Here is a 55,990-nt window from a genome sequence, read left to right as displayed (position 1 = left end):
GTGGTGCTGCGCAGCGAAGGTCGGGTCGGACCCGCCAGATGTCGGCAACTGGGAATCGATGCCGCGCACGGGAGCGTGATCGCTCTGCTCGACGACGACGACGAGTGGCGCCGGGTCAAGCTCGAACGACAGTTGGCGGCCGTCGAGCATGAGGCGGCCTTCGGAAAGCCCTGGATCGCATCGTCGCGTATGGCGGTCGTCGGGCCGGGGACCCGGCGGCGAGTCTGGCCGCGGCGACTTATCGGATCGGGGCAATCCGTCGCAGAGTATCTGTTCCGGTTCACCGGATTCACGTTCGGTGGCGCGACTTTGCAGACCTCGACACTGTGCTTCCCCGTGGACCTCGTGGGCACCGTCCCATGGGATACCGACGCGGACGCGCCGCACGAGGAGGCGAGCTGGCTGCTCCGGATCCGACGTGCCGTCCCTGATGTCTGCCTCGTCCACCATCCGGACGTGTTGAGTACCTACCACGTGGGGAATTCGTCCCTGTCCCACAGCTCGTCGGACCGAGCCGATGAGTACATTGCCTGGGGACTGCAGTATCTCGGTGAGGAATCGCCGCGCGTTCGTGGTGATTACCTCTGCACGAGCCCGGTGAGCGCGGCGGTGTCCGCGCGGTCGCTGGCAGGTGTGCGGCGCTCGATGTGGTCGGCGATACGTCATGGCAGGCCGGGTCCGTTCGCGGTCGTCTACGCAGTTCTCGGCGCCGCGCGGATACTTGTGCGCACAGCACATGCATCGGTCCGTTGATGGCAGCGGAGCACGATCAGCTCACGCCGGAGGAGCGTCGAGCATTGTTCCGGGGCACGCTGTACCGCATTCTCGGTACTCCGGTGGTTGCTGTCCTGGGACTCGCCAACACGGCCGTCATCGCGCACGAGACGGGAGCGGCGGTCTTCGGGCTGGTGTCCTTGATCGCAACGATCACTCTTCTCGTGCCATTCGTCGACTTCGGGATCGGCGCGACGGTGCTGAGCGCCAGTGCGACGCTCCATCAGCATGAGGGGGATTCGAGTGCGGCCGATGTCATCCGACGTGCCTATCGCGTCCTGTTCGTGGTCGCCGCCGCAGTCGTGTCCGGGGCCTTGGTCGTCATGGCATTCGACGGCTGGACCGTGCTCGTCGGCATGTCCAGTGGTCCCGCGGACCGGTGGGCGATCACTCTTGCCGCGTGTGTCTTCGCGCTCACGATTCCTGCCGGCCTCGGTTTCCGGATCCTCATCGGGATCGGACGGATCCCTGAGGCGACGCTGGTGCAGATGAGCTGTCCGGCTGTCGCGCTGGTCATCACCCTCGTGCTGTACGTGACCGGGGTGAACGAGATCTGGTACGCAGTATCGGCGCTCGGTGGTCTGCTCGGCGGACAGATTCTCGGTACGGTCTTGGCTTTGCGACTGAGCGGGCTCGGATGGTCGGCGTTTGCACGGACGTCCGCACCGACGACCGGCGCCAGGCTGCTGGCGGGCAGCGGATGGCTGTTCGTCGTCGGCGTGGGGCTGCCCATCGGGCTCCAGTCCGGACGGGTTCTCCTGGCGCATCTGTCGACACCCACTGAACTGTCCGAGTACGCCGTGATGGCCCAGATCTACGGTGTGGTCTGGTCGGTTCTCTCGACGGTGGGATTGGCTTATTGGCCGGTGTTCGTGCAACGACGGTCCGCCCCTGACGAGACGATCCGGATGTGGTGGCGGCTCACGGCTGTACTCGTCCTGTGCGCAGCGATCGGGGCCATCGGAATCGCGCTGCTCGGCCCATGGGCCGCGTCCGTGCTTTCGGGCGGTCAGATCGACGTGTCTGCATTGCTCGCGCTCGGATTCGGTGTGCTGATGGTCGCACAAACCGCACATCTCCCGGCGAACGTGCTGCTGGTCGGTCCCGGCGAGGCGCGGTGGCAAGCGCTGTGGACGGTCGTCATGGCCGCACTCAGTCTCGGGCTAGGGTTCGCGTTGGCGGGACCGTTCGGAGCAGTGGGCGTGGTGTGCGCGTCCGTACTGGGCATTTGCCTGGCGCAAGTTCTCCCGGATCTGCTGTGGGTACCTAGCCTGGTTCGTCGCCGGTCACTCGCGGGCCCCTGAGTTCGGTGGCCAACGGGGCGACTACGGTCGTCCCTGCAGGCACATCACGGATCACCGTCGCGTTCGCGCCGACGGTCGACCCGTCGTGCAGGGTGATCGGACCGATCACGATCGCGCCGGCGCCGACGCGGACCCCGTCACCGAGGGTCGGCCTTCCCCGCGCGTCGTGACCGATGGTGACCTGCTGGTTGATCCAGCAATGACGCCCGATGGATTCGGCCGTGACGATCGTGCCGACGCCGTGCTGAATGAAGAGACCGGGACCGATTCGGTCCGCTTCGAGAGTCAGCGTGGCGGCGGGTCGGTACAGCGCGCGAAGCAGCATCCGTAGGACCGGCGGGGCGGAACGGAGACGGTAGTGCACGAGCGTACGAAACTCGGTGAGCGCCCCGGCCAGATAGGCGAATCTCGAGTACCTGTCGAGGGACGCCAGATCCGCGTCCCCGATGCACTCGCTCCACCAGTCGACGTCCTCCGTGATCGCATCCGTCGAGTCCCAGTGGGCGGAGATCCACCACAGCGGAAACGCCCAGATGCGTGCGCCCTGGAGCAGTACTGCACGATTGCCTCGCATCGTCCGCCTTTCAACATCCCGGCTCCAGTTCGGCCTTCAGATAGCCCGCGGTCTGGTATAGGTACTCGGACGCCCATCCCCACAGCGAGAGCTCCGCTGGGCTTGCCACCATGATCAATTCGCCGTCGAAGCACCGCTGCAGGACGAATCGAGCTCGGGAGATGTGCGGTGTGTACGTCACGACGATCACCCGGTTCCAACCGTACTGCTCGGCCCGGCGGCGCACTTCTCGCGCTTCGCCCCGGGTCGTCGATGGATCGGGGAGGAAACAGTCCACTTCGAATCCGGGATACGCCTTCCCGCAGTTCTCCGAGGCCCAGTTGTCACCCGGCCCGTCGGGATGGGAGAGAACCACCTTCGGCGCCCAGCCTGCCATGCCGAGCTCGATGCCGAGCGAGTGGCGGCGCCAGTCCTCACCGCCGAGGACGAAGATCGCGTCGGCAGGGCGCAGCGAATCAGTCTGTGGCCGGACGTAGACCGGCAACCCGGTAACCAGTGCTGCGATCACCAGCATGCATATCGACGCCACCACCACACGGATGGAAGGCCAGTTGTTTCGAAGCCTCACCCACGCGTTCTCCGTTTCGAGCCGAGGGTGCCGTGACTACCGGCCAGTGTATGGGACGCAGCTCTGTCGGATCGTGCGGTCGGCGTCGAAATCGATACGGACGGAATCCTGCCTTACGGTCGGGCCTGACCGGCACGCGAGGACCTCGATATCGCGGATCCCGATCGGCGACCTTCCCTGCACCGATCGACCTAGGATCTGGAGGTATGGAGCGAAGCCCTTCGGCGTCTCCCCGGCCTGACGTGGTGTTCGGGTTCTCGTACGAGATGTTCGACGATGCAGTCGGTCGTGAATTCTGCCGACCGCCCGACCAGACGCTGCTTGCCCTTGCCCACGACGATCGGGTCGGCGGACTGATCGTGGCCGATCCGTGGCGTTCCTACGTCGTATCCGCGGCGCGCCGTCGGCCTGTCCGGCTCGTCGAGGACATCACAGTCGCCGGGCGAAAAGCGGTCCGCGTCCGGCCTCACCGATTGCGGACGGGCGATCCCACCGATCTCGGCAGGGTGGAACGGTCCTATCGCCGCTACGGCGCAGTGCTCGGGCGCGCGCTGGCTCGGACTCGCGGCGAACGGAAACCGCGTCCGAGGTCGGCGGCCCTGGTCACCTACAACCCCTTCGTGGCGGCATTCTGTGATTCTCCGTGGATCAGCAAGGTCGTGTATTTCGGCCAGGACGATTGGGCGACAGGGGAGGGGGTGGTTCGATGGTGGGATCTCTACCGCGAAGCCTACCGGCGCATCGAGGAACGCGGAGCCGCGATATTCGCGGTGTCCGAGGAACTCGCAGAGCGTATTTCGCCGCGCACCACAGTCGTGCCCAACGGGGTGATCGCCGACGTGTGGCGTCCGCGGCATCCTGAACCCGATCGGATCGCGGCGCTGCCGCGACCTCGCGCCGTCTACACCGGCACGATCGACGACCGTCTCGAAGCGGATCTGGTCGAGACCACGGCGAATATGGTGGGTTCGCTGGTCATGATCGGCTATCCAGGAGATGCGCGGACCGTCGAGTGGCTGCGTTCGCTCGACCGCGTGCATGTGTTCGACCCAGTCGGGCAGCATGAACTCGCCGCATTGGTGCAAGCCTGCGACGTCGGATTGATTCCGCACCGCGATCAGGCCTGTATCCGCGCGATGTCGCCCCTCAAACTCTACGAGTATCTCGCTGCCGGGCTCCCCGTGCTGTCGGTTGATCTGCCCCCCATTCACGGAGTCGACGACGAGCGGGTGTGTATCTGCCGGCGCGAGGAATGGGCGAGTGGCGTGAAGCGGGTCCTCGACATGGGGAGCGCACCGGAAGGCCGGCGACAGCAGTTCATCGACGCGGTTTCGTGGGAGCGTCGGATGCAGCCCGTGGTCGAGGCCGCTGTCGATTAGCGCGCAACGTCGGTGCGACCCTCGGAGGAAACGGGCGGACCGCCCCCGCGGCCGAGTACCCGGTCGGCCATGTGCCGAAGTTCGGCGAAGAGTGTTGGATGTGCGAGTCGCAGAACGGTTGCACCCGCAACGGCCGCTCCCGGCATTCCGAGTACGAGCACGACCACAGTGCGATCCGGCACGAGGACGGCAACCAGAAGGTAGGTCGCCGCCGCCCAGATCGCCACGTGGAGACCCGGCAGCAACAAGGCGACCTGGCTGCGCAGAGTTACGCCGAGGAGTCGCCGCCGGATGAGCCACTCGACGGGGACGAGCAGTCCGGTCGCAAGACTGTAGCCGACTGCCACGCCGAACGGACCGAACGGCAGACCGGCGACGATGCCTGTGGTGGACACGACGGTGGTGAGCCACGCATAGCGCAGGTTGAGCCCTGCGTGCCCGAGCCCGAGCATCAGGGGAGCTGTCGACGGCTGGTAGATCGCCTGTATGGCGCCTGCCATGGCGAGTACCTGAATGATGGGGATTGCAGGTTCCCATTGGGAGCCGAACAGCAGGGCCATGAATTGGGGCGCTGCTACGGCGGCCGTGGCCATGACGGGCAGCGCGAGGACGGCATTGGCGCGCGTTGCACGCGCCAGTTCCCTACGAAGCGCATCGAGGTCGTGCGCCAGTCGGGCGAACGCGGGAAACAACACCGCGCCGACGGTGGTGCATGCCAGCTGAACCGGCAAGAGCAGCAGCCGATACGCCAAGCCGTAGAAGGCCAGAGCTTGAGGGCCCTGAAACCGTCCTACCAACAGGTTGTCGATATTCCGGGACACCGAGTTGATCAGCAGTCCGGCGGTGAACGCCCGCCACGAAAAGGCGGCGATGTCGCGCAGGTGCCTCAGACGCAGATTCGGCGACCGTCCGGCTCCCGCTGCCAGCAGCATCAGCAGCAGCACCGAGTCGGTGGTGACAATCTGTGCCACCAGTCCCCAATAACTGCCCCCTGCCAGCGCGACACCCAACCCGGCCAACCCGCCGACCATTGCGGCCGTGATGTCGGCGAGGCCGATCTCGCGGAACCGCATGTCGCGCTGGAGCAGCGCCCGCGGAGTGATCGAGGCGGCTCGGATGAGCAAGCTGGGCGAAAGCGCCACGAGCACGAGGGTGAGCTCGGGGGAGTGCATGAAGGAGGCCCATGTCGAGGCGACGGCACAGGTCAGGGCGGTGAGCGCCCCCCCGACGGCCAGATTGACCGTAACGACCGCACCGGGCATGTCGGGTTCGATGCGTTCGCGCTGGATCAGTGCGCTGGAAAAGCCCTGGTCCAGCAGGAGTGCGACGATGCCGATATAGACCAATGCCTGCGCGACGATGCCGAATGCCTCGGGACCGATCAACCGGGCAAGCACGATCGTGAACCCGGCTCGGGACACCTCCCTACCGATCACGGAAATGCCGCTCCAGCGGATTCCCGTGGACAGACTGCTGTCAGCCATGGGGGGTCCGTGCCCGGGATCGCAGCGGGAGCCCTCGGTGCGTGGCGAATCGCCGAAGGCCCCGGCGTAGCGGAGTATCGGGTGCAGCCGATGTACTCACGGCGCAGCCGTCCGGACCGAAACGGACTGTACAGCCAGTTCTTCGATGATCCGAGCAGCGCTGTCGACGTCCTGACCCAAGTGCCAGTATGTGATTCCGTATCGGTCTCGCCACTCGAGCAGTTGCGCCGCGCATTCCGACGCCGTGCCGACAAGTATCGCCGGCGAGCCCTTCAACGTGTCGCCGGCCGCCTCGATGTGCCCCGACCACGACGAACGTGGCACGGAACCGTGCGGCGCGTCCGTCACGCGGACGTAGTAGCAGTTGAACTGGAGGACGGGACAGGGCCGCCCCGCGGCGTCGGCGGCGGCCCGGACTCTCCGGATCTTGGCCTCGATGCGATCGGGCGTGAGGTCGGCGATCGCCGCTTCGTCGATCGTGTTGGCGCGCATGCTCGGGTGTATCCCGACGATGTCGGCGGCACGTCCGGCGAGGTCGAGCATCCGGGACCCTCCGGCGCCGACGAGAATCGGCGGATTCGGTTGCTGTACGCACCGTGGAAGGGCTTCCATGTGGCCGATTCGATAGTGTTCTCCCTCGAAATCGACGAACTCGGCCGTGAAGTAGCGTCGCAACACCGTCAATGCTTCGTCCAGCCTCGCGATCCGCCGGCCGGTGGTGTCGAATCGGAGGCCGAGGGCCGCGTAGTCGTCCGGCTGCCAGCCGGCGCCGATCCCGACTTCGACTCGTCCGCCTGAGAGCACGTCGATCGTCGAGATGTCCTTGGCGAGCAACGCCGGGTGGTGAAGATCGTTCGGCAACACGAGGGACAGGACCCGTAACCGGGTGGTGCCGGCCGCGGCGTATGCCATGGCGACCAGTGGAGCAAGTTGCCAGCCGTGGCTGACGTGCTGGGAGACGGCTACCGTGTCGAACCCCAGGGATTCGAGCCGGCGCACGTCGGCGATCCATCCGGCGCCGTCGGCCCGGAGCCGAGGCATGGGCGCGATCATGCGCATCGCGGGAGGGGCATGTCCGATCGAGCTCATGAACCGTCGACCTTCCATCGTCCGGCTAGTGCGGGGTACCTCCGATCGACTTCCGGTAGCAGATCCGGAAGTGTCAGCAGCACCCGGTCCGGCTCCGCTGCAACGAGTTCCTCCGGCGAGATGATCGGCACGTCGGTGCCGGGCATTCGGCGCCCTTGTTTAGCCGGTGAGGCGTCGGCTACCGCGGCCACCAGCCTCCGGTCGACGGCCGCGAGGCTGAACAACGCCACCGCACGGGACGCCGCGCCATATGCGTACACGCGTTTGCCGGACCGGTATTCGTCCTCGAGCCAGGTGCGCAGTGAGCGCACATGGTCGTCGGCAGCACGTTGCAGTGAACCTACGGTGCCTGGATCGGTCATACCGGTTTCGTCGGCGAAGACCCTCCGCACCGATTCGTCCGGTTCGACCTGCCCGTGCATGGCCGCGACGAGGACCGTGCCGCCGTAGAGGTCGAACGTCCAGGCCGCCACCGGACCCATGCCGACGTCCTCGAGGAGGCGGTTCAGCGCCGTCATCGAGTAGTACGCGAAGTGGCCATGACGAAGCGCGTTCCACTGGCCCCGGCAGACGATGGTGGCCAGGGAATGGAACTGGACGAGCAGCACACCGTCCGGGGCTGTGGCAGCGGCTCGCTCGACCATGGCCTTCAACTGGTCCGGTTCGTGCATCAGGCCGAAACAGTCGAGCACGACGTCGCAGGTACCGTCGGCCACGGTGAAGCCACGCTCGACGAGCAGCGGAAGCCACGTCCCTCCGTGGGGACTGCCGAACTCCCGTACGGTCGAGCCCCGTAACCGCTCGGATCGAGCGACGCACCGTACCGCACACACGGCCTGTTCTCTCAGGGCCTGCGGTTCGACGCCGCGTGGCTCCTCGATGATCGTGTCGTCCTCGGCGAGTTGCGCGAGGCCGCACGTCGCACACAGATCCATGGCAAGGGGATGCGAGACCTCGTCGTCGCCGATGACGTCGTCGGCCGGGGGAAAGTGATCGGCGGCCGGCACCTTTCCGAGATCGAGTACTCGATCCAGATCGGGCATTCCGCACGCTCGGCACACACTCATGGGAACATTTCCTCGTGCGCATCGAGGAAGCCGAGTTGGCCGACGTGATCGTGCTGATTCCGCAGCCCTTCCGCGACGAACGGGGGCTGTTCACGCGCACGTTCGACGCGGAGACGTTCGATGACCACCTCGGCAGGCCGGGAACTGCCGCGGCGTTCGTGCAGGACTCCCAATCCCGGTCGGTCCGCGGCGTCGTCCGGGGAATGCACGGTAGGTCCGGCCGTAGCGAAGCCAAACTCGTGCGCTGTGCGAACGGCGCGGTGCACGACGTCCTGATCGACATCCGGCCCGACTCGCCGACGTTCGGACGAAGCCAGGCTTTCCGGCTCGACGACGAAGAATTTCGCCACCTCTACGTTCCGCCGGGATTCCTGCACGGGTTCCAGGCACTGACCGCGACGGCGGACGTCTGCTACCGGATCGATCGGCCGCACGACCCGGCGGAGGACATCGGCGTCGCCTACGACGACGCGGATCTCGGGATCGACTGGCCGCTGCCGGTAACGGCCGTGTCCGCGAGGGACGCGAAGGCCGGAAGCTGGCGGGAGTTGCTCACGCGATTGCATTGACAAACCGCATCGATTCGTCCAGGATTCCTGTTTCCCGTAGCTCCTTCAGGTGTGAGAGCCGGGTGAACCGCTCGTGGAAGTCCTCCATTTTCAAGCTGAAGGCGGTGTACTTCTCGTACAGTTCCGCGGCGCCTTCGGGAACTGTCCATTTCGCCTCGTAGCCGAGCCGATCCCGAGCAGCAGAGAAGTCGACCCGGTACGAGCGAGGGTCGGGGCCGCTCTCCCCGGTGATCACGAGTTCGGAGCCAGGGACAACGTCCACCACGGCACCGGCGATGTCGGCCACCGTCAGGTTGTTGGCTTCGGTGCCGATATTGAATGCGTGGCAGTGGATGGCGTCCACCGGCGCCACGAGGCAGCGCGCGAACGCTTCCGCGATGTCCCGAGCGTGCACCAACGGTCGCCAAGGGGTTCCGTCCGACAGCACACGCACCTCGCCGGTGAGAACGGCATACCCCACCAGGTTGTTCAGGACAATGTCCGCTCGCAGTCGGGGGGAGAACCCGAATGCGGTGGCGTTGCGGAGAAACACCGGCGAGAAGCCGGGGTCGGCGATCGCAGCTACGTCGTCCTCGACGCGCACCTTGCTCTCCGCGTACGGCGTGAGCGGGCGCAGCGGTGCACTCTCGTCGACGGCCTCTTCCCCGGCGGCGCCGTAGACAGAGCAGGTGGATGCGTAGAGGAAGCGACGCACACCAGCCGCCTTGGCGCATCGAGCGAGCCGCACGGAGGCCTGGTGATTGATCTCGTAGGTGATTCTCGGTTCGAGCGCGCCGAGGGGATCGTTGGACAGGGCCGCGAGGTGGATCACGGCGTCGAATCCCGTCAGGTGCGATGCGGTGATGTCCCGTAGATCGAGCCGGATCGCGGGAGGATCCTGCGGAGCGGGCCCGAGAATGCAGTCGGCGAAGAGACCGGAATCCAGGCCGATCACCTCGTGACCGTACGAGCGAAGGACCGGCACCATGATCGACCCGAGGTATCCCTGATGACCGGTGACGAGGACACGCATGTCATACCTTTCCGAAGTGGACGGTGGCCTTCTCCACGACGAAGGCCTCGGCGTGCGGCCGTCGGCATTGCACGCCGCGGAGACGGGAAAGACCCAGGAATGCCTGTTCGTCGAACCAGTCGTGGTCGGTCTGGGACGGGTAGTGCTTGAGCAGGATCCGTGCCTTCTCCTCGGCGATCCTGCGGGTCAGCGGATGGTAGATCGTCGGTCGTGGCGTATCCGTTTCCCATTTGAGGATCTCGTACCCCAGGACCAGGTGGTCACGGAAGACGGTGGGCACCAGTTCGGCCAGTATTCGATGATCCTGATGCGCGTCGTCGCGATGCGGCGCGAACACCACGTCGGGTTCGCAGGTGTGCCGGAACGATTCGAGTGCGTTCTTGATGGGCTCCCAGTATCCAGGGGCGTGGCCGTCGGGAACGTCGAGGACCCTCACCTCGACCTCGGCACCGGGACACAGCGCCGCCAGAGCGTGCCGCTCTTCGATCTCGCGCCGCGAGTCCTCACCGGAAAGTACGAACGCATGCACGCGCAGCGGGGACGAGACCCGAGCCGACAGCGTCAGCAATGTGCCGCCGACACCGATGGCGATGTCGTCGCAGTGCGCACCGAGCACTGCGATCTCTCGGACGTCGCCAGCACAGAGCTCGATCATGATTGCACCGCCACGGCAGTCGGTTCCCACAGCATCCACGGCCGGATCCCTCGCGCGTAGTTGTCGTCGAGCTCCGCACGTTCCTTGAACGTATCCGCCGGCTTCCAGAATCCGTCGTGCCGATATCCGAACAGGCGGCCGCGGCCCGCAAGGGTGCCGCACACGTCGGTGACAAGGTCACCCCCTGGCGGCAACAGCTCGAAGATCTCCCGATTCAGCACGAAGTAGCCGCCGTTCTCCCAGATGGGGAAGTGGCTGACCGGCACGATTTCCTTGATTTCGCCGTTCTCGGCCAGATCCACACAGTGGAACGAGGACTGTGGGGGTACGACCAGCAGTGCGGCGGTCGCGCCGGACTCGTGGTACCGCTCGATCATCCGATCGAGTGGCGCGTCGGTGAGCACGTCCGCGTAGTTGGCCAGGAAGTGCTGGTCGCCTCCGAGATAGTTCCGCACGCGTCGAAGCCGCTCGCCGATCGAGGATTCGAGGCCGGTGTCGACGAAGGTGATCGACCAGTCGCTGATATCCGTATGGAGCAGTTCGACCCGGTTGCGGTGCATGACGAAGTCGTTGGATGCCTCCTCGTGGTAGTCGAGGAAGAACTCTTTGATCTTGGTGCCCCCGTAGCCCAGACACAGGATGAACTCGGTGTGGCCGAAGTGCGCGTAGTACTTCATGATGTGCCACAGCAGCGGCCGCGGTCCCACCATCTGCATGGGCTTGGGGATTTCGTCGGTGCGGTCGCTGCGCATCCGCATGCCGTAGCCGCCACAGAACAGAACGACTTTCATACCGTGATCCTCCTGACGAAGTCGGCGGGGCCGATGGTGGTGTGCAGAGTGGGCAGCGGGAAGACGAGCCGGCCGCCCCAGGCGGCGATGTACTGCAGCTGCGTCGTCAGTTCGGCCGCCAGGTTCCACGGCAGGGCGACGACCACGTCGGGCCGGTCCTTGTCGATCTGCTCCGGCGGCAGGATCGGGATCCGGGCGCCGGGCGTGTAACGCCCGTGCTTGTACGGATTCCGGTCGACGGTGTACGCCATGAGGTCGGGGCGGATGCCGCAGTAGTTGAGCAGGGTGTTGCCCTTGCCCGGCGCGCCGTAACCGACGACGGACAGGCCCTGGTCGTGGCAGTCGAGGAGGAAGCGCAGGAGGGTTTGGCGGACGGAACGGGCGCGGGCCTCGAGTTCGCGGTAACCCGCCCTCGTGTGCAGACCCGCCCGGCGTTCCTCCTCGAGCACGGCTTCCACCCGTGACCCGGGGGGATCCGCGACCTCGTCCGGCCGGGCCCAGAGCCGGATCGATCCGCCGTGGGTGCCGAGAAGTTCCACGTCGACGACCGACAGGCCGCCGGTGGCGAGCGCCCGCATCGCGGACAGCACCGTGTAGTACTGGAAGTGCTCGTGGTAGACGGTGTCGAACTGCGCTTCGCGCACGAGGTTCAGTGCGTGGTGCACCTCGATGGAGATCCAGCCGTCGTCGGCGACGAGGGTGCGCAACGATCGGGTGAACCCGAGCAGGTCCGGGATGTGGGCGTAGACGTTGTTCGCCACGACCAGGTCCGCGGGCCCGTACTCCCCGCGGATGTCCTCGGCGAGGCTTTCGTCGAGGAAAGCGGTGACGGTGGGAACCCCGATGGCACGAGCCGCGGAACCGACATTCACCGACGGTTCGATGCCCAGGCACGGGATGCCGGCCGCGACCGCGTGCCGCAACAGATAACCGTCGTTGCTGGCGACCTCCACGATCGACGAGCCCGCGCCGAGATGTAGATCCCGGATGGCGGCTTCCACGAACTGCCGCGCGTGGTCGACCCAGGAGTCGGAGAACGACGAGTAGTAGGCGTATTCGGTGAAGGTGTCCTCGGGTGTGATCAGCGCCGGGATCTGCAGCAGTAGGCAGTCCTCGCACAACCGCAGGTGCAGCGGATAGGTGGTCTCGGGCAGGTCGAGCTCGTCCGCGGCCAGGAAGCGTTCGCACGGCGGTGTGGCGCCGAGATCGAGCACGCTGAGGAGCCGTTCCGATTCGCACAGGCGGCACTTCATTGATGGCACCCCTCGGGCAGTCGGTGGGAACCGTGCCGACGAGATATTCGCAACATCAGGTCCGACTCGATTAGATAATCATACTGAGGGGATGAATGGAACCCTGAAACAATCTTCGAGATTGTTTTGCCTGCTGTTTGGTGCCAATTGGTAGACACCCCTAGACTCGAATCACTCACACCCCACACGTGGGTCGGGCACGCCGGGGTGTCGAGGCGTACGGTGAGATCCTGGGGAGGTCGCCCGATGTCGTTTCAGATCGTTCAGCGTGACCGGACGCTCGTCGCCGGCCTGCCCGTGCGCAGCCCGCGCCGGGCCCTCGGCAAGGTTCGCGACCGGGCGCTCGAACGGGCCTGGTCGGCGGTGCTGAAGCAGGAACTCGGCGGGCCCCTGGCCTCCGCCTACACCGATCATGCGGTCGACATCGACTCCTACTACACCCAGACGGTCGGGTATCAGTGCGAGTCGTTGGATCAGGTGACCGAAGGCCACCTCGTGGCCTGCCTGCCCGCCGGGACCTACGCGAAGTTCTCCTCGACCGGTACGTTTCCCGGCGTCTTCATCGACCTGTGGAACCAGATCCGTGCGGCCGAGGAGGCGGGCGAGATCGTCCGGTCGTTCACCGGCGACTTCGAGTTCTATCCCCACGCGTACCGCATCGACATGTACGTGGCGATCCGAACCACGGAAAAGGGTGGTGCGCAATGACTTTCGAACTCACCAAGCTGCACGACCACTATGTGGGGGGACTCGTTCTGCCCGGACTCGAGCCGGGGGCAACCGGGCAGCGGTCCGAACTGCTGACCTTTACGGAGGATCGCATCCGCGCGCGCGGCATCGGCGAGGTGGTCGTGGTCTACATCTGCCACCCCGAGGTCGGATGGAACGCGGTGGTCGGCTATCGCTGCGACGGCCTGTCCGACCTGACGATCGGAGACTCGCTGGTGCGGATCCCCACCGGATACTTCGCCCGCTTCGTTCCGGGCGGGGATCACTCCGATCCCGTCGAGGACGTGTGGCACCAGGTCGAGATTGCCGAAAAGGAGGGTCGGATCGAACGGGCGTACCGTGAGGAGGTGGCTGTCATCGGCCCGTCGGGAGTAACGGAACTTTACATATCTTTGGCTTGAAGACCGTGTGAAACACCCGAATACTGCATACTCGACCTATACAGCCACATGTATGCCCCGTGCTGTCCCAGGTCGACGATCACGACGGCGGTGAGCGAGAGGGCCTGATGTGGTCCGCCGGGTAACTCCGATCGGGGTCACCCGCAAGGTCGGAGGCCGACAGTGGATCGAGCAGTGCGGGTCGCATCGGACTCGGTGCGCGAGCGCGTCTCGACCTACAGGGATCCTGCCTCCGGGTATTCGTTCGTCGCTGCCGCACCGAGTGCGGCGCCGGATCTGTGGAACGAATATCTCGCCCGGGCATTGGGTGCCTATCGCAGATTCGGCGTCGAGTGCGCACTCGAGTACGAGAAGGTGCGAAGCGGGGAGAACACGGCGATGTTCTGCGCAGGGCTCGATCGAAGGGGGGGTCGTCGTGGGTGGGGTACGAGCCCAGGGGCCTTTTCGCAGTGCGGACGAGTCCCATGCCGTGACCGAGTGGAGTGCTCCCGAGCACGTCGATCACCTCCGCAGCATGATCGAGAGCCGAATCCCGTTCGGTCTGATCGAGGCGAAGGCCGCATGGGTGTCCGAGGATGTGCCCCAGCGTCGGGAGCTCACCCTTGCGATAGCCCGGATGGGCGCGAAGTTCATGGACCTGCTCCAATCCCGATACATGATGGCCACGGCCGCCGACAACCTTCTGGATCTGTGGAAGACCTGCGGGGGAGTGGTGGACGAGAGCATGCCGGCCACCCCGTACCCGGACGCCCGCTATCGGACCCGGCTCATGTGGTGGGACCGTCTGTGCGCCGATCCGCTCGGCGACGAACTCCGACGAGAAGTGGGTGGATATCCTTTCGACGGGGAGCCGGCGTGATGTCCGACGGCGAGGCGGGATGGACGGCTTCCGTGTTTGTGGAAGACCGGCCGGAGGATATGGAGGAATTCCGGCGCGTTCGTTCCGAACCCGGCCTCGTGGTCGTCGACCGTCTCGCCGATCAGGTGAGAGGACTGCGCGAAGTGCTCCCACCGCCGGGGAGCGAATTGCTCGACGAACCGGCACGGTGGGTCCACTACCCCTGGCGCCGGACCGTCGTCCGCGTGCTCGGCCCGCACTCGTTCCGGCGGCTACGGCTGGACCGCAACCGGAACAAGGTGACGTCGGCCGAACAGGACCGGCTGCGCGGGGTGACGGTGGGGATCGTCGGATTGAGCGTCGGCTTCTCGGTTGCGCAGGCGCTGGTGCTCGACGGGGTGGGCGGGGAACTGCGGCTCGCCGACTTCGACCCGATCGAGCTGTCGAATCTCAACCGGGTGCCGGCCTCCCTCGTCGATCTGGGCACGAACAAGGCGGTCGTGGCCGCGCGACGACTCTCGGAGCTGGATCCGTACCTGTCCCTGTCGGTGTGGCCCGACGGGGTCGGACCGGAAACGATGAGCGAGTTCCTGGACGGACTCGACGTCGTCGTGGACGAGTGCGACTCCCTGGACGTCAAGGTCGTGTTGCGCGCGGAAGCGGCCCGGCGAGCAATCCCGGTGGTGATGGAGACGAGTGACCGGGGGCTGATCGACGTCGAGCGCTTCGATCTGCGGCCGGGACCCCCGTTTCACGGATTGCTGGGAGAGATCGACCCGCAGCGGCTCGCCGCCCTGTCGGGTCGGGAGAAGATTCCGTACGCTCTGCGCCTGCTGGGACCGGAGCGGATCTCGACCCGGATGGCCGCCTCCCTCCTGGAGGTGGAGCGGACGCTGGTCACCTGGCCTCAACTGGGGAGCGAGGTGATGCTCGGCGGCGCGACGGTCGCCGCGGTCGTGCGCCGGCTGGGCCTCGGCCAGCCGCTGAACTCGGGGCGAGGCCGCGTGGACGTCGAGGCCTGCCTCGACGCCCTGACCCCACCTGCGGATCCGGGGAACCGGGCCGTCGCGGAAGCCCCCCTGCCCGCGGAATCGGACGATCCGATCGACCGGGTACTGCATGCCGCGAACAGAGCCCCCTCGGGAGGTAACAGCCAACCCTGGTCCATCACGGCCGGCGGCGGGATGCTGGAGATCGACATCGCGGACGATTTCGTGCCGACCGCGATCGACATCCACTGTCGGGGCAGCTACGTGGCGCTCGGCGCAGCCCTGCAGAACGCGCGCATCGCCGCGGCGGCCCACCGGATACTCGGCCCGGTCCGAGTGCTCGCGCGGGACCGCGGCGAGCCGCCGCGCGAGGTGATCGCGACGATGCGGTTCTCCGACGACACCGACCCGGTGCTGGCCGCCCAGTACGAGGCCATGCTCTCGCGCGGCACCAATCGGCAACCCGGTGACGGAACGCCACTGTCCGATGCCGAGACGGCTGCCCTGTACGAGGCGGCCGCGCGGGAGGGCGGCCGGATCCGGGTCGTCACGGACGTCGATCGCCTGGCCGAGACCGCGGAGCTGCTCGCGGAATCGGACAGGATCCGCTACCTGACACCCGTCCTGCGCCGGGAGATGCTCGCGGAACTGCGGTGGCCGCACTCCGAGGCCATCGACAGTGGCATCGACGTCGGAGCACTCGGGATGGACGACGCGGAGCGCACGATGCTCGACCTGACGGTGCGAAACGATGTGCTCGATCAACTCGGGGAGTGGGACCTCGGGCACGGTCTGGGGCGTCTGACCGGAACGCGGGTGCGGAGCAGCTCGGCACTCGTAGCGGTCTTCGCGTCGGGACCGCGGCCGGCCGACTACGTCCGAGCGGGAATGGCGGCCGAGAGCGTGTGGATATGCGCCCACGGCATGGGCCTGGCGGTTCAGCCGGCGTCACCGGTGTTCCTCTACGCCGAGGACGACACCGACCTCACCCGGCTCTCGGAGGCCCGGTTCGGCGCTCTCGGAAAGCTGCAGTCGACGTTCGACGACGTGTTCGACAGACCGATCGGACGACGCTTCGCCCTCCTGCTCCGGGTGGCGCGGGCGAAGCCGGAACGGGTTCGCAGTGCGCGCCGCTCGGATAGGGTTCGAAGACATCCCTGATGCGGCCACGGTCGCGTCGGATGTGCTGCTCACAAGGGGTTTGGGATGGCGGAGAAGAGCTTCGAGAACATTGTCACCCGGGTCGCTTCCCGCCTCATGCCGGCGGACGCCGCGTCTCATCACTCGGTGATCGAAAGGGTGCTCCAGGACCTCGTCGAGCACTTCGAGGTCGACACCTGCTTCCTTCGCTACAACGACCATGACATCCACGCGACGGTGCTCGTCGCCGAGTGGCCGCCGCGGGAGTTCGTGCCGAGCCCGGATCCTCTGGGCGTGGTGCACTTCCGCGACGCCGACCCGATCTTCGCCATGACCGAGACCATGAAGGAACCGGCGGTCAGCCGTCCGGCGCAGTCGGGTGCCGAATACGCGGACCGGGTGCGTGCGGGTTCGGGAGTGCCCGAGGTCTCGGTCGCGGCGGTGCCGCTGATCTCCGGCAGCGTCACCACCGGCACCCTGGGCTTCATCAAGGCCGGTGATCGTGACTGGAGCGAGGACGAGATCAATACCTTGATGATGATCGCGGCGTTGCTGGCCCAGGTGCAGGCCCGGGTCCGCGCGGAACAGGACCTGCGCGACGCCGCCTATCACGACGACCTCACCGGCCTGGCGAGCCGGCGGGCTCTCCTCGAACACCTCGAGGAGCGGTTGAAGCGGGGGCAGCCGGGACCGGTCGCCGTCCTGTTCCTCGATCTGGACCGCCTCAAGCCGCTCAACGACTTCCTCGGTCACGCGGCCGTCGACGTGTTCCTGTGCCGCACCGCGCAGCGGCTGTCGCGGGTGTGTGATCCGAAGGACATGGTGGCGCGCCTCGGCGGTGACGAGTTCGTCATCGTGCTCGACGGGGCGGTGTCGCTCGAGGTGGCGCGGGAACGCGCCGAGGCACTGCGGTGGGCGGTCGGGATGTCGGTGCAGCTGGGCAGCCAGGTCGTCGGTCGCGGCGGCAGCCTCGGTGTTGCCGTAGGCGAGCCCGGACGGATCACTCCGGTGGCGTTGCTCGGGCGCGTCGACGAGGCGATGCTGATGGCCAAGAGCAAGGGCGGCAACAGCGTCGTCGCGTACACCGACGACATGCGGGGCGCGAGCGAACGCCGCAACCTCATCGAGCTGAGCCTGCGGACGTCGATCGACGACGAGCACCTCACCCTCGAATATCAACCCGAATTCGACCTGCGCGACGGCAGCATTCTCGGTGTCGAGGCCCTGGTGCGGTGGAATCACCCGGTGCTGGGCAAGCTGCAGCCGGCCGAGTTCATCGAGGTGGCCGAGTCGACGAACCTTGCGGGCGAACTCGGGCGCTGGGTGCTGCGGACGGCGTGCGGGCAGCTGGCCGAGTGGCGGCGCCGGATTCCGGGGTTGAACCTGCAGATGAGCGTGAACGTCTCGCCGGTGCAGCTGGTGAGCCTGGACTTCGTGGAGACGGTGGAGAGCACGCTGGAGGAGTTCGGCCTGGGCAGCTCGTGCCTGTGTCTGGAGATCACCGAGTACGTGGTCGTCAGCGATCTGGAGCGCTCCCGCAAGACACTGCGCCGGCTCGAGCGTCTGGGTGTGTGCTGCGCGATCGACGACTTCGGCACCGGCTACAGCTCGCTCGCCCACCTGAAGTCTCTGCCGGTCCACACACTCAAGATCGACAAGGCGTTCGTGCTCAATCTGCAGCGCAGCGAGAGCGACCGCGTCATCGTCGAATCGATCATGGGGCTGGCCTCCGCGTTCGGGCTGGACGTCGTGGCCGAAGGGCTCGAGTCCGTGGCGGCGGCGATGAAGCTGCTGGAACTCGGGTGTCGACGCGCGCAAGGATTCCTCCTCAGCCGGCCCCAGCCGCCCGAGCAAATCGTCGAGATGCTGCGTCACGGCAGGATCGAACTCCCGTGGAGACTTCCGGCTTCGCTCCCCGAATGAACTACCAGTCCGTTATTGCCGGGGAAACAATCTCCGAGTATGTTTTAGGGGTCCGAGAGTCGTGCGACTCCGAAATGGGGCGGGCCCTGATGCAAAACCGGGAAACGGCGAGAACCTTCGCTGGGGCGGGAAACGCCCCAGAAGGCTCGTCCGTGGAGCGAAGGGGCGGGGACCGGACAGGAGTGGTCCGGAGCCTGCCCGGGCTGTGTGCTCCGGAAGCCGTGCCGCGGCCGGCCTGGGAACGACGCTATGCGATTCTTGTCTTCTGCATCGACCTCTTGTGCGTGCTGATTGCGGACCTGGCCGTCACCTTCGGCTACCACCGGGGGGAGTTGCCCAGTGGTAAGACGCTCGCGCTCGTGATGGTCGTACCATTCGCTGCCGTGCTCGCCCTGGCGGTGCAAAAGGCATGGGATGCCAGGGTTCTCGGGGCGGGTGTCGAGGAGTTCCGGCGTGTCGGCCGTGCCTACGTCCTTGCGATCGCGGTCCTGGCGGGGGCCGGATACGCGTGGGGGACGGCAAGCGGCCAGTCCTGGATCTTCGGCGCCTTGCCCCTGGCCGGCGCTGCAACGCTGGGTGCCCGCCTGCTGTTGCGGCGATTCGTCCGCATGCGCCGCCGCCGGGGACGCCTCGTGCGGTCGGTGCTCGTCGCGGGTGACTCGATCGAGGTGCACGAGCTGCTGGCCCGGGCGGGGGAACTGCGTGATGCGGGCTGGCAGGTGGACGGGATCTGCCTGCCCGCCAGGACGTCAGGAGTGGTGCTGCCCCTCGCCGTCGACGATGTGCCGGTGCTGGGGACCGAGGACGACATCGTCGGAATCACTCAGCTGCACGGATTCCAGGCGGTGGCGCTGCTGCCGTCGAGCGGTTGGACGCACTCGAAGACCCGCAGACTCAGCTGGGATCTGGAGCACACGGGCGCCGATCTCCTCATGGCCCCGGTTCTCATGGACCTGGTGGGGCCGCGCCTGCACATGGCACCGCTCGCCGGGCTGCCGTTGCTCCAACTCAGTGCCCCGCGCTACGCCGGCCCGGCGTGGTTGGTGAAGAACATCTTCGACCGCGTGGCCGCCCTGATGATCGTGGTGCTCCTGGCGCCGTTGCTGCTGGCCATTGCCCTCGCCGTCCGGCTCACGAGCCCGGGTCCCGTGCTCTTCCGGCAGACCCGGGTCGGCAGGGACGGGCGGACGTTCACGATGTTCAAATTCCGCAGCATGGTGGTCGATGCGGAGGATCGTCTCGCCGACCTGACCGACTGCAGCGACGGCAACGGGATCCTGTTCAAGATGCGGGAGGACCCCCGTGTCACGCGGGTCGGCCGCTTCATCCGCCGGTACTCGCTCGACGAACTGCCGCAGCTGTTCAACGTGGTCACCGGCGACATGTCGCTGGTCGGCCCACGTCCCCCGCTGGAATGCGAGGTGGCGCGGTACGGAGAGGACGGCGCCCGCCGGCGGCTGTTCGTCAAGCCGGGACTGACCGGCTTGTGGCAGGTCAGCGGACGAAGCAACCTGAGCTGGGAGGAATCGGTCCGCGCCGATCTGCGTTACGTCGAGAACTGGACCTTCGCCCTCGATCTGTCGATCCTGCGCAGGACCCTCCGGGCCGTCCTGCACCGCGACGGCGCCTACTGAGCCCCGCTCGGCGTCACCGATCTCGTTCCGGGACGGTTCACGCCTCGAAGAGCGCCTGCCCCCAGTACTCGCCCGGTGCCGGCCCGGCCGGGCACGCGAATACCGCCGACCCGACGTGCTGGATGTACTCGTTGAGCGCGTCGCGTCGTGCCAGTTCGCGCTGCATCGGCACGAACTGCTCGAGCGGGTTGCGGCAGAACGCGATGAAGAACAGGCCCGCATCCAGGTGGCCGAAGCCGTCGGAGCCGTCGGTGAAGTTGTAGCCCCGGCGCAGGATCTTCAGTCCGCCGAGGTGCTGGGCCGACGCGAGGCGCACGTGTGCGTCGACGGGGACGAACGGCCCGTCCGGTCCCCTGGACTCGAGGTCGAGTTCGTCGAACTCGCCGGTCTTCCCGAGCGGAGCGCCGTCGCGCTTGGTGCGGCCGATCACCTGCTCCTGCTCTTGCAGCACCGCTCGGTCCCACTGCTCGATGAGCATGCGGATCCGCCGCGCCACCAGGTAGGTGCCGCCGGCGAGCCAGGCCTGGTCGTCGCCGGGGCCGACCCACACCGACTCGGTGAGCGCGCCGGGGTCCTCGGCCTTGAGGTTGTTGGTTCCGTCCTTGAATCCGAACAGGTTCCGCGGCGTCTGCTGCGACGTCGAGGTGGACGAGGTGCGGCCGAATCCGAGCTGCGACCAGCGCACCGACGCGGTGCCGAACGCGACCCGTGCCAGGTTGCGGATGGCGTGCACCGCCACCTGAGGATCGTTGGCGCACGCCTGGATGGCGATGTCGCCGCCGCTGCGGGCCGGATCGAGGTTGTCGGCGGGAAAGTGCGGAAGTTCCTCGAGTGCAGAGGGTCTGCGGTCGGCGAGACCGAACCGGCCGTCGAACAGCGACGGGCCGAACCCGATGGTCAGGGTCAGCTGGGAGGCGTCGAGGTCCAGGGCCTCGCCGGTGTCGGTGGGCGGATGGTAGGGACCCTCGCCGGTGGCACCGTCCTCGGTGGCCTCGAGCCCGGCGGTCATCCGCTCGGCCATCTCGGTCCACGTCTTCAGCAGCGCGACGAGTTCGTCCCGGTCGTCGGTGGTGACGTCGAACGCCACGAAGTGCATGCGGTCCTGGGCGGGGGTGACGATCCCGGCCTGGTGTTCGCCCCGGAACGGGACGGCGCCGGCGTGGGCGGTGTCCGCGCCGGGTGCGGTGACCCGGCCGACCACCGCGCCCGCTCCGGCGAGCGCGGCGCCGGCACCGACCGCACCGAACAGGCGGCGGCGAGAGATGCCTCCGCGGGCGGCGGGGGCCGCGGCGGTGTCCGGGGTCCCGCTCATGCGCCTGCAGCTCCCGCGACGACACCCTGCACCTTGCTCACCTCGGCCGAGAGCGCGTCGATCAGGCGCGAGAGTTCCTGCCGCTGCGGCTCGGTCACGGTGTCGTAGGAGACGAAGCCGTCGCCCTGCCGGTACCGGGCGAGCGCGGCGTCGAGGTCGGCGAACCGGGCGTCGATGGCCTGCCCCAGCTGGGGATCGTTCGCGTCGAGGATCGGGCGCAGCGCGGCGACCGCGGCCTGCGAGCCGTCCACGTTGCCCTGGAAGTCCCACAGGTCGGTGTGGGAGAAGATGTCCTCCTCACCCGTGATCTTCGAGGTGGCGATCTCGTCGAGCAGGCCCTGCGCATTTCCGGCGATCTTGGTCGGGTCGACCGTGTAGTCGGCGGCGTTCACCAGGTCGGCCAGCTCCTGGACGTCGACCGCGAGCTGATCGGCGATCGCGCCCGTGTCGGGCTGGGGGCCCTGCACCCACAGGTCCTTCTCGAGCCGGTGGAATCCGGTCCAGGCCTGGCCGGGCTCGAGGTCCGCCTCGCGCAGGTCGATCCGCGGGTCGAGGTCGCCGAAGCTCTCCGCCTCCGGCTCGATGCGTTCGAAGTAGGTGCGGCTGACCGGGAACAGCCGCTTGGCCTCGTCGGCGTCGCCGGCCTTCACGGCGGCCACGAACTCGCCCGTGGCGGTGACGAGGGCTTCGGTCTGGCTGCGGATGTACCGGCGGTAGCCGTCGCCCGCCTCGGTGAGCTTGCCGTCGGCGTCGGTGGCGGCCTGGGAATCGCCCGTGACCACGAACTCCTGACGGATCCCGTCGCCGACCATGCCGGGGCGGCAGGACAGCTCGTAGGTGCCGGCCTCGGGCAGGTTCACGATCAGCTGCCGGGTGAGTCCGGGGCCGATGTTCTCGATCTCGCCCATCACCCGGTCGCCGGCGGCGAACACGTAGAACTCGGTGACCTTGGTGCCGTTGTTGGTGATGCTGAAGGTCGAGTGCCCGGTCGCGCCGTCCGCCGCCGCCACGTCGCATGCGGTGTCGGTGGCGGTGACCGCGATCGCGTCGTCGCCGGCGGTGGACTTCTCGGTGCAGCCCGCCAGGGCGAGGGGCAGGGCCGCTGCCGCCGCGAGGGCGTACGTGGATCGACGCATGGATCGGTGCCTTTCGAACAGGGAGGGGGTCAGACGGCGACGGCCGGTTCGGGTGTGCGGGCCGGCGCGACGGGACGCAGGAACACGTACAGGACGACGACGAGGTAGCTCACCCACGCGACGGCCTGGAGGACGGTGGGGTCCGGACGGAGGTTGAAGATCCCGGCCAGCACGGTGCCGTACCAACTGCCGGCGTCGTAGTGGGCCGAGACGTCGAAGGCGAGGTTCGAGCCCCCGGGCAGGACGCCGCCGATCTGGAGGGCGCGCAGGCCGTAGGCGAGAATGCCGGCCGCGACCACGATCAGGAAGGCGCCGGTGTACTTGAAGAAGCGGGCCATGTCGATCCGGATCGCCCCGAGGTACATCAGTACCGTGAGCCCGGCGGCCACGCCGATGCCGAGGAGCAGGCCGACGAGCGGCCAGGCGCTGCCGGCGGTGTTCTCCGCGTACCCGACCATGAGCAGTGCGGTCTCGAGGCCCTCACGGCCGACCGCGAAGAACGACAGGGTGAGCACCGCCGCCGGTCCCGCGAGCAGTGCCTTCTCCATTCCGGAGCGCAGGTCCCCGGAGATCGACCGCGACGCCTTGCGCATCCACAGCACCATGGCGGTCACGATCACGACCGCGGCGAGCGACGCGAGGCCCGCGGCCACCTCGGCGGCGAGGCCGGTGAGGGTGGTGGTGCCGAAGTGGATGATCCCGAACGTCGCGGCGACCATGGCGACCGCGGCGCCGACGCCGAGCCATACCCACCTCAGGGCGTCGCGGCGCTGGGCCTTGACGAGGAAGGCGACCAGGATCATCACGACGATGCCCGCTTCGAGGCCCTCGCGGAGCCCGATGAGGCCGGAGCCGAACAGCTGGGTGGCGATCGACGGGGCCTCGGAGCTCGCGGCGAGTGCGGACATGGGCATGACTCCAACGGTTAGGTGAGGCGAACCTCTCTTAGGTGATGCAAGCCGAAAACATACACCCGGTCGGGACTCCGTCGACAGGGACCTTGGTCTCTTTACCTGCGCTTTGCCGGGGATATGGATGATGGGAACCATGCCCCCTGCCGCCTCGCGCCGACGCTCACCGTGGCCGCGCGTCCTGGTCGGCGCCGTCGCCGCGGTGATCCTCGTGGTCGTCGGCGTTGCCGTCTGGAGCCCGCGCGAGCCGCGCATCCCGATCCCGGACGGCGTCCCGCCCGCCCCCGGAACCGCGGTCCCGGCGATCGACGTCGACGCCCCCGGCCGCACCGCCGACCAGTTGCGGGACTGGGCGGCACCGCAGGCCGAGGCGCTCGGCATCCCCCGCACCGCGCTTGAGGCCTACGGTCACGCCGCAGCCGTGCTCGCCGCCTCGCGCCCCGGCTGCGGGCTCGCATGGACGACGCTCGCCGGCATCGGGAGCGTGGAGAGCCGGCACGGCCGGTACAACGGCGCGAGCATCGCCCCCGACGGACGCGTCGACCCGCCCATCCGCGGTGTGCCCCTCGACGGTGGTCCCGGACTGGCCGAGATCCGGGACACCGACGGCGGCCGGCTCGACGGCGACCCCGTTCTCGACCGGGCGGTGGGGCCCATGCAGTTCATCCCCGAGACCTGGTTCCGCTGGGGCGTGGACGCGAACGGCGACGGCGTCGCCGACCCCGACAACATCGACGACGCGACCCTGACCGCCGGCCGCTACCTGTGCGACCGGGGCGGCGACCTCACCACCGCCGAAGGCTGGACGCGGGCGCTGACGGCCTACAACCTCTCGGGCGAATACCTCGCGCTGGTGCGCGACCGCGCCGCCGCGTACGGGGTGGGCCGTCGGCCCTGACGCGGCTGCCCGATCCGTCCGCCTCCCCGCCGGGCGGGCGGCCGGTGGCCGCCGCCGTGGGGCGCGCCGTGCTTCGGGCGCAGGTCGGGGCGGTTAGGCTGTTCCCAGCGTGCAGACCCCGCAGCGTGAAGTCCATCGAAGGAGAATCAGCCAGTGGCCATCATTGAGCAGGTAGGAGCCCGCGAGATCCTCGATTCGCGTGGTAACCCCACGGTCGAGGTCGAGGTGCTGCTCGACGACGGAAGTTTTGCCCGCGCTGCGGTGCCCTCCGGTGCGTCCACCGGTGAGCACGAGGCCGTCGAGCTGCGCGACGGTGGCGAACGCTACCTGGGCAAGGGCGTCGAGCAGGCCGTCGAGGGCGTCCTCGGCGAGATCGCCCCCGCCATCATCGGCCTCGACGCGACCGAACAGCGCACCGTCGACCAGGCCCTCCTCGACACCGACGGCACCCCCGACAAGGGCCGGCTCGGCGCCAACGCCCTGCTCGGCGCGTCCCTCGCCGTCGCCAAGGCCGCGGCCGAGTCCTCCGGACTCGAGCTATTCCGCTACCTCGGCGGCCCGAACGCCCACATCCTGCCCGTGCCGATGATGAACATCCTCAACGGCGGCGCCCACGCCGACACCGGCGTCGACGTCCAGGAGTTCATGGTCGCCCCGATCGGCGCCCCCACCTTCAAGGAGTCCCTGCGCTGGGGCGCCGAGGTGTACCACGCCCTCAAGTCCGTGCTCAAGAGCCGCGGCCTGGCCACCGGTCTCGGTGACGAGGGCGGCTTCGCGCCCGACGTCGCCGGCACCAAGGAGGCCCTCGACCTCATCAGCGAGGCCGTCGCCAAGACCGGTCTGAAGCTCGGCACCGACGTCGCGCTCGCGCTCGACGTCGCCGCCACCGAGTTCTACACCGAGGCCGCCGGCTATAAGTTCGAGGGCAAGGACCGCACCGCGGGCGAGCTCGCCGACTTCTACAACGAGCTGCTCTCCGCGTACCCGCTGGTGTCCATCGAGGACCCGCTGAGCGAGGACGACTGGGACGGCTGGGTCGCGCTGACCGACAAGATCGGCAACAAGGTGCAGCTCGTCGGCGACGACCTGTTCGTCACCAACCCCGAGCGTCTCGAGGAAGGCATCGTCAAGGGCGCCGCCAACGCGCTGCTGGTGAAGGTCAACCAGATCGGCACCCTCACCGAGACCCTCGACGCCGTCGACCTCGCGCACCGCAACGGCTACAAGTCGATGATGAGCCACCGCTCCGGCGAGACCGAGGACACCACCATTGCCGACCTCGCCGTCGCCGTGGGCAGCGGCCAGATCAAGACCGGTGCCCCGGCCCGCTCCGAGCGCGTCGCCAAGTACAACCAGCTGCTGCGCATCGAGGAGTCGCTCGGCGACGCCGCCCGGTACGCCGGCGAACTGGCGTTCCCGCGTTTCAACATCGAGGGCTGAGCGCACCCGCATGAGCCAGCGCGGTAGGTCCCGGCCCGGTGCCCGGCGCACCCGCACCGAGGGTGCGCCGGGCGTCCGGCGGCCCGGACGGGCCCGCCCGGCCGGACCTACCGCCTCGACGGAACCGCCCGCCGACGCTCCCGGTGCCCGCACCGGGGGCGCATCGGGGCGGGCCCGGCCCACCCGCGTCGGAACGCCGCGCGAGTCCCGGCCCGCCCGTGCCGAGCGCACCTTCTTCGGCCTGTCCACCGGCCGTGCCGTCGTCCTCGCCCTCGTGGTGTGCGGCCTCGCACTGACCCTCGCGGTTCCGTTGCGCACGTACGTCAGCCAGCGCTCCGAGGCCGAGCGGGTCGCCGCGGAACGGGCACAGCTCGAGGAGGAGATAGCGGCGCTCCGCGAACAGAAGGCGCAGATCGAGGACCCGGCGTGGATCCGCGCCCAGGCCCGCGAACGGCTGCGGTTCGTCATGCCCGGCGAAACTCCCTACCAGGTGCAGCTGCCCGGCGACTACCAGGAACCGGTCACCGAGCAGACCGAGGAACTGCCCTCCACCGGCGCCTGGTACAGCGACCTGTGGCAGTCGGTGTCCGTTCCCGCGCCAGAACCCGAACCCGCCCCGGTGCCGCGGCAGATGCCGGTGGCGCCCCCAGAACCAGGAGAACCGACCGGGTGACCGATCCCGTCGCACAGGAAGACCTCGACGCCGTCGCCGCCCAGCTCGGGCGGGCCCCGCGTGGCGTCCTCGCCATCGCCTACCGCTGCCCGGACGGAGCCCCCGGCGTCGTGAAGACCGCGCCGAAACTGCCCGACGGCACGCCGTTCCCGACGCTGTTCTACCTCACCGATCCGCGGCTCACCGCCGAGGCCAGCCGGCAGGAATCCGGCGGGGTCATGAAGGAGATGACCGAGCGGCTCGCCGCCGACCCCGACCTCGCGGCCGCGTACCGGCGGGCCCACGAGTCCTACCTCGCCGAACGCGACGCCCTCGACTCGCTCGGCACCGACTTCAGCGGCGGCGGCATGCCCGACCGCGTCAAGTGCCTGCACGTCCTGATCGCGCACTCCCTCGCCAAGGGGCCGGGCGTGAACCCGTTCGGCGACGAGGCCGTCGCCCTCGCCGCCGACGCCGGCCTGCGTGGCACCGCCGTCCCCGCCGACTGGCCGACCTACGCCGAGCTGCGCGGAGAGACCGAGTGACCGCCGTCGGCGCCCGCCGCGTCGCGGCGATCGACTGCGGCACCAACTCCATCCGCCTGCTCATCGCCGACCTCGGCGACGACGGCCGGCTCACCGACGTGACGCGGCTGATGCGCATCGTCCGGCTCGGGCAGGGCGTCGACGCCACCGGCCGGTTCGCGCCCGAGGCGATCGAACGCACCCGCGTCGCCCTCGTCGAATACGCCGGCCTCATCCGGGAGACCGGTGCGCAGGCGGTGCGGATGGTCGCGACCTCCGCCACCCGCGACGCCGCCAACCGGGACGACTTCTTCGCGATGACCCGCGAGGTCCTCGGTGCGGTGATCCCCGGTGCCGAGGCCGAGGTCATCACCGGCGACGAGGAGGCGCGGCTGTCCTTCACCGGCGCCGTCGGCGAACTCGACCCCACCCGGGGGCCGTTCGTCGTCGTGGACCTCGGCGGCGGCTCCACCGAGGTGGTGCTCGGCGACGCCGACGGTGTCCATGCCGCCTACTCCACCGACATCGGCTGCGTGCGGCTCACCGAGCGGTGCCTGCACGACGACCCGCCCACGGCCGAACAGATCGCGGCGGCCCGAGAGTTCACGAGGGAGAAGATCGCCGAGGCGCTCGCACACGTGCCGGTCGAGCAGGCCCGTACCTGGGTCGGCGTCGCCGGCACCATGACCACGATCGCGGCCCTCGCGAACGGCCTCGCGGAGTACGACCCCGAGCGCGTGCACCTGTCCACCGTCGGTTTCGACCGGCTGCGCGAGGTGTGCGACGGCCTGCTCGCCGCCACGCACGACGAGCGCGCGGCGCTCGGCCCGATGCACCCCGGACGGGTCGACGTCATCGGCGGCGGGGCGATCGTGACGACCGTGCTGGCCGACGAACTCGGCCGTCGCGCGGGCATCGGCGAGCTCGTCGTCAGCGAGCACGACATCCTCGACGGGATCGCGCTGTCGATCGCGTAGGTGGCGTTGCCGCCGTGGTGTCCTTCCGGACCTGCCCGGGTCCGGGAGGACACCACGCACTACCCTCTTCTTGCGCCCCCATAGCCCAATTGGCAGAGGCAGCGGACTTAAAATCCGCCAAGTGTCGGTTCGAGTCCGACTGGGGGCACTCGATCTGTACAATTCGGCGACCAATTCGCGGCGTAGCAAATGACCCGCACCACCGGGTGCGTCGTCGGGTGAACAGTAAGAGGTGCCCAGCATCGACGGCGGTGATCCCTTCAGATCTCCACTTCTTCGATCTCCCCGGGGCGCCAGGACCTGTCGAAGAACGGTTGCAGCGGGCTGTAGAGACGCAGGCACACACGATCCCCTGTCCGGCGTCGTCTGGATCCAGGTGCCATCGGGTACGCCGTCGGGGAGTTCGGGCGCGAAGTGCACCGTCGTCGACCCGTCGGGATCGGCGGTCGCAGCCCGGCGAGGGTAGCCCTGGCTGCCGACTTTCGAGAATCGTTGCGGTGTGTCGAGCATGGACCGGGTCTGGTTGTCCCACGCGGTCAGGGACCAGAACCTGGCGGCCGGGATGCCAGGGGGAAGCGACACCGTGTAATGCCTGCCGCCGTCGAGGGTTCGGCCCTCTTTGTCCGCGGCCGCGACGAGGTACTGCGAACCGAGGTTCGTGATCCGCATGCACATCGCCGGACTGATTCCCCAGGCGAGGTAGAAGAACTGGGTGCGAAGATGCAGCTTCCGTGCGCCGTCGGACGGGTACGGCCCGATTCCCGTGTCGGAAACCTCCGCGGGCGGGGTCATGAGGTCGTAACCGCCCGCGAGCAGGCCGTTGACCCATTGCGACGCCTCCCCGTAGTAGTGGACCCCGTCTTCTGTGCGCGGGCGGAAGGTGAGGGTGCGTGCGATCGCATTGCCCACGGCGGCTGCCTCGGTCAGGATCTCCCGCATCCGCGCGTCCGGCTCGAAGGCCTTGCCCTTGACGATCCCGATCGCGGCGAGTTCGCCGGCAATCTCGGCATCGAGTGCCTCGGCGGGCTGGTCGCTCACCAGGTCACTCGCGAACTGGTAGAACGAACTGTCGTTGGGATTGACGGTGTTCATGGGGAGACCGGTTCCCTCGACGAACCGCCGGCACCGCGGTCCGGGCCGCCCATGCCGGAGTCGGTCACCCACCGTGCCCACATGTCGTTCATGAATGTGAGTGTGAGCGGCGGACTCTCGACTACCAGTGGACCGCCGGTCAGGTCCGCGGACGTCGAGAAGTAGAGAGAGCTGGAACTTCCCCCGAGCAGGATCGTCCTGGAGTCCAGCATCCCCGACCACACGACGACGTCGTTGTCCCGGATGCCCGCCTCGAGATACCCCTTGCGCATCGCCCAGCTGTTGACTCCGGGAAGTGCATTCAGGAACGTGTTGAGGGCCTCCGAAGGCCGCGTGGTTTCGTCCATGATGTCGGTCCTCTCTCGGAATCAGTGGACTCGCAGGTTGAGCCCCGGATGCGCGGTACACAGTCGTCGGCCGCCGATCGAGTAGCTCCCTTCACCTGCAAGGGATGAGGAGCGCAGGCCCCGCCTGCTCCCAGCCCATTCCTCGGTCGGGAAGCGTCCACGGGTGCGTGCGTGCCCACGCGTCCGCCTAGTCCTGGGTCGCGAACGGCTGCTCGTCGACGACGGCGCCGTCCGTGTGCACGATCCGGGAGTACTTCCAGTGGGCATCGTCCCGGACGAAGGCCCTGGTCGCGGCGCATTCGTCGAATCATCTGCGCTCAGCAGCCGCCAGGCAGCGAAGGCCTGTTGCTGTCCCCGACAGCCGACCGACACCCACTGATGATCTTGTTCGCACGGACTTGCGGACCGACCAGGTCCTCACCGTTGTCGGGGTTCTGTTCTCGGACGCTCGTGACTGCCGGCGAGCGTTGACGGAGGCGGACGACCGCTCGTCTCACCCAGCGGAGGACCCGCGATGACGATACGTTCGGTGTATGTCGAACGAAACCGAAAGTGCCGTTCTGCCCCTCAGCACCCCGGTCACGATGAGCATCGTCCGTGCGTTCCTCGCGGGCGCTCCGGAAGACGCCACGCTGGAACTCGATTCGTCCAATTCTGCAGAGCCGAGACTCGTGCTGACGTGGGCGAAGCGTCAGGAGGGCTGAATCCACCCCCCGAGCAGCCCGGTCCGCTGCGGTCAGGTCCGCTCGGAGTTCTCCCGCTTCTCCCAGTCTGCCTCGACCTGCTCCTCCAGGGTCCATCCCGGGGTTCCCGCCCGCGGATGCGTGTGCGCCCACGCCAGGGCCTCGTCCTCGGTCTCGAACGGCTGCTGGTCGACGACGGACCCGTCTTCGTTGACTATCCGAAAGTGCTTCATATCCAAAATCGTTGCAGGCCCCCGTCCCGATCGGGCGCATTCGGTCGAACCCGGTCGCGCGAACATCGCGGGAAAGCGCTCCCCTCGCGCTGGCCCCGGCGGGAGAATGAGGAGACACCGCCGGGTTCCCGAGGAGGCGGAGCCGTGGACTACGCCGAGTACCGCCGGTTCGACGCCGTGGGCCTTGCCGGGCTCGTCGCGAGCGGGCAGGTCGACGCGGGGGAGCTGCTCGAAGCGGCGCTGAGCCGACTCCACACTGTGGAGCCGACTCTGAACACGGTGGTGTACCGGCTCGACGAGCGCGCCCGTGCCCGGGCGCGCGAGATACTCACCGGCCCGTTCGCCGGGGTGCCGTTCCTGGTCAAGGATCTGTTGCAGGACGTCGCCGGGACGCCCACCGGAAGTGGCAGCCGCGCCCTCGCCGCACTGCCCGCCGAGCGCAACGCGCTGGTCGTGGACCGGTGGCTCGGAGCGGGACTGGTGATCTTCGGGAAGACCAACACCCCCGAGTTCGGCGCGAAGGGCATCACCGAGCCGGAGGTCAACGGTCCCACCCGTAATCCGTGGAATCCCGCGCACACCCCGGGCGGATCCTCCGGGGGTTCGGCCGCCGCGGTGGCGGCGGGGGTGGTGCCGGCGGCGGGGGCGAACGACGGCGGCGGTTCGATCCGCATCCCGGCGGCGTGCTGCGGGCTGGTCGGCCTGAAACCGGGGCGCGGTGTGGTTCCGAGTGGTCCCGCGTTCGGTGAGCTCCTGCACGGAGCCGTCAGCCACGGGGTGGTGACGCGCACGGTACGGGACACGGCGGCGATGCTGGACGTGCTCGCCGGTCCGGACCCGGCGGGTCCGTATCTGGTTGCCATGCCCGAGGATTCGTATTCCTCTGTGGCGTCGGAAGAACCCCGCAGGCTGCGCATCGGATTCGCGACGGAATCGCCGCTCGGCACGCCGGTGGATCCGGCGGCCGTCGCGGCCGTCGCCGATGCGGCGACCCTGCTCGGCGAACTCGGGCACCACGTGGAACCCGCGGCCACCGGAGTCGACGAACGCGGCCTCGCAGTGGATTTCCTGACGATGTGGTTCGCGGGGGTGGCCGTCGAGATCCGGCGAGCCCGTCGGCTCACCGGGTGTGGTCCCGAGGGATTCGAAATGGACACCCGTCTTCTCGCCGCCCTCGGGGACTCGGTGCGGCCGTCCGAGTACCTCGCCTCGCTCGAGCGGTGGAACGGATACGCCCGCCGGTTGGCGGTCTTCCATGAGACGTACGACCTGTTGCTGACTCCGACGCTTGCGTTCCCGCCGGCGCGGATCGGTGAGTTGACCACCCCCCGCGTCGTCCGCGCCGCCGGTCGCGCCCTCCTCGCGGCACATCTGGGAGGGGTCCTCCGCCGGGCGGGCGTCATGGATCGCATCGTGGACGAGAACCTCGGTCGGACGCCCTACACCCAGTTGGCGAATCTGACCGGAAGGCCGGCGATTTCGTTGCCGCTGTACTGGACGACGACGGGCCTGCCGCTCGGGGTGCAGTTCGTGGCGCCTCTGGGCGGTGAGGGTTTGCTGCTGTCCCTGGCGGCCGAACTCGAGCGGGCACGACCGTGGTTCGACCTGCAGCCGCCGTTGTCGGTGCCGGCTGCCTGACTGCAGTGTCGGCCACGCGTCAGGGCAGCGGCGCGCCCGCCGTCAGCAACAGCACGGTCCCCACTGCGACGACGACCGCGATCATCACGACGATCGCGGCCGTGCCACGGGGCTCTTCGGGGTCCCCGAAGAACGGCTCTTCCTTGTTCCACTTCCACAGCCGGCGCACCCCTACATGAAACCGGGTGACCGGTATGTCCGCAATGTGACACCCCGCGCCCCGGCTCGGTCAGGGCGACAAGCGTCGCCCGCTCGGGGCGAGATCAGTTCTTCGCCGCCTCGACCACCCGCTCCGCCACCTCGCGCGACGACGCCGGGTTCTGTCCGGTGTAGAGGCGGCGGTCGACCACGACGTGCGGTTGCCACGCCGGTCCCGCGGAGAACTGGGCGCCGCTCTCACGGAGGCGATCCTCGAGCAGCCACGGCGCCTTCTCGGCCAGCCCGGCCTGCGTCTCCTCCTCGTTCGTGAAGCCGGTCATCCGGTACCCGTCGAAGAGCCAGCCGCCGTCCGCGCGTCGTGCCGGCAGCAGTGCGGCGGGGGCGTGGCATACGACGGAGACGAGCTTGTCGGCGTCCAGGAAGTTCCCGAGCAGCCGGCCGAACGGTTCGGACACGGCAAGATCCTCCATCGGGCCGTGCCCACCCGGGACGAACACGAGGTCGTAGTCCTCGGCGCGCACGTCCTCGAGCACGGTGGGGGAGTCGAGGACCGGCTTCAGGTCGGCGAGGGTCTGCCGCAGTTCGTCGCTGCGCTCCTCGCCTCCGGCGGCGTCGGGCGCGAGACTGGCTTCGTCCACGACGGGGGTGCGGCCACCCGGTGTGGCGAACGTGATGTCGAATCCGGCGTTGGTGAACACCCGGTACGGCTCGATCAGCTCCTCGGCCCAGAACCCCGTGGGGTGTCGCGTCCCGTCGGCCAGCGTCCAGTGATCGGCTCCGGTGACGACGAACAGCACCTTGGTCATGATGGAAGTCCTTCCGGTCGGGAAAGGGTCGTGGGCGACCCTCGGACTGCGTTCCCGTTCCCGGCCGATTCCAATCGTCGACCGAACGGCGTCCGGAATGACGAACGCCCCGGCGCGGGGCCGGGGCGTTCGCGTGGCCGGGTCTTCCCCACCGGCCGCCGTCCACTGTACGCCTTCCGGACGGCGGCCCTGTCGCACGGGCCTCGAGGGCAGGGAGACTGCCGGGATCGTCTGGCGGGCTTGTCATCCCGCAATCCGGGCCGGCAGTGACGCGGATCAGGCCCGGGCGGAGAAGATGCCGTGGTAGTCGTACGGACCGCTCGGCGGCTGCGAGGTCGCGACGGGCTCGGTGTTCCCCTCGTCGCCGGGAGTGGTGGGCTCGACGAAGAGCGGCGTCTGGAACTCGGTTTCGTTGTGCATGATGTCCTTTCGGGCCGGCGAGCCGGGTCGGGGCGGCGGAGCCGCAGCTGTGGTACCCCGACGCTGCCGCCGCTACACCCGTACCCGGTATGCGGGTAGGACGGTCACGGGACAGGGCTCGGTTGGTGGTGCTCGACCGAAATCACGCTGTACTCGCCCGATCGGAAGCGATCGACCGAGACGTGTCGTCGATGCAGTCACCCTACACGGCGGGAGGTGGCCGATGCGTTACGCGCATGGAACCTGTGCGTGACGTGTCGCGGGGTGCGGCGCGGCGAGGTGAGGCAAAGTCTTGTTCGTCCTGTTCGGTGGCGTCTACGGTGAGTGCGGACCGCGTGTACGACACTGCGAATCGGAGGCCGATATGAAGGCCGGCAAGATCGTCATGTTCGTTGTAGGCGTCCTGCTGTCGATGCTCGGCCTGGCGTTGCTCGTCGCCGCCGGAGTGCTCGGCTGGGGATACTTCGCCCAGCGCGACGACGGCTGGTTCACCGCTCCCACCGAGCGGTACCGCACCGACTCGAGTGCGCTCGTCTCCGAGCGCATCGACCTGGTCTTCGACGACGCGCCGACAGGTTTCGGCGCCGAGGACCTCGGCCGGCTCAGATTGCGTGCGGCGTCGGAGGATCCCGGCCGGCCGGTGTTCGTCGGCATCGGCCCGCAGGCGGAGGTCGACGCCTTCCTGTCCGGCGTCGCGCACGCCGAGATCACCGACGTCCGGTTCGAGCCGTTCCGCGCCGAGTATCGCGAGATCCCAGGCGACGACCCCGCCCGCGTGCCCGGTGACGAGGACTTCTGGGCCGCGTCGGCCTCCGGCCCGGGCACCCAGGAGCTGCGCTGGGAATTCCAGGAAGGGGTGTGGTCGATCGTCGTGATGAACGCCGACGCCACCCCGGGCGTGGCGGTGGACCTGCAGGCGGGCGCCCAGTTCCCGTTCCTGGGACCGCTCGCGCTGTGGCTGCTGATCAGCGGGCTCGTGCTACTGGTGATCGGGGTGCCGCTGCTCGTCCTCGGAGCGGTGGGACTCGGCCGGCACGGCCCGCCCGCGGCGCACGCTCCGCCTCCCTCAGCCGTCGCCCCGGGCTCCTATCCGGTGATGCTGCGCGGCGATCCGGACGCGCCGTCGCGCGGGCTGTGGCTCGTGAAGTGGCTCTTGGCGATCCCGCACTACATCGTGCTCTTCTTCCTCGCGATCGCGCATTTCGTCACGACGATCGTCGCGGGCTTCGCGATCCTGTTCACCGGCCGCTACCCACGGCCGCTGTTCGACTTCAACGTCGGCGTGATGCGGTGGTGGTGGCGCGTCGGGTTCTACACCTACGCGGCCCTGGGCACCGACCGGTATCCGCCCTTCACGCTGCACCGCACGGACTATCCCGCCGATTTCGACGTCCCCTACCCGGAACGCCTCTCCCGGGGACTGGTGCTGGTCAAGTGGTGGCTGCTCGCCGTCCCGCACTATCTGATCCTCGCCGTGCTCGTCGGGGGTGGGGCCACAGCGGCGTCGGGGAACGGCGACGACTGGGACGACGCGGTGTGGACCTACTCGTGGTCGCTGCTCGGCATTCTCGTGCTCGTCGCGGCGATCGCCCTGCTGTTCACCGCCCGTTACCCGAGCGGGTTGTTCGATCTCGTCGTGGGCATCAACCGCTGGCGGTTCCGCGTGTGGGCCTACGCGGCCCTGCTGCGCGACGAGTACCCGCCGTTCCGGCTCGACCAGGGTCCCCGGGAACTGCACGAGTACGCGGCACCGGAGGGGCCGCACGACGACCTCCCGCCCGAACACGGCCCCACCCGAACGCAGATCCCGCTCTCGAAGGAGCAGTACGGCGACCCGGCCTCCGGGGAGCAGACCCGCCCCGGGGAGGGACGCTGACGGTCCCCGGACATGAGCCGTGGCCTCGTCGACAGGGTCGACGAGGCCACGTGCATGCGTGCCGCGGCACTACTTCTTGAACGAGTCCTTGACCTTGCCGGCGGCGTCGGAAATCTTGTCGCCGGCCTGCTTGAGGCTGCTCGACGCCTGGTCGCCCCGGCCCTCCGCCTCGAGGTCACGGTCACCGGTCGCGCGGCCCGCTCCCTCCTTGGCCTGACCGGACACGTCCTCCGCCTTGTGCTTGGCCTTGTCGATGAAATCAGCCATGTCTCCTCCTTCGTCCGTGGTCGCTTCCCCTGCCGGTTACCCCACAGCGCGTCGGCTCAATCCCCGCGCCGCGGGGACGGCTCAATCCCCCGCGCCGCGGGTTTGGCCGCCGCGTCACCGGGGAAAGCCCCGGGCATGGCTACTTACCGAGTGATCGACCCCAAGGGCGAAGTGGTGGCGACCAAGGACATCGAGAGCGCGGACGACGCGCACGCCTGGTTCGTGGACTCCAAGGCCGACAACAGCGAGCTGGGCTGGCGTATGGAGGTCAGGGTCGAGGGCGACCACGACTGGCGGTTCTTCGACGACACCGAAGGAACCTCGTAGCACGGCCGGACGCGGGCCGCGCCGGTCACAACCAGTTGCGTTGCTTGAACACGATGTAGAGCATCCCCGCCGACCCGGCGATGATCGCGGTGCTCGACAACACCCCGCTCCACTGCCCGAAGCCGGGGTACGGCACGTTCTGGCCGTACCAGCCCGTCACCGCGGTGGGCACGGCGATGATCGCGGCCCACCCCGTGAGCTTCCTCATCACCATGTTCAGCCGCGCGTCCTGCAGCGACAGGTTGGTCTCGAAAACCGTGGTGACCATGTCGCGCAGCGACTCGGTCCACTCCGTCGCGCGGATCACGTGGTCGTACAGGTCGGTGTACCAGCCGTCGAGCTCGACGGAGTTTCCCCGCTCGGCCCGGTGCCGCATCACCGCGGCCACCACCTCCCGCATCGGCAGCACGACCCGGCGCAGCTGGACGAGTTCCTTGCGTACCCGGTAGGTGTGACGCTGGAGCGCGCGAATGTGCGCGCGCTCGTCGAACAACCCGTCCTCCAGTTCCTCGATCGCGTCGTCGAGCCCCTGAATGGTCTCGAACTGGCCGTCGACGACGACGTCGAGCAGCCCGTGCAGCAACGCGGCGGTGCCGTGCCGGAGCAGATCGGAGTTGTCGTCCCAGCGCCGCATCACCTCGCCGACGTCCAATCCGGTGCCCCGATGCACCGTGACCAGGCCGCGCGGGACCACGAACACCGAGACCCGCGTGATCCTGAGCCGTGACCCGTGCGCATCGGCCGGCTCGCTCTCGTCCGCCAGCGACGTGGCGTAGATCGTCATGAAGGTGTGGGTGGCGTAGCGGGTGACCTTCGTGCGTTCCGCGTGCGCCACGACGTCCTCGACGGCATGCGGATCGAAATCCAGCTCGTCCGCGACGTCGGACAGCTCGCGGTGCGTCGGATCGTGCAGGTCCACCCACACCAGGGCCCCCTCGTCCTGAAGGTGCTCGGAGACCTCGGCCAGCGGATAGTTCTCGGCGACGAGCCGTCCGTCGCGCCAGAGCCGGGTGCGGACGTGGTCGGGAACAGCAGCGGTCACGTTCGCAGTCTGCCCTACCCGTCCGCCGACGCGTGCCCCGACGGCCGGTGCTCAGAGCGCGGTGCTCGTGCCGCCCGACTCCGTCAGCCGCAGCATCTCGTCGAGAAAGGCCTCGTCCACCGCCGGCCAGTCCGGGGGCCACAGCAGAGTCTGCAGCCGGTCGCGGAGCAACGGGAGGACCTGCACCACATGGGCTCCACCGTCGACGAGATAGCGGAGCATGCCCAGCCGCCCGCACGTGGCCACCGCGGGGGCCAGCACCTCCTGGGCCTCCTCGAGACGTCCGGCCGCGTGCAGGCACGCCACGAGCAGCCGCGCCGCCTGCAGTTCGGCGCGGTACCGGCCGCGGCCGGACACCCGGCGATGCCACAGCCGGGCCCAGTCGCAGGCCCGGGCCACGTCCTCGGCCCGGCCCGTGCCGTAGAGGAGACGGATGGCGGTGGCGTCCTCCACCTGCGCGGTGATCTCCGCGATGCCGTCCGGATCCGGGGCGTCGGAATCCGGCATCTCCCGCGGGGCGGGCCGCGGAACCGGCAGGCCGAGCCGCACGCGTTCGTTGATCACCCGGGCACGCAGCCGCGGCAACCGGTAGTCGTCGGCGGCCCGCGCTCCCTCGTCGAGCAGTGCCGCCGCCGCGGCGCGGTCGCCGCGCAGCGCCTTGAGCCGCGCGGCCGTGACGAACCGGGCGATCATGAAGTCCGGTACGCCGCCCTCGGTTCCGAGCTCGTGACTCTCGTCGAGCAGAGCCTCGGCCTCGGCGATCCGGCCCTGCTCGTAGAGCAGCTCCCCGAGCATGGCGGCGGCCAGGCGCGCGGCATGGGTGTGGACGCCGCCCCCCTTGCGGGCGGCCCGCAACCCCGCGCGGAAGTGCCTTTCGGCCGTGGCGACGTCGAGCTGCTCGTTTGCCGCGATGCCGAGCAGGCACAGCCCGTACACGAGGCTGAAGGGGCCGTTGGTGGCCCGGTGGTACGGCTCGGCCCACCGCTGCCGTCGCCGCGCCGCCTCGAAGTCGAACCGGTAGACGTCCACGAAGGTCGCCACGTTCGCCGCGACGGACACCACCCAAGGGCGGAAGGTGTCCGGGTCGTCCAGGCACGGCGCGACCTTGTCCGCGACGCCGGCGGTGTGGTCGGTGGAGGCGGCGACGACACCGTCGACGACGTCGGCCTCGACCTGCAGGACCGCGATGTCCTCCTCGGGCGCGTTGCAGCAGCTCAGGCATCCCCGGGCCGCGGCGAGGGCGACGCGGGTCTGGTCGGCCCGTTGCAGCAACGCGTTCGCCCACGCGACGGTCATCTGCAGCTGCGGATGCGCCGCCACCCCACGCGGCGGCAGTTTCGCGACCAGCGCCAGCAGCGTCGTCATGTGGGAGTGCTCGACCAGGAGCATCCCGTCGGCGGCGACCATCTCGACCGCGAGTTCCGGCTCGTCGGCGCTGAGCGCATGGTCCACGGCCTCGCGCAGCATGTGCTGGCGCGCAAACCATTCCGCGGCGGCGTGGTGCAGCGCGCCCACGCGTTCGGGGTGATCGCGTTCGAGCCGGCGGCGCAGGAAGTCCGCGAACAGCCGGTGGTAGCGGAACCAGCGGCCCTCGTCGTCGACCCGGCGCAGGAACAGGTCCCGCTCCTCGATCTGCTCGAGCATCGCCTGCCCGTGCGGGTCGCCGGTGAGCGCGGTGGCGAGGCTGCCGGTGATCTCCTCGGTGATCGACGTCGCGAGCAGGAACTCGTACACCTCCGGCTCGAGGGTGTCGAGCACGTTGTCCGCGAGGAACTCGCCGATGGCGTGGTGCCGGCCGGAGAGGTTCTCGATCAGCCCGGTCGGATCCTCACTGTCGCGCAGCGACAACGACACCAGTTGCAGCGCGGCGACCCAGCCGTCGGTGACGTCGGTCAGGTCGCGGACGTCCTCGGGCTCGAGGTCCAGGCCGCTCACGTCGCGCAGAAAGGCATCGGATTCCTCGGCGTCGAAACGCAGGGCGTCCGAGTCGATCTCGATGAGCTCGTCGAGGACCCGCATCCGGCTGAGCGGTAAGCCGGCCTGGCTCCGGCTGGTCACCACGATCTGCAGGTGATGGCACCCGCGGTCGAGGAGGAAGTCCAGTGCGGCGACGGTCCCCGGGGCGGTGACGAGGTGCCAGTCCTCGATCACCAGGGCCATCGGCGCCTCCTCCCGGTGGATCTCGTCGATCAGGGTGGACAGCACGTACCGCTCGGCGTCGTCGCCGTGGGCCTCGAGCACCTGCCGCAGCTGACGGGCGAACTGCGGACGCACCTGCCGGAACGCCTCGATCAGATGGGTGAGGAACCACACCACGTTGTTGTCGTCCCGATCGACCGCGAGCCACGCCACCGCAACACCCTCGGCGGTGAGTACCTCCCGCCACTGGGCGGCCAGCGTCGACTTCCCGAACCCGGTCGGGGCGTGGATCGCGACGAGGCGGCGGCGCCGGCCGAGGCGCAGCCGGTCGATGAGCCGGGTGCGCTTCACCAGCGGCCGGGTGGGTGCCTGCGGCCGGAATCGGGTTGCCGGCACCGGCGGCGTGGTGATCGCGGTGGGCGTGGGGTGCGGTCCGGTGGTGTGCGTGGTCCCCGCGACCGGCAGCGGCCCGAGACTGTCCGGACCCACGGGCAGCGCCATCTCGTCCACGTCGCAGCCGCCGCGCTCCTGCGCCTGCTGCAGCAGCTCCCCGAACTCCGCGGCGGACTGCGGACGGGCATCCGGCTCGGTGGCCATGCCGCGCTCGAGGGCCGAGCACACGTCGTCCGGGACGCCGGTGCTACGCAGATCCGGGACCGGTTCGGTCGTGATCCGCAGGAACTGTGTGACGACCTGCTCGCCGCGGCGCCGCTCGAACGCCGCGTGCCCGGTCAGCGCACAGAACAGGGTGGCGGCCAGGCCGTAGACGTCGGCGGCCGGGGTGGGCGGCGTGCCGGCCAGGATCTCCGGCGCGGTGAACGCCGGGGAGCCGGTGATCGCGCCCGACGAGGTGTGGAAGCCGTCGCCGATGCGCGCGATGCCGAAGTCGGTCAGCTGCGGTTCGCCGTACTCGGTGAGCAGGATGTTCGCGGGCTTGACGTCGCGGTGCAGCACGTCGGCCCGGTGTGCCGTCTCGAGCGCCCCGGAAAGCTTGACGCCGATGCGCAGCACGTCCGGCCACGGCAGCGGTCCGTAGCGGCGGATGCGGGCCTCGAGCGAGTCGTGCGGGTGGTAGTGCATCACCAGGTAGGGCCGGCCGCTGCCGGTCGTGCCGACCTGCAGCACGGTGACGATGTGCGGGTGCCCGGAGAGCCGGCCCATCGCGCGCTGCTCGCGGAGGAACCGTTCGAGGTTGTCGGCGTCGAGCGTCGCGGTGAGCACCTTCACCGCGACGGTGCGGTCTAGTGCCGTCTCCCGGCACCGGTACACCACCCCGAAACCGCCGCGGCCGATCTCCACGGCGTCCGCGAACCCCGCGAGGCGCAGATCTTCGACGGTCTCGTCCTCCGCCGCGCCGGCGTGGGAGACCGGGGCTCGCCGGGTGGCGAGTGGATCGTTCTCTGCCATCGGGGCACTCACCTCACGTGGATTCCTCCAGGATAGTCCCGGGTGTGGCGGGCACGACACGGATCGATCGCCGGTTCTCCATTACCGTTGTCCGGCCGGGCCTCCCGGCAACGACGGCCGGAAACTCCGGGAAACGACACTGCGATCGGAATTGGGAAACGATGAAGAAGACTCTCGCGGCGCTGTTCGGTACGGGTGCGGTGCTGCTCGCGGCGGCCTGCGGATCGTCCGGCGACTCCGGCTCCGCAGGGGAGGGGACCACCGAGTCCACCACCGCCGCGCCGAGCACGAGCCAGGTCACCGGAAGCACCGGCATCGAGCTGGGCCAGAGCTACGACCAGATCTGCAGCGCCCTGGTGCCGTACTTCGACCAGCTCGAATCCTGGGGGCAGGACCGCACCCAGGCCGCGACCTCCGTCGCCGACGCGCAGAAGTCGCTGCCGGGTTGGGCGGAGCTGAGCGAGGAACAGCAGGCCGAAACGCTGCGCGCCGTCGAGAACGCCGGCAAGGGGCAGTGCTGACCGGCGACTCTGCTGCCGGCGACGAGTTGTTCGGCCGGTTGCGGCGCCTCCCGGACGTGGAGGCGCCCAACCTGGTCGCCGTCGACGCCGCCGACAGGTTGATCCTCGACGAAGCCGACGCCGCGCTCGCCGCGGCGCCGGCCGGGACCGTCGCGGTGATCGACGACCACTACGGCGCCCTCACCCTCGGCGTCGCCGTGCGGTACTCCGCGTCGGGGATCCGGGTGCACCAGGACTCGGTGGTGGGGGAGCGGGCCCTGGCCGCGAACGCCGCGCGCGAGGGCCTGTCCGACCGTTTCACCGTGCACGGTCTCGGGGCCGATCTGCTCACCGGTGCCCGGGTGGTGCTGCTGCAGCTGCCGCGGTCGCTCGCCGCGCTCACCGAGATCGCCGAGACCGTCGCCCGGCACGCCGACCCCGGCGTGACGGTGTTCGCCGGTGGCCGCGACAAGCACATCACGCCCGCGATGAACGAGGTGCTGGCCCGGAGCTTCACCGAGGTCCGGGCCTCCCGGGGCCGGCAGAAGTCACGGGTGCTCACCGCCCGCGGCCCGATCGCCGCCGAGCCGACCTACCCGGTGACCGAGACGGTGACCGACGTCGGGCTCACCGTCGTCGCACACGGGGCCGCGTTCGCCGGTTCCCGCCTGGACATCGGCACCCGATTCCTGCTGGACTTCCTGCCCCGGCTGCCACGCGACGCGAGGACTGCCGTCGACCTCGGCTGCGGCACCGGCATCCTCGCCGTCGCGGCGGCCCGGCGGTTCCCCGGGCTGCGGGTGATCGCCACCGATCAGTCGGCCGCGGCGGTCGCGTCGGCCGCCGCCACCGCCGCCGCGAACCACGTCGCGGACCGGGTCGAGGTCCTGCGCGACGACGTGGCCGGGTCGCTGCCGGACGCCTCCGTCGACGTGGTGCTGTGCAATCCGCCGTTCCACGTCGGCGCCGCCGTGCACACCGGCGCGGCCGTGAAGATGTTCGACGCGGCCGCCTGGCTGCTGCGCCCGGGCGGTGAACTGTGGACCGTCTACAACACCCACCTGAACTATCGTGGGATGCTGCAGCGGACGGTCGGCCGCACAGAAGTTGCAGGACGCAACCGTAAGTTCACCGTGACCCGCTCCGTGCGCACCCGGTAGAGTCCGGTTTGTCCGTGCTCGGCTCCGGTCCGGGGAACTCCCGGCGTCCGCGGATCGTTGAACGGACAGAACCGACCACGAGAAGGGATGTGCACGGTGCGCACCACCAGTAACCCGGTGTTCCGCAACCTGCCCAAGCAAGAGGGCGGCGGATACGCCACGTTCGGCTCTGCGACGGCGGGCGCCGCGCAGGTCACCCAGCAATTCGGCCAGCCGCAGTACGCGCAGGCGGACCCCTGGGCCCGGCCCACCACCGAGCGGTCGATGACGATCGACGACGTCGTCACCAAGACCGGCATCACGCTCGGCGTGCTGGCGATCTCGGCGCTGATCTCCTACGTCCTCGTCAACGGCAACGTGAACCTGGCCGCGCCGTTCGTCATCGGCGGTGGTCTCATCGGCCTGGTCCTGGTCCTCGTGGCCACCTTCGGCCGCAAGATGGACAACCCGGCCATCGTCCTGGCCTATGCCGTCGCCGAGGGCTTCTTCCTGGGTGCGCTGTCGTTCATGTTCACCGACATCACCTTCGGTGGCGCCGGCGGCGGAACCCTGATCGTCCAGGCGGTGCTCGGCACGTTCGGCGTGTTCTTCGGCATGCTCGTCGTCTACCGCACCGGGGCGATCCGCGTGACCCCGCGCCTGACGCGCATGATCGTCGGCGCGCTGATCGGTGTCCTCGTCCTGGCGCTGGGGAACCTGGTGGCGAGCTTCTTCGTCGACGGCGGCCTGGGCCTGCGCGACGGCGGCACCCTGGCGATCGTCTTCAGCCTCGTCTGCATCGGCATCGCCGCGTTCAGCTTCCTGCTGGACTTCGACGCCGCCGATCAGCTCATCCGCGCCCAGGCGCCGGAGAAGGCCGCGTGGGGCGTTGCCTTCGGTCTGACCGTCACCCTGGTCTGGCTGTACGTCGAGATCCTGCGCCTGCTGTCGTACTTCCAGAACGACTAGCCGATCTCTCCGGCCACCGTGCCGACCGCGGGCCCCGGGAACAGCCGTTCCCGGGGCCCGCGGCGTGTCCGGGGCAGCCACAGCCGGGCAGCCGCCGACGTCAGCGGCGGCTCCGGCACCGGACCGCCCGCCCAGTGACCCAGCGCGGCGGCCAGCACCGGCAGCAGGTGACGGGCCGCCAGCTCGTATCCCGCGGCCGAGGGATGGAACCCGTCCGCGGAGAACAGGCGGTCCGGCGCGGAGAGGAACTCGGGCGTCAACAGGTCTGCCAGCGGCACCGGATGCCCACCGGCCGCGCGCGTCGCCGCGGCCTGCGCGCGGGCCAGTTGCCGCCCCCACGTCCGCACCACCGTGCGCAGCGGCTGGGGGATCGCGCCGACCACCCCGAGGTCGGGGCACGTGCCGACGACCACGACGGCGCCGCCGGCGCGCAGCCGGTGCACCGCCGAGCCCAGCCGCTGCGCCGAACGATGCAGCGACTGCTTCGCGGTCACGTCGTTGGCACCGACCAGGATGACGGCCGCGTCCGGCGGCGGTCCCGCCACGTACATCGCGTCGACCTGCCCCGCCAGGCCCCGCGAGGTGGCCCCCGCGATCGCCTTCGTGCTGAGCCGGACCCGGCGACGGGACTCGTCGGCCAGGGCGCGGGCCAGCAGCACCCCGGGCACCTCGGCGGCGCTCGCGCAGCCCAGGCCGGCCGCCGTCGAATCCCCGAAGATCATCAGGTGCAGGTCGAACGGCACGTCGCGGCGCCACGGCACCGGGGACTGCGCTCCGGGCAGGTACACCCCGTCCGCCTCGGGCGGCTTCGCCCAGGTGCGGCCGATGACGCCTCTCGCTTCCGTCGCCTGGCGCATCAGGTACGTGTACGTCAGCCACGAAGCGCCGCCGGCGCCGGAGCCGGCGGCGACGGCCGTCGCGCCGGCCAGCGCCGCGGCACGCCACGAAGTTCGGGGCACGGTGGATCACCTTTCCGAGAGGACGGCCACACCCTGAAGTTGCCGTGTCCAGTGTGCGTCGTATGCGTCGCTCGAGCAGCCGGAACGGCGTTGCGCAGAGGCATCTGAGACCATGGAGGAATGCGCATAGCGGATTCCGTCGTCGGTCTCATCGGAAACACGCCGCTGGTCAAGCTCAACTCGGTGACGAAGCCGGGTTCGGGGCTGGTCGCGGCGAAGGTCGAATACTTCAACCCCGGTGGCAGTTCCAAGGACCGCATCGCGGTCAAGATGGTCGACGCCGCCGAAGCCTCGGGTGCGCTGAAACCGGGCGGCACCATCGTCGAGCCGACCTCCGGCAACACCGGCATCGGTCTCGCGCTCGTCGCGCAACAGCGCGGCTACAAGTGCGTGTTCGTGTGTCCCGACAAGGTCAGCGAGGACAAGCGCAACGTGCTCCGCGCGTACGGCGCCGAGGTCGTGGTGTGCCCGACCGCGGTGCCCCCGGAGCATCCCGACAGCTACTACAGCGTCTCCGACCGGCTCGCCCGGGAACTGCCCGGCGGCTGGAAGCCCGACCAGTACTCCAACCCGGCCGGGCCGGAGAGCCACTACGAGACCACCGGCCCGGAGATCTGGCGCGATACCGACGGCAAGGTGACCCACTTCGTCGCCGGCGTCGGCACCGGCGGCACCATCACCGGCACCGGCCGCTACCTCAAGGAGGTTTCCGGCGGCAAGGTCAAGGTGATCGGCGCCGACCCGGAGGGCTCCGTCTACTCCGGCGGCACCGGTCGCCCGTACCTCGTCGAGGGTGTGGGCGAGGACTTCTGGCCCAGCGCCTACGACCCCTCGATCCCCGACGAGATCATCGCCGTCTCCGACGCGGACTCGTTCGACATGACCCGGCGTCTCGCCCGCGAGGAGGGCCTGCTCGTCGGCGGGTCGTGCGGCATGGCCGTCGTCGCCGCCCTGAGGGTCGCCGAGCGCGAGGGACCGGACGCGCTCGTCGTGGTACTGCTTCCCGACGGTGGGCGCGGCTACATGTCGAAGATCTTCAACGACAAGTGGATGGCCTCGTACGGTTTCCTGCGGGCCCCGCTCGACGGCAAGCCGGACGATTCGACCGTCGGCGACGTGCTGCGCAGCAAGTCGGGGGAGCTGCCCGCCCTCGTGCACACGCACCCGTCGGAGACGGTCCGCGACGCCGTCGAGATCCTGCGCGAGTACGGGGTCTCGCAGATGCCGGTCGTGGGTGCCGAGCCGCCCGTCACCGCCGGTGAGGTCGCGGGCAGCGTCAGCGAGCGCGAGCTCCTCAGCGCCGTCTTCGAGGGCCGCGCGAGGCTGGCCGACCCCGTCGCGAAGCACATGAGCCCGTCGCTGCCGCTGATCGGTGTCGGCGAGTCGATCGCCGCCGCCACGAAGGCGTTCGGCGACACCGATGCGCTGCTGGTCATCGACGACGGCAAGCCCGTCGGCGTGATCACCCGTCACGACCTGCTCGGGTTCATCAGCGCGGGCTCGTAGCGGCCGCGCCGGTGGCCCGGGGTGTGTTCCCCGGGCCACCGGCGTGTGCCCCCGACTAGGCTGAGCCGCATGAGTGAGCAGCGCAGCCACGGCTTTTCCACCCGAGCGATCCACGCCGGATACGATCCCGACCCGGCGACCGGCGCCGTCAACGTCCCCATCTATGCGAGTTCGACGTTCGCGCAGGACGGGGTCGGCGGGATGCGCGGCGGATTCGAGTACGCCCGCACCGGAAACCCCACCCGCAAGCCGCTCGAGGCGAACCTCGCGGCCATCGAGGCGGGCACCTTCGGCCGGGCCTTCAGCTCCGGCATGGCCGCCACCGACTGCCTGCTGCGTTCGGTGCTGCGGCCCGGCGATCACCTCGTCATCCCCAACGACGCCTACGGCGGCACCTTCCGGCTGATCGACAAGGTGTTCACGCAGTGGGGCATCGAGTACACGCCCGCGCCCATCTCGGACGTCGACGCCGTGCGCGAGGCGATGCGCCCCACCACCAAGCTGGTGTGGGTCGAGACCCCGACGAACCCCCTGCTCAACATCGGCGACATCGCGGCCCTCGCCGACGTCGCGCACACCGGTGGGTCGAAGATCGTGGTCGACAACACGTTCGCGTCGCCGTACCTGCAGCAGCCGCTGGCCCTGGGGGCCGACGTCGCACTGCACTCGACCACCAAGTACCTCGGTGGCCACTCCGACGTGGTCGGCGGCGCGCTGGTCACGAACGACGAGGAACTCGACACCAGGTTCGCGTTCCTGCAGAACGGTGCGGGCGCCGTCCCGGGCCCGTTCGACGCGTACCTGACGATGCGCGGCATCAAGACGCTGGCACTGCGGATGGAACGGCACAGCGACAACGCCGAGAAGATCGTCGAGCTGCTCGACGGGCATCCCGCCGTCGCCCAGGTGATCTACCCCGGCCACGAGGCGCACCCCGACCACGCCGTCGCCTCGAAGCAGATGCGCCGGTTCGGCGGCATGGTCTCGCTGCGCCTGGCCGGCGGCAAGCAGGCCGCCCTCGACTTCTGCGCACGAACCGAGATCTTCACCCTCGCCGAGTCCCTCGGTGGTGTCGAGTCGCTGATCGAGCACCCGGGCGCGATGACGCACGCCTCGACCGCCGGGTCGCTGCTCGAGGTCCCGGAAGACCTGGTGCGCCTGTCCGTCGGCATCGAGGATGCCGCCGACCTCGTCGCGGACATCGAGCAGGCACTGGAGGCGTAAACCCGGATGTGACTGCGGCGAGGGGGCGGATGTGGGCGCCTCTTCTCGCATGTGGCCGCAGGAACCGCCCTCTCGACCCCCGAACCTCCTGGTCGACCGCGCGGTGATCGAGCGCCGCATTTCCTGTTGATGTAACTTCGAGTTCGCTGTGTGGCGCGTCACAACAGCCAAACTGGAACAGGTTCTTACATATATATGATATCCATGTAACGAAACCGCACCGGTGACAGAGATCACAAGTACGGTGAAGGCGGTCGTCTGAGGGATGGGGAGTTCGCGTATGTCAGTTGACCCGTCGGCGGTGATTGTGGCGGTGGCCACGGCGGCGAGTGCCCTGGTACAGGGAGCGGACATCCCGGATCAGATCAAGGAACAGGTGACGCAGGCGGTCGAGTCGTTCCAGGCATCGGCCGAAGCCTCCGCCGCGACCACGGACCGGCAGGTCGCCGATCTGGTGGCGGGGTTGCCCGAGCCGATGCGTCCGGCGGCGGAGCAGGCCGTGGCGGACGCGACGTCGGCGGCGAAGGACGCGCTGATGCCGCACCTGCCGGCGGAGGCGGCCGCGGTGCTCGAACCGCCGCCGGCGCCGGTGGAGAACCCGGTGCAGGCCGTGCTCGAACAGGTGCCGTCGGTGCCGGCGCCGGCCGCGCCGGCGGGACGGCCGTCGGTGTTCGGGGCGCCGGCCACCGGGGCGACGGGCAGCGACGCGTGGGCGCCGGGTCCGGCGTGGGGTGGCGGCGCGGTGACGTTGCCGTCGATCCCGGCGATCCTGCCCGGGACGAACCTGGCGCCGATCGGCGCGATCGCGGTGTTTGCGCCGTGGCTGCGCAAGGCCGGCCAGTTGTGCGACGGGGTCGGCGCGCCGGTGCTGGCGGCGCTGTACTCGGCGGAGAACGGCTTCCGGTACGGGCCCAGCGCCCCGGTCTCGCCGGTGGGGGCGAAGGGGCCGGGGCAGTTCATGCCCGGAACCTGGGATGCCTACGGCAAGGACGCCGACGGGGACGGGCGGGCCGATGTGCTGGGCATCGCCGATCCGGTGATGGCGTCGGGGAATCTGTTGTGCGACAACTACCGGCAGATCGAGCAGTGGAAGGCGCAGGGGGTGGTGCGCGGGGACACCCTGGACCTGACGTTGGCGGCGTACAACGCCGGGCTGGGGGCGGTGCGCCGGTCCGGGGGGATGCCGTCCGGGTCGCCGGACTACGAGAACCAGACCAAGCCGTACGTGGCGAAGATCCGGGCGACGGAGATGGTGTTCGCGCGGCTGCTCTCGCCGTTCTTCGGGCTCGGGTTGCCGGGGATGACCGAGACCGGCAACCGGGTGGTGGACCTGGCGTTCCGGTATCTGGGGCTGCCGTACGTGTGGGGTGGCGGCAACGTCAACGGTCCGTCGGGGGGCGGGTTCGACTGCTCGGGCCTGACGTCGTACGCGGTGTACGCGGCGACCGGGGTGAGGTTGCCGCGCACCTCGCAGACGCAGTGGCGGGTCGGCACCGAGATCCCGATCCAGCTGGCCCGGCCGGGGGATCTGGTGTTCGGCAACTGGCAGTCCGACGGGCCGGGGCATGTGGGCATCTACATCGGCGGCGGTCAGATGGTGCACGCCCCGACGTTCGGGGACGTGGTGCGCGTCGGCGCGGTCTTCCCCGGCATGAAGGCCCGGCGCCTGCTCTGAACCGCCTGCCCCGGGCGCGCGAGAAGGGCCCGACCGGAGACCGGTCGGGCCCTCACGTCGTGCCGGCCGCGCCGCGAGGCGGCTGCCGCCGATCAGCTGTGGTACGGCTCCGCGCTGACGAGCGTCACCTTCATGGTGCTGCCGTTGGGGAGCGTGTACTCGCGGGTCTCGCCGACCTTCGCGTCGATCAGGGCACCGCCCAGCGGGGAGCTGGGCGAGTAGATCTCGATCTCGTTGCCCCGGGCGCCTTCCTCACGGGTGGCGATGAGGAACGTTTCCTTGTCGCTTTCGTCGCCGTCGTAGTACACCGTGACGACCGAGCCGGGCAGCGCGACGCCGGACTGGGTGGGCGCAACACCGACCTTCGCGTTGTTCAGCAGTTCCTGCAGCTGACGAATCCGGGCCTCCTGCTGACCCTGCTCCTCGCGAGCGGCGTGGTAACCACCGTTCTCCTTGAGGTCGCCCTCTTCACGGCGCTCGTTGATCTCGGCCGCGATGACGGGACGATTCGCGATGAGCTGGTCGAGTTCTGCCTTGAGTCGGTCGTACGACTCCTGTGTCAGCCAGGTCACCTGGGTCTCGGTCATCCTCGATCACTTCCTTCGGGTTGGAGCCCCCGGCTCCGTCGACTGGTCGCCGCACTCGCAGCGACGACGGCAACGCGGATCCCTCGAACGTTCCCCCCAAGCCAGTGGCGAACAGGACCGCACTGCTTCCTATGCAGCAATACACGGCCCCAAAGGGTGGAACCGTGTATCCGGCGATTCTAGCACCAACGTGGTCTCCACCACGGAATCCGCAGCGTGCGGTCAGTGTGCGCGCAGGTATTCGGGCACGTCGAAGCTGCAGCCGTACATGTCCGCCATGCCCGGGCGCTGCGACGTCACCACCGGTGCGTCCATCAGCAGGGTGCCGGACTCGGACGAGGGGATCAGCACCTCGCGGCGGCCCGTCTCGGACCCGTCCTTCGACCGCGAGCGGATGATGCACACCGCCGCCTGCGACGGATCCTTCCGCGTCACGGTGAACTGCACCTGGACGGTGGAGTCGTCGACGACGGTGTAGGTGACGACGTCGCTCTCGATCTCCGGGGTGCCGAACTTCTGGTAGAGCAGGAACGCCCCGACCACCCCGACGACGAGCCCGCCCGCGACCAGCGCCCACAACCAGGTGCGGCGGGATCCGCCCGTCGCCGGGTAGCGGCCGGTCGGGTAGCGGTCGATCGGGGTGGTGTCGGTCATCACATTTACTTTCGTGCACCCGCGAAGGCCGCGGGGGCGTGGCTGACGATGGACGTGTCAGGTGGAACTATAGGGGAGGAACCCAGGACGCCGGCTCGCAGTGCCGGTGGTCCGGGCCGCGACGATGCAGCCGACGGCGAGGTGGAGGAAAGACGTGAGCGGACTACGGCTCATGGCCGTGCATGCCCATCCCGATGACGAGTCGAGCAAGGGTGCCGCCACGACGGCCCGCTATGCCGCGGAAGGGCACGAGGTGCTGGTGGTCACCCTCACCGGGGGTGAACGCGGCGACATCCTCAATCCCGCCATGGACATCCCCGGGATCCAGGACCGCATGCCCGAGGTCCGGCGCGAGGAGATGGCCGCGGCCGCCCGCATCCTCGGCGTGCAGCACCGCTGGCTCGGCTTCGTCGACTCCGGGCTGCCGGAGGGCGACCCCAAGCCGCCGCTGCCCGAGGGCTGCTTCGCGCTGGTGCCCCTCGAGGAACCGACCCGCAAGCTCGTCGAGGTGGTCCGCGAGTTCCGGCCGCACGTGATGACCACGTACGACGAGAACGGCGGCTACCCGCACCCCGACCACATCCGCTGCCACGAGGTCTCCGTCGCGGCGTACGAGGCGGCCGGCGACCCGGATCGGTTCCCCGAGGCCGGCCCGGCGTGGAAGGTGCAGAAGCTGTACTACTCGCACGGGTTCATCCGCAAGCGCCTGGAATTGTTCCGCGAGGAGTACGAGCGGCGCGGCGAACCGTTCCCCATGGAGGAATGGCTCAAGCGGTGGCGCACCGAGCAGGGCGACATCATGGCGCGGGTGACCACGCAGATCACCTGCAGCGACTACTTCCCGAAGCGGGACGACGCACTGCGCGCCCATGCGACGCAGATCGACCCCAACGGCTCCTTCTTCGCCGTGCCGCTGGACATCCAGCAGAAGGTGTGGCCGACGGAGGAATTCGAATTGGCCAAGACCCGCGTGCACACGGCGATCCCCGAAACGGATCTGTTCGCGGGCCTCGAGGACGGACAGGTGAGATGACGGTAGGCATGCTGGCGGCCGAGGTTCTGGCCCAGGACCCCACCGGCCCCGAATTCGGTAAGGCGTCGCCGCTCGGTCTCGCGCTCATCGTGATCCTGCTCGTGGCGACCGCCCTGCTGATCCGCTCGATGAACAAGCGGCTCGGCAAGCTGCCCGAGACGTTCGAGCCCGAGCATCCGGAGCCGGACCAGGCCGCGGACGAGGGGACCGATCGCGGGGCCGCGGAGAGCCGCAAACCCGACCACCCCCAGCCCCCGATGGCCACCAACTGACGGGCGCGTCGTGACACCCCCGGAGCCGTCGGTGCCCGGCACCCGCAACCGGAACACCCTCGGCGAGGCGACCAGCCCCTACCTGCGGCAACATGCCGGCAACCCGGTGCACTGGCACCAGTGGGGTGACGAGGCGCTGGCCTGGGCCCGGGAGCGGGACGTGCCGGTCCTGCTGTCCGTGGGGTACGCGGCGTGCCACTGGTGCCACGTGATGGCGCACGAGTCGTTCGAGGACGAGGCCACCGCCGCGCTGATGAACGAGCACTTCGTGTGCATCAAGGTGGACCGGGAGGAACGCCCGGACATCGACGCGATCTACATGAACGCCACCGTCGCGATGACCGGTCAGGGCGGCTGGCCGATGACGTGCTTCCTCACCCCGGACGGTGCCCCGTTCTACTGCGGCACCTACTACCCGAAGATGCCGCGCGGCGGCATGCCGTCGTTCACCCAGCTGCTCGAGGCGATCGCCGAGACCTGGCGCAACCGTCGCGCCGACGTGCACCGGTCCGCCGTCGCCATCGTCTCCGAGCTGCGCCGCGGCAGCGGCGGCCTCGCTCCCGGCGAGCGCCCGGTGGACGCCGCGCTGCTCGACGCCGCCGACGCCGCCGTCGCCGCCGACGAGGATGCGGTGCACGGCGGGTTCGGGGGCGCCCCGAAGTTCCCGCCGTCCGCGCTGCTCGAGGGTCTGCTGCGCGGATACGAGCGCAGCGGGAACCCGGCCGTGCTGTCCCTCGTCGAGCGGACGGCCGAAGCGATGGCGCGGGGCGGCATCTACGACCAGCTGGCCGGCGGCTTCGCCCGTTACAGCGTCGACGCCGGGTGGGTGGTCCCGCACTTCGAGAAGATGCTCTACGACAACGCGCTGCTGCTGCGGGTGTACGCGCACCTCGCGCGACGGATGTCGGCGCCCTGGGTGCGGCGGGTCACCGAGGAGACCGTCGAGTTCCTGCTGCGGGACCTGCGCACGGCCGGGCGCTGCTTCGCCTCCGCTCTCGACGCCGACACGGACGGGGTCGAGGGCCTGACCTACGTGTGGACCCCCGGGCAGCTGGCCGAGGTCCTCGGCGACGACGCGCAGTGGGCGGCCGAGCTGTTCACCGTGACCGACGCCGGCACCTTCGAACACGGCTCGTCGGTGCTGCAGCTGCTCGCCGACCCGGACGATGCCGAGCGCTACGAGCGGGTGCGGGCCGAGCTGTTCGCCGCCCGGCTGCAGCGGCCGCAGCCCGGCCGCGACGACAAGGTCGTCACGGCGTGGAACGGTTTCGCGATCACCGCGCTGGCCGAGGCGGGTGCCGCGTTCGGCCGCACCGACTGGGTCGACGCGGCCGTCGACTGCGCCCGGGCCCTGCTGGACCTGCACCTGGTGGACGGACGGCTCCGGCGTGCCTCCCTCGGCGGCACGGTCGGCGCCCCCGCGGGTGTGCTCGAGGACTACGGCGCCCTCGTCACCGCCCTGCTGGCGGTGTACCAGGCGACGGGCGACGCCGCGTGGCTCGACCCGGCCCGGGCCCTCGCCGACGTCGCGTTGACGCACTTCCAGGATCCGGCGCGGCCCGGAAGCTGGTTCGACACCGCCGACGACGCCGAGACCCTGGTGGCGCGGCCTCGTGACCCGATCGACGGCGCCACCCCGTCGGGGGCGGCGCTGATCTCCGAGGCCCTGCTCACCCTCGCCGCGGTCGTGCCCGAGGACCCGCGGTACGCCGACGCGGCGGACGCGTCGCTGCGGTCGGCGGTGGTGCTGCTCGAGCGGGCGCCGCGCTCGGCCGGGCACTGGCTGACGGTCGCCGAGGCGGCGGTGCGCGGCCCGATCCAGGTGGCCGTGGTCGGCGGCGGCGAGCTGCTCTCCGTCGTGCGGCAGGCGGCCCCCGGCGGCGCCGTCGTGGTCGGCGGGGACCCGGACTCGTCCCCGTTGCTGGCCGACCGCCCGCTGGTCGACGGAGGGCCGGCGGCGTACGTGTGCCGCGGATACGTGTGCGACAGGCCGGTCACGACGGAGGCCGAACTGCGCGCGGCGCTCTCGGCCTGAGCGGTCCGGGGCTCAGCCGGCGCGGGACGGGGTGAGCAGCGCCGGCAGCGGAGCGTCGATGCCGTTGCCGTCGAACGCCTCGAGCACCGCGCGGGCGATCGCCCGCTGCACGGCCCACTGCTTGCCGGCACGCGTGCGCACGGTGATCCGCAGCGTCACCGACTCCGGGGTGACGGAGTTGACGCCGAGCATCTCGGGCGGCTCGAGGATGTCGCCGGCCAGGTCGTCGCGTTCGACCGTCTCGAGGGCCGCGCGCAGGGCCACCTCGCAGGCTCGGTGCACGTTGGCGGCGTGGGCGATGGGGGAGTCGACGACGGCGACGGCGTAACCCTGGCTCATGTTGCCCACGCGCAGGATCTCGCCGTTGCGGCAGTACCAGAGGGTGCCGCTGATGTCGCGGACGGTGGTGACCCGCAGGCCGACGGATTCGACGGTGCCGACCGCGTCGCCCAGGTCGACGACGTCGCCGACGCCGTACTGGTCCTCGAGCAGCATGAACATTCCGGAGATGAAGTCACGCACCAGGTTCTGCGCACCGAAACCGAGGGCGACGCCGACGATGCCGGCGGACGCGATGAACGGCGCGACGTTGAGTCCGAGCGTGCCGAGGATCTGCAGGACGCACCAGACGAGAACCACGACGGAGACGCCGGACTTGAGCACCGAGCCGATCGTCTCGGCGCGCTGCGTGCGCCGCTCGTTGACCAGCACGCCCGGCAGGCCCCTGGGGGCGCGTTCCTGGAAGGGCCGGAGCAGGCCGGGTTTGCCGTTCTGGTGCCGCGGCTTCGTCATCCGGTCGATGAACCGGTGCAGCACATACCTCAGGATCAGCGCTGCCACGAGGTATCCCGCGATCGTCAGCGGCCGCTCGACGAGCCACTCCCGGTTGGTTTCGGTCAGTTCGAATGCCAGTCGCTGAACAGTCATCCCGGCCGAGTCTACGGATCCGTGCCGCGACTGCCACCGATGTGATCTTCGTCCGAACGGGTTTACCCGAACACCACCAGCCACACGGCAACGGCATGGCACAGCGCGGCGAGCACGGTCGCCGCGTGGAAGAACTCGTGGTAGCCGAAGACGTGCGGCCACGGGTCGGGCCACTTGGTGGCGTAGAGGATAGCGCCGATGCTGTAGAGGATGCCGCCGACGAGCAGCAGCACCATCGGGACGATGCCCGCCTCGTCGATCAGCTGACCGGCGACGGGGACGATTGCCCAGCCGAGCAGCAGGTACAGCGGGACTCCCACCCAGCGCGGCGCGGTGGGCCAGAGCATCTTCAGCGCGACCCCCGCGAGGGCGCCGGCCCACACCACGAACAACAGGGTGCGGCCGGTCTCCGGCGGCAGGGCGAGCGTCGCGAAGGGGGTGTAGCTGCCGGCGATGAACAGGAAGATCATCGAGTGGTCCGCACGCTTCATCCACGTGCGTGCCCGCGGATTGTGCCAGTGGACGCGGTGATAGAGGGCGCTCACGCCGAACACACCGCAGACGGTGAGGCTGTAGATCACCGTCGACCAGCCCGCGGGCGGATCGGCCACGGTCTGCGACAGGACCACCAGCGCGATGCCGGCCACCACTGCGACGCCGAACGCCCACAGATGGATCCAGCCGCGCATCCGCGGCTTCACGGGCAGTTCGTCGATCCCGAAAACCGTCATGGTCGGGGCCTCCCTTCGATACCGAAGAGTAACCTACGCTTCCGTAACTTTCGCGGTGTGCCGGATCCGCGGCGGGGCGGAGGCCGGCGCGCGGGCGTCGGCCACGACCGCCGCTGCGACCGGAGACGACCGTGAGCGTAATGTGACCCGCGTGGTGATCTCGGGGTGAACGCGCGCGGCCTGCTGTATCAGCTCTACGAACGACGGCTGCTGAGCAAGCTGGACGGCGCGCAGCATCCCCGGCACGTCGCCGTGATGTGCGACGGCAACCGTCGCTGGGCCCGCGAGAACGGGTTCACCGACGTCAGCCACGGGCACCGCATGGGCGCACTGAAGATCGCCGAACTGCTGAGCTGGTGCGACGCCGCCGGCATCGAGCGGGCCACCATCTACCTGCTCTCCACGGAGAACCTGCAACGTGAGCCCGAGGAACTCGAGGCGCTGCTCGAGATCATCACCGACGTCGTCGAGGAGATCTCCGGGCCGGAGCAGAACTGGAGCGTCAAGATCGTCGGCACGCTCGACCTGCTGCCGGACGAACTGGGCCGGCGGCTGAGCGAGGCCGCCGAGCGCACGCAGGGGCGCACCGGCACCCACGTCAATGTCGCGGTCGGCTACGGCGGCCGGCAGGAGATCGCCGACGCCGTGCAGGCCCTGCTCCGGGCCAAGCAGGCCGAGGGGCTCGACGGCGAGGGCCTGGTCGAGGCCGTCACGGTCGAGGCCATCAGCGATCACCTCTACACCTCGGGGCAGCCCGATCCCGATCTCGTCATCCGGACCTCCGGCGAGCAGCGGCTCTCGGGCTTCCTGCTCTGGCAGAGCGCGTACTCCGAGATCTGGTTCACCGAGGCCTACTGGCCGGAGTTCCGCCGCGTGGACTTCCTTCGCGCCCTGCGCGACTTCGCGGCGCGGCACCGCCGGTTCGGGACGTAGCCGCGGTGTGTCCTTCGGGCTGTTTCCGCCGCCCGAAGGACACACCGGCGGCGAAGCCGCCTACAGCTTCCGCAGGCGCAGGCGGTTGACCGAATGGTCGGAGTCCTTGCGCAGGACCAGCGTTGCGCGCGGCCGCGTCGGCAGGATGTTGTCCACCAGGTTCGGCCGGTTGATCGAATGCCAGATCTCCTTCGCGGCCCCCACGGCGTCGCGGTCCGACAGGTTCGCGTAGTGGTGAAAATGCGCGTCGGGGTCGGAGAATGCCGTCTTGCGGAGCGCGAGAAACCGCTCGACATACCACTTCTCGATGTCCTCGAGGCGGGCGTCGACGTAGATCGAGAAGTCGAACAGATCCGAGACCATCAGCCGTGGACCGGTCTGCAGGAC

The 55,990-nt window shown here is 69.3% G+C and carries 55 protein-coding genes and 1 tRNA gene (2 of these 56 cut by a window edge); 30 read left to right on the top strand and 26 right to left on the bottom strand.

Annotated elements, in window-relative coordinates; all coding sequences use genetic code 11:
• Positions 1–753: the 3' portion of a glycosyltransferase family 2 protein gene (locus tag JYA75_RS24425; protein ID WP_239010490.1), read on the top strand. Its footprint begins 135 nt before the window's first position; only the last 753 of its 888 coding nucleotides appear in the window; its start codon lies beyond the left edge, outside the window; the stop codon is at positions 751–753.
• Positions 753–2,078 carry an oligosaccharide flippase family protein gene (locus tag JYA75_RS24420; protein ID WP_050034801.1) on the top strand — a complete coding sequence of 442 codons (1,326 nt, stop codon included), beginning with the start codon at positions 753–755 and terminating at the stop codon, positions 2,076–2,078. Before JYA75_RS24425 ends, JYA75_RS24420 begins: the two co-directional genes overlap by 1 nt.
• Here JYA75_RS24420 and JYA75_RS24415 read toward each other — a convergent pair.
• Both JYA75_RS24415 and JYA75_RS24410 read right to left on the bottom strand, forming a co-directional pair.
• Positions 2,041–2,652, bottom strand: a complete 612-nt coding sequence (locus tag JYA75_RS24415; RefSeq protein WP_050034802.1) for a serine acetyltransferase — start codon at positions 2,650–2,652, stop codon at positions 2,041–2,043. The genes JYA75_RS24420 and JYA75_RS24415 overlap by 38 nt on opposite strands.
• 10 nt (positions 2,653–2,662) lie before the next feature.
• Positions 2,663–3,166, bottom strand: a complete 504-nt coding sequence (locus tag JYA75_RS24410) for a YdcF family protein (RefSeq protein ID WP_050034803.1) — start codon at positions 3,164–3,166, stop codon at positions 2,663–2,665.
• Between the two features lie 296 nt (positions 3,167–3,462).
• On the opposite strand from JYA75_RS24410, the gene JYA75_RS24405 reads away from it, so the two are divergent.
• A complete protein-coding gene (locus JYA75_RS24405; RefSeq protein WP_050034804.1) occupies positions 3,463–4,599 on the top strand; it encodes a glycosyltransferase in 1,137 nt (378 codons plus the stop codon).
• On the opposite strand, the gene JYA75_RS24400 is transcribed toward JYA75_RS24405, so the two are convergent.
• The 3 genes from JYA75_RS24400 to JYA75_RS24390 form a co-directional block, all read right to left on the bottom strand.
• The gene (locus JYA75_RS24400; protein ID WP_083662413.1) at positions 4,596–6,083 is read right to left on the bottom strand and encodes a lipopolysaccharide biosynthesis protein; all 1,488 of its coding nucleotides are present in this window, start codon (positions 6,081–6,083) and stop codon (positions 4,596–4,598) included. The two genes, JYA75_RS24405 and JYA75_RS24400, sit on opposite strands and share 4 nt — an antisense overlap.
• 96 nt (positions 6,084–6,179) lie before the next feature.
• Complete coding sequence (locus tag JYA75_RS24395) at positions 6,180–7,124, bottom strand: TIGR03621 family F420-dependent LLM class oxidoreductase (protein WP_158507557.1); 945 nt, start codon at positions 7,122–7,124, stop codon at positions 6,180–6,182.
• Between the two features lie 44 nt (positions 7,125–7,168).
• Complete coding sequence (locus JYA75_RS24390) at positions 7,169–8,239, bottom strand: class I SAM-dependent methyltransferase (protein WP_050034807.1); 1,071 nt, start codon at positions 8,237–8,239, stop codon at positions 7,169–7,171.
• A gap of 14 nt (positions 8,240–8,253) precedes the next feature.
• Between JYA75_RS24390 and rfbC the strand changes: the two genes are divergently transcribed.
• Positions 8,254–8,808, top strand: a complete 555-nt coding sequence (rfbC, locus tag JYA75_RS24385) for a dTDP-4-dehydrorhamnose 3,5-epimerase (RefSeq protein WP_043800389.1) — start codon at positions 8,254–8,256, stop codon at positions 8,806–8,808.
• Here the strand turns inward: rfbC and JYA75_RS24380 are convergent.
• From JYA75_RS24380 to JYA75_RS24365, 4 genes are read right to left on the bottom strand one after another with little or no spacing between them, the layout of a single operon-like run.
• Positions 8,792–9,820, bottom strand: a complete 1,029-nt coding sequence (locus JYA75_RS24380; RefSeq protein ID WP_050034808.1) for an SDR family oxidoreductase — start codon at positions 9,818–9,820, stop codon at positions 8,792–8,794. The genes rfbC and JYA75_RS24380 overlap by 17 nt on opposite strands.
• A 1-nt stretch (position 9,821) precedes the next feature.
• Entirely contained in the window at positions 9,822–10,475 is a 654-nt protein-coding gene (locus JYA75_RS24375; RefSeq protein WP_029542156.1) for a PIG-L family deacetylase, read from the bottom strand.
• Positions 10,472–11,266: a glucose-1-phosphate cytidylyltransferase gene (locus JYA75_RS24370; protein WP_029542158.1), complete on the bottom strand. Its 795-nt coding sequence runs from the start codon at positions 11,264–11,266 to the stop codon at positions 10,472–10,474. Before JYA75_RS24370 ends, JYA75_RS24375 begins: the two co-directional genes overlap by 4 nt.
• The gene (locus tag JYA75_RS24365; RefSeq protein WP_029542160.1) at positions 11,263–12,519 is read right to left on the bottom strand and encodes a class I SAM-dependent methyltransferase; all 1,257 of its coding nucleotides are present in this window, start codon (positions 12,517–12,519) and stop codon (positions 11,263–11,265) included. The genes JYA75_RS24370 and JYA75_RS24365 overlap by 4 nt, the downstream gene beginning before the upstream one ends.
• A 246-nt stretch (positions 12,520–12,765) precedes the next feature.
• On the opposite strand from JYA75_RS24365, the gene JYA75_RS24360 reads away from it, so the two are divergent.
• The 6 genes from JYA75_RS24360 (at position 12,766) to JYA75_RS24335 (ending at position 20,173) form a co-directional block, all read left to right on the top strand.
• Complete coding sequence (locus JYA75_RS24360) at positions 12,766–13,227, top strand: GyrI-like domain-containing protein (RefSeq protein ID WP_029542162.1); 462 nt, start codon at positions 12,766–12,768, stop codon at positions 13,225–13,227.
• Positions 13,224–13,649, top strand: a complete 426-nt coding sequence (locus tag JYA75_RS24355) for a hypothetical protein (RefSeq protein ID WP_029542164.1) — start codon at positions 13,224–13,226, stop codon at positions 13,647–13,649. Before JYA75_RS24360 ends, JYA75_RS24355 begins: the two co-directional genes overlap by 4 nt.
• A gap of 514 nt (positions 13,650–14,163) precedes the next feature.
• On the top strand, positions 14,164–14,508 hold the full coding sequence (locus JYA75_RS28935) for a hypothetical protein (RefSeq protein WP_232334094.1): 345 nt from the start codon (positions 14,164–14,166) through the stop codon (positions 14,506–14,508).
• On the top strand, positions 14,505–16,637 hold the full coding sequence (locus JYA75_RS24345; RefSeq protein ID WP_152103973.1) for an Rv1355c family protein: 2,133 nt from the start codon (positions 14,505–14,507) through the stop codon (positions 16,635–16,637). The genes JYA75_RS28935 and JYA75_RS24345 overlap by 4 nt, the downstream gene beginning before the upstream one ends.
• A gap of 45 nt (positions 16,638–16,682) precedes the next feature.
• Complete coding sequence (locus JYA75_RS24340) at positions 16,683–18,539, top strand: bifunctional diguanylate cyclase/phosphodiesterase (protein ID WP_029542170.1); 1,857 nt, start codon at positions 16,683–16,685, stop codon at positions 18,537–18,539.
• A gap of 152 nt (positions 18,540–18,691) precedes the next feature.
• Positions 18,692–20,173, top strand: coding sequence for a sugar transferase (locus tag JYA75_RS24335; protein WP_043800396.1), 1,482 nt, complete (start codon positions 18,692–18,694; stop codon positions 20,171–20,173).
• Positions 20,174–20,210: 37 nt separating this feature from the next.
• Here JYA75_RS24335 and efeB read toward each other — a convergent pair whose 3' ends face one another.
• Genes efeB through efeU form a run of 3 tightly spaced genes read right to left on the bottom strand, consistent with a single transcriptional unit; the run spans position 20,211 to position 23,529 of the window.
• A complete protein-coding gene (gene efeB, locus JYA75_RS24330) occupies positions 20,211–21,485 on the bottom strand; it encodes an iron uptake transporter deferrochelatase/peroxidase subunit (protein WP_029542174.1) in 1,275 nt (424 codons plus the stop codon).
• Positions 21,482–22,621 (bottom strand): iron uptake system protein EfeO, encoded by a 1,140-nt coding sequence (gene efeO / locus JYA75_RS24325; protein ID WP_050034810.1) that lies wholly within the window; start codon positions 22,619–22,621, stop codon positions 21,482–21,484. The genes efeB and efeO overlap by 4 nt, the downstream gene beginning before the upstream one ends.
• 29 nt (positions 22,622–22,650) lie before the next feature.
• Positions 22,651–23,529 carry an iron uptake transporter permease EfeU gene (gene efeU, locus JYA75_RS24320; protein WP_050034811.1) on the bottom strand — a complete coding sequence of 293 codons (879 nt, stop codon included), beginning with the start codon at positions 23,527–23,529 and terminating at the stop codon, positions 22,651–22,653.
• Between the two features lie 139 nt (positions 23,530–23,668).
• Here efeU and JYA75_RS24315 point away from each other — a divergent pair, with 139 nt between their 5' ends.
• The 6 genes from JYA75_RS24315 to JYA75_RS24290 all read left to right on the top strand — a co-directional run bounded on the left by JYA75_RS24315 (position 23,669) and on the right by JYA75_RS24290 (position 28,171).
• Positions 23,669–24,430, top strand: coding sequence for a lytic murein transglycosylase (locus tag JYA75_RS24315; protein ID WP_006940789.1), 762 nt, complete (start codon positions 23,669–23,671; stop codon positions 24,428–24,430).
• A gap of 153 nt (positions 24,431–24,583) precedes the next feature.
• Positions 24,584–25,870: a phosphopyruvate hydratase gene (gene eno / locus JYA75_RS24310; protein WP_161996910.1), complete on the top strand. Its 1,287-nt coding sequence runs from the start codon at positions 24,584–24,586 to the stop codon at positions 25,868–25,870.
• 10 nt (positions 25,871–25,880) lie between these two features.
• Positions 25,881–26,543 (top strand): septum formation initiator family protein, encoded by a 663-nt coding sequence (locus JYA75_RS24305; RefSeq protein ID WP_161996909.1) that lies wholly within the window; start codon positions 25,881–25,883, stop codon positions 26,541–26,543.
• Positions 26,540–27,067, top strand: a complete 528-nt coding sequence (locus JYA75_RS24300; RefSeq protein WP_006940800.1) for a DUF501 domain-containing protein — start codon at positions 26,540–26,542, stop codon at positions 27,065–27,067. The genes JYA75_RS24305 and JYA75_RS24300 overlap by 4 nt, the downstream gene beginning before the upstream one ends.
• Complete coding sequence (locus JYA75_RS24295; protein ID WP_050034813.1) at positions 27,064–28,023, top strand: Ppx/GppA phosphatase family protein; 960 nt, start codon at positions 27,064–27,066, stop codon at positions 28,021–28,023. The genes JYA75_RS24300 and JYA75_RS24295 overlap by 4 nt, the downstream gene beginning before the upstream one ends.
• Before the next feature lie 74 nt (positions 28,024–28,097).
• A tRNA-Leu gene (locus JYA75_RS24290) sits at positions 28,098–28,171 on the top strand.
• Between the two features lie 940 nt (positions 28,172–29,111).
• Here the strand turns inward: JYA75_RS24290 and JYA75_RS24280 are convergent.
• Positions 29,112–29,462 carry a DUF1254 domain-containing protein gene (locus tag JYA75_RS24280; RefSeq protein ID WP_029542191.1) on the bottom strand — a complete coding sequence of 117 codons (351 nt, stop codon included), beginning with the start codon at positions 29,460–29,462 and terminating at the stop codon, positions 29,112–29,114.
• Between the two features lie 533 nt (positions 29,463–29,995).
• Between JYA75_RS24280 and JYA75_RS24275 the strand changes: the two genes are divergently transcribed.
• Positions 29,996–30,166 (top strand): hypothetical protein, encoded by a 171-nt coding sequence (locus JYA75_RS24275; protein ID WP_006935777.1) that lies wholly within the window; start codon positions 29,996–29,998, stop codon positions 30,164–30,166.
• A gap of 32 nt (positions 30,167–30,198) precedes the next feature.
• Here JYA75_RS24275 and JYA75_RS24270 read toward each other — a convergent pair whose 3' ends face one another.
• Entirely contained in the window at positions 30,199–30,378 is a 180-nt protein-coding gene (locus tag JYA75_RS24270) for a hypothetical protein (protein ID WP_006935779.1), read from the bottom strand.
• Positions 30,379–30,522: 144 nt separating this feature from the next.
• Between JYA75_RS24270 and JYA75_RS24265 the strand changes: the two genes are divergently transcribed.
• Complete coding sequence (locus tag JYA75_RS24265) at positions 30,523–32,016, top strand: amidase family protein (RefSeq protein ID WP_050034814.1); 1,494 nt, start codon at positions 30,523–30,525, stop codon at positions 32,014–32,016.
• A gap of 19 nt (positions 32,017–32,035) precedes the next feature.
• Here the strand turns inward: JYA75_RS24265 and JYA75_RS24260 are convergent, their stop codons facing one another.
• The 3 genes from JYA75_RS24260 to JYA75_RS24250 form a co-directional block, all read right to left on the bottom strand.
• Positions 32,036–32,185, bottom strand: coding sequence for a hypothetical protein (locus tag JYA75_RS24260; protein ID WP_006935782.1), 150 nt, complete (start codon positions 32,183–32,185; stop codon positions 32,036–32,038).
• Positions 32,186–32,279: 94 nt separating this feature from the next.
• A complete protein-coding gene (locus tag JYA75_RS24255; protein WP_050034815.1) occupies positions 32,280–32,981 on the bottom strand; it encodes a type 1 glutamine amidotransferase domain-containing protein in 702 nt (233 codons plus the stop codon).
• Between the two features lie 276 nt (positions 32,982–33,257).
• Positions 33,258–33,401: a hypothetical protein gene (locus JYA75_RS24250; RefSeq protein WP_006935784.1), complete on the bottom strand. Its 144-nt coding sequence runs from the start codon at positions 33,399–33,401 to the stop codon at positions 33,258–33,260.
• 364 nt (positions 33,402–33,765) lie between these two features.
• Here JYA75_RS24250 and JYA75_RS24245 point away from each other — a divergent pair, with 364 nt between their 5' ends.
• The gene (locus JYA75_RS24245) at positions 33,766–35,277 is read left to right on the top strand and encodes a DUF4389 domain-containing protein (RefSeq protein ID WP_050034816.1); all 1,512 of its coding nucleotides are present in this window, start codon (positions 33,766–33,768) and stop codon (positions 35,275–35,277) included.
• Positions 35,278–35,346: 69 nt separating this feature from the next.
• On the opposite strand, the gene JYA75_RS24240 is transcribed toward JYA75_RS24245, so the two are convergent.
• Positions 35,347–35,544 carry a CsbD family protein gene (locus JYA75_RS24240; RefSeq protein ID WP_006935789.1) on the bottom strand — a complete coding sequence of 66 codons (198 nt, stop codon included), beginning with the start codon at positions 35,542–35,544 and terminating at the stop codon, positions 35,347–35,349.
• A 135-nt stretch (positions 35,545–35,679) separates the two neighbouring features.
• On the opposite strand from JYA75_RS24240, the gene JYA75_RS24235 reads away from it, so the two are divergent.
• On the top strand, positions 35,680–35,871 hold the full coding sequence (locus JYA75_RS24235; protein WP_029542193.1) for a hypothetical protein: 192 nt from the start codon (positions 35,680–35,682) through the stop codon (positions 35,869–35,871).
• A gap of 25 nt (positions 35,872–35,896) precedes the next feature.
• On the opposite strand, the gene JYA75_RS24230 is transcribed toward JYA75_RS24235, so the two are convergent.
• Positions 35,897–36,913, bottom strand: coding sequence for a magnesium transporter CorA family protein (locus JYA75_RS24230; protein WP_006935791.1), 1,017 nt, complete (start codon positions 36,911–36,913; stop codon positions 35,897–35,899).
• Positions 36,914–36,964: 51 nt separating this feature from the next.
• On the bottom strand, positions 36,965–40,459 hold the full coding sequence (locus tag JYA75_RS24225; protein ID WP_065922860.1) for a serine/threonine-protein kinase: 3,495 nt from the start codon (positions 40,457–40,459) through the stop codon (positions 36,965–36,967).
• Positions 40,460–40,620: 161 nt separating this feature from the next.
• Here JYA75_RS24225 and JYA75_RS24220 point away from each other — a divergent pair, with 161 nt between their 5' ends.
• The 3 genes from JYA75_RS24220 to JYA75_RS24210 all read left to right on the top strand — a co-directional run bounded on the left by JYA75_RS24220 (position 40,621) and on the right by JYA75_RS24210 (position 43,067).
• Positions 40,621–40,980, top strand: coding sequence for a hypothetical protein (locus JYA75_RS24220; protein WP_006935793.1), 360 nt, complete (start codon positions 40,621–40,623; stop codon positions 40,978–40,980).
• Positions 40,974–42,119: a methyltransferase gene (locus tag JYA75_RS24215; RefSeq protein ID WP_203329469.1), complete on the top strand. Its 1,146-nt coding sequence runs from the start codon at positions 40,974–40,976 to the stop codon at positions 42,117–42,119. The genes JYA75_RS24220 and JYA75_RS24215 overlap by 7 nt, the downstream gene beginning before the upstream one ends.
• Before the next feature lie 96 nt (positions 42,120–42,215).
• Positions 42,216–43,067, top strand: coding sequence for a Bax inhibitor-1/YccA family protein (locus JYA75_RS24210; protein ID WP_029542200.1), 852 nt, complete (start codon positions 42,216–42,218; stop codon positions 43,065–43,067).
• Here JYA75_RS24210 and JYA75_RS24205 read toward each other — a convergent pair.
• Positions 43,064–44,026: an SGNH/GDSL hydrolase family protein gene (locus JYA75_RS24205; protein WP_050034817.1), complete on the bottom strand. Its 963-nt coding sequence runs from the start codon at positions 44,024–44,026 to the stop codon at positions 43,064–43,066. The genes JYA75_RS24210 and JYA75_RS24205 overlap by 4 nt on opposite strands.
• A 120-nt stretch (positions 44,027–44,146) precedes the next feature.
• Between JYA75_RS24205 and JYA75_RS24200 the strand changes: the two genes are divergently transcribed.
• From JYA75_RS24200 to JYA75_RS24190, 3 genes are all read left to right on the top strand, one after another.
• Positions 44,147–45,532 (top strand): cystathionine beta-synthase, encoded by a 1,386-nt coding sequence (locus JYA75_RS24200; RefSeq protein ID WP_006939058.1) that lies wholly within the window; start codon positions 44,147–44,149, stop codon positions 45,530–45,532.
• A 69-nt stretch (positions 45,533–45,601) separates the two neighbouring features.
• Positions 45,602–46,756 (top strand): cystathionine gamma-synthase, encoded by a 1,155-nt coding sequence (locus tag JYA75_RS24195; protein WP_185713730.1) that lies wholly within the window; start codon positions 45,602–45,604, stop codon positions 46,754–46,756.
• Between the two features lie 280 nt (positions 46,757–47,036).
• Positions 47,037–48,431 (top strand): bifunctional lytic transglycosylase/C40 family peptidase, encoded by a 1,395-nt coding sequence (locus tag JYA75_RS24190; RefSeq protein ID WP_203329468.1) that lies wholly within the window; start codon positions 47,037–47,039, stop codon positions 48,429–48,431.
• A gap of 92 nt (positions 48,432–48,523) precedes the next feature.
• Here JYA75_RS24190 and greA read toward each other — a convergent pair whose 3' ends face one another.
• Positions 48,524–49,018, bottom strand: a complete 495-nt coding sequence (gene greA, locus JYA75_RS24185; protein WP_003935085.1) for a transcription elongation factor GreA — start codon at positions 49,016–49,018, stop codon at positions 48,524–48,526.
• A 222-nt stretch (positions 49,019–49,240) separates the two neighbouring features.
• Positions 49,241–49,672: a DUF4307 domain-containing protein gene (locus JYA75_RS24180; protein ID WP_065922857.1), complete on the bottom strand. Its 432-nt coding sequence runs from the start codon at positions 49,670–49,672 to the stop codon at positions 49,241–49,243.
• 154 nt (positions 49,673–49,826) lie between these two features.
• On the opposite strand from JYA75_RS24180, the gene mca reads away from it, so the two are divergent.
• Genes mca through JYA75_RS24165 form a run of 3 tightly spaced genes read left to right on the top strand, consistent with a single transcriptional unit; the run spans position 49,827 to position 53,012 of the window.
• A complete protein-coding gene (gene mca / locus JYA75_RS24175) occupies positions 49,827–50,705 on the top strand; it encodes a mycothiol conjugate amidase Mca (RefSeq protein ID WP_185713729.1) in 879 nt (292 codons plus the stop codon).
• Complete coding sequence (locus tag JYA75_RS24170; protein ID WP_006940388.1) at positions 50,702–50,977, top strand: hypothetical protein; 276 nt, start codon at positions 50,702–50,704, stop codon at positions 50,975–50,977. Before mca ends, JYA75_RS24170 begins: the two co-directional genes overlap by 4 nt.
• A gap of 10 nt (positions 50,978–50,987) precedes the next feature.
• Positions 50,988–53,012: a thioredoxin domain-containing protein gene (locus JYA75_RS24165; protein WP_043799697.1), complete on the top strand. Its 2,025-nt coding sequence runs from the start codon at positions 50,988–50,990 to the stop codon at positions 53,010–53,012.
• A 12-nt stretch (positions 53,013–53,024) separates the two neighbouring features.
• On the opposite strand, the gene JYA75_RS24160 is transcribed toward JYA75_RS24165, so the two are convergent.
• Both JYA75_RS24160 and JYA75_RS24155 read right to left on the bottom strand, forming a co-directional pair.
• Positions 53,025–53,939 (bottom strand): mechanosensitive ion channel family protein, encoded by a 915-nt coding sequence (locus tag JYA75_RS24160; protein ID WP_043799699.1) that lies wholly within the window; start codon positions 53,937–53,939, stop codon positions 53,025–53,027.
• Between the two features lie 62 nt (positions 53,940–54,001).
• Entirely contained in the window at positions 54,002–54,670 is a 669-nt protein-coding gene (locus JYA75_RS24155; protein ID WP_006940391.1) for a hemolysin III family protein, read from the bottom strand.
• A gap of 165 nt (positions 54,671–54,835) precedes the next feature.
• Between JYA75_RS24155 and JYA75_RS24150 the strand changes: the two genes are divergently transcribed.
• Positions 54,836–55,603, top strand: coding sequence for an isoprenyl transferase (locus tag JYA75_RS24150; protein ID WP_006940394.1), 768 nt, complete (start codon positions 54,836–54,838; stop codon positions 55,601–55,603).
• 60 nt (positions 55,604–55,663) lie between these two features.
• Here JYA75_RS24150 and coaA read toward each other — a convergent pair whose 3' ends face one another.
• A protein-coding gene (gene coaA / locus JYA75_RS24145; RefSeq protein WP_006940397.1) for a type I pantothenate kinase crosses the window boundary here: on the bottom strand, positions 55,664–55,990 show its 3' portion. It continues 606 nt past the right edge of the window; only the last 327 of its 933 coding nucleotides appear in the window; its start codon lies beyond the right edge, outside the window; it ends in the stop codon at positions 55,664–55,666.

The sequence above is a fragment of the Rhodococcus sp. PSBB066 genome (assembly GCF_017068255.1).
In the GTDB taxonomy this organism is placed as follows: domain Bacteria; phylum Actinomycetota; class Actinomycetes; order Mycobacteriales; family Mycobacteriaceae; genus Rhodococcus; species Rhodococcus aetherivorans.
The sequence above is the reverse complement of the archived record's forward strand: the minus strand, read 5'-3'. Positions and strand labels throughout refer to the sequence as shown.

Coding starts and splice junctions, on each gene's coding strand:
- JYA75_RS24225 (WP_065922860.1), bottom strand. CDS start 40,459: ATGGCAGAGAACGATCCACTCGCCACCCGGCGAGCCCCGGTCTCCCAC.
- JYA75_RS24315 (WP_006940789.1), top strand. CDS start 23,669: ATGCCCCCTGCCGCCTCGCGCCGACGCTCACCGTGGCCGCGCGTCCTG.
- JYA75_RS24340 (WP_029542170.1), top strand. CDS start 16,683: ATGGCGGAGAAGAGCTTCGAGAACATTGTCACCCGGGTCGCTTCCCGC.
- JYA75_RS24305 (WP_161996909.1), top strand. CDS start 25,881: ATGAGCCAGCGCGGTAGGTCCCGGCCCGGTGCCCGGCGCACCCGCACC.
- JYA75_RS24370 (WP_029542158.1), bottom strand. CDS start 11,266: ATGAAAGTCGTTCTGTTCTGTGGCGGCTACGGCATGCGGATGCGCAGC.
- JYA75_RS24200 (WP_006939058.1), top strand. CDS start 44,147: ATGCGCATAGCGGATTCCGTCGTCGGTCTCATCGGAAACACGCCGCTG.
- JYA75_RS24420 (WP_050034801.1), top strand. CDS start 753: ATGGCAGCGGAGCACGATCAGCTCACGCCGGAGGAGCGTCGAGCATTG.
- JYA75_RS24235 (WP_029542193.1), top strand. CDS start 35,680: ATGGCTACTTACCGAGTGATCGACCCCAAGGGCGAAGTGGTGGCGACC.
- JYA75_RS24365 (WP_029542160.1), bottom strand. CDS start 12,519: ATGAAGTGCCGCCTGTGCGAATCGGAACGGCTCCTCAGCGTGCTCGAT.
- JYA75_RS24170 (WP_006940388.1), top strand. CDS start 50,702: ATGACGGTAGGCATGCTGGCGGCCGAGGTTCTGGCCCAGGACCCCACC.
- JYA75_RS24355 (WP_029542164.1), top strand. CDS start 13,224: ATGACTTTCGAACTCACCAAGCTGCACGACCACTATGTGGGGGGACTC.
- JYA75_RS24410 (WP_050034803.1), bottom strand. CDS start 3,166: ATGCTGGTGATCGCAGCACTGGTTACCGGGTTGCCGGTCTACGTCCGG.
- JYA75_RS24270 (WP_006935779.1), bottom strand. CDS start 30,378: ATGAAGCACTTTCGGATAGTCAACGAAGACGGGTCCGTCGTCGACCAG.
- efeB (WP_029542174.1), bottom strand. CDS start 21,485: ATGAGCGGGACCCCGGACACCGCCGCGGCCCCCGCCGCCCGCGGAGGC.
- JYA75_RS24155 (WP_006940391.1), bottom strand. CDS start 54,670: ATGACGGTTTTCGGGATCGACGAACTGCCCGTGAAGCCGCGGATGCGC.
- JYA75_RS24245 (WP_050034816.1), top strand. CDS start 33,766: ATGAAGGCCGGCAAGATCGTCATGTTCGTTGTAGGCGTCCTGCTGTCG.
- JYA75_RS24380 (WP_050034808.1), bottom strand. CDS start 9,820: ATGCGTGTCCTCGTCACCGGTCATCAGGGATACCTCGGGTCGATCATG.
- JYA75_RS24250 (WP_006935784.1), bottom strand. CDS start 33,401: ATGCACAACGAAACCGAGTTCCAGACGCCGCTCTTCGTCGAGCCCACC.
- greA (WP_003935085.1), bottom strand. CDS start 49,018: ATGACCGAGACCCAGGTGACCTGGCTGACACAGGAGTCGTACGACCGA.
- JYA75_RS24415 (WP_050034802.1), bottom strand. CDS start 2,652: ATGCGAGGCAATCGTGCAGTACTGCTCCAGGGCGCACGCATCTGGGCG.
- JYA75_RS24220 (WP_006935793.1), top strand. CDS start 40,621: ATGAAGAAGACTCTCGCGGCGCTGTTCGGTACGGGTGCGGTGCTGCTC.
- JYA75_RS28935 (WP_232334094.1), top strand. CDS start 14,164: ATGATCGAGAGCCGAATCCCGTTCGGTCTGATCGAGGCGAAGGCCGCA.
- JYA75_RS24240 (WP_006935789.1), bottom strand. CDS start 35,544: ATGGCTGATTTCATCGACAAGGCCAAGCACAAGGCGGAGGACGTGTCC.
- JYA75_RS24395 (WP_158507557.1), bottom strand. CDS start 7,124: ATGCCTCGGCTCCGGGCCGACGGCGCCGGATGGATCGCCGACGTGCGC.
- JYA75_RS24390 (WP_050034807.1), bottom strand. CDS start 8,239: ATGAGTGTGTGCCGAGCGTGCGGAATGCCCGATCTGGATCGAGTACTC.
- JYA75_RS24280 (WP_029542191.1), bottom strand. CDS start 29,462: ATGGACGAAACCACGCGGCCTTCGGAGGCCCTCAACACGTTCCTGAAT.
- JYA75_RS24190 (WP_203329468.1), top strand. CDS start 47,037: ATGTCAGTTGACCCGTCGGCGGTGATTGTGGCGGTGGCCACGGCGGCG.
- efeO (WP_050034810.1), bottom strand. CDS start 22,621: ATGCGTCGATCCACGTACGCCCTCGCGGCGGCAGCGGCCCTGCCCCTC.
- JYA75_RS24195 (WP_185713730.1), top strand. CDS start 45,602: ATGAGTGAGCAGCGCAGCCACGGCTTTTCCACCCGAGCGATCCACGCC.
- JYA75_RS24255 (WP_050034815.1), bottom strand. CDS start 32,981: ATGACCAAGGTGCTGTTCGTCGTCACCGGAGCCGATCACTGGACGCTG.
- JYA75_RS24360 (WP_029542162.1), top strand. CDS start 12,766: ATGTCGTTTCAGATCGTTCAGCGTGACCGGACGCTCGTCGCCGGCCTG.
- JYA75_RS24180 (WP_065922857.1), bottom strand. CDS start 49,672: ATGACCGACACCACCCCGATCGACCGCTACCCGACCGGCCGCTACCCG.
- JYA75_RS24275 (WP_006935777.1), top strand. CDS start 29,996: ATGTCGAACGAAACCGAAAGTGCCGTTCTGCCCCTCAGCACCCCGGTC.
- efeU (WP_050034811.1), bottom strand. CDS start 23,529: ATGTCCGCACTCGCCGCGAGCTCCGAGGCCCCGTCGATCGCCACCCAG.
- JYA75_RS24160 (WP_043799699.1), bottom strand. CDS start 53,939: ATGACTGTTCAGCGACTGGCATTCGAACTGACCGAAACCAACCGGGAG.
- JYA75_RS24375 (WP_029542156.1), bottom strand. CDS start 10,475: ATGATCGAGCTCTGTGCTGGCGACGTCCGAGAGATCGCAGTGCTCGGT.
- JYA75_RS24400 (WP_083662413.1), bottom strand. CDS start 6,083: ATGGCTGACAGCAGTCTGTCCACGGGAATCCGCTGGAGCGGCATTTCC.